The sequence below is a fragment of the Methanoculleus sp. SDB genome (assembly GCA_001412355.1).
Classification (GTDB): domain Archaea; phylum Halobacteriota; class Methanomicrobia; order Methanomicrobiales; family Methanomicrobiaceae; genus LKUD01.
In genome coordinates this window covers 1-57671 of record LKUD01000004.1, presented here as the reverse complement: position 1 = coordinate 57671, position 57671 = coordinate 1, and the positions used below count along the sequence as shown (strand labels likewise).

The 57671-nt window shown below is 55.6% G+C and carries 60 protein-coding genes and 1 pseudogene (1 of these 61 running past the window's edge); 21 read left to right on the top strand and 40 right to left on the bottom strand.

The window, feature by feature from the left end:
* Positions 1-302 carry the 5' end (the start) of a flap structure-specific endonuclease gene (locus APR53_06580; GenBank protein KQC05780.1) on the bottom strand. 700 nt of this gene lie to the left of the window's left edge, so the window shows 302 of its 1002 coding nt (coding positions 1-302); it begins with the start codon at positions 300-302; its stop codon lies off the left edge, out of view.
* A gap of 51 nt (positions 303-353) precedes the next feature.
* Positions 354-668: a hypothetical protein gene (locus tag APR53_06575; GenBank protein KQC05779.1), complete on the bottom strand. Its 315-nt coding sequence runs from the start codon at positions 666-668 to the stop codon at positions 354-356.
* Positions 669-881: 213 nt separating this feature from the next.
* Here APR53_06575 and APR53_06570 point away from each other — a divergent pair, with 213 nt between their 5' ends.
* A complete protein-coding gene (locus APR53_06570) occupies positions 882-1787 on the top strand; it encodes a hypothetical protein (protein ID KQC05813.1) in 906 nt (301 codons plus the stop codon).
* Here the strand turns inward: APR53_06570 and APR53_06565 are convergent.
* Positions 1738-2694: a GTP-binding protein gene (locus APR53_06565; GenBank protein ID KQC05778.1), complete on the bottom strand. Its 957-nt coding sequence runs from the start codon at positions 2692-2694 to the stop codon at positions 1738-1740. The genes APR53_06570 and APR53_06565 overlap by 50 nt on opposite strands.
* Positions 2695-2741: 47 nt before the next feature.
* Here APR53_06565 and APR53_06560 point away from each other — a divergent pair, with 47 nt between their 5' ends.
* Together APR53_06560 and APR53_06555 are read left to right on the top strand one after the other, a co-directional pair.
* Positions 2742-3620, top strand: coding sequence for a hypothetical protein (locus APR53_06560; protein ID KQC05777.1), 879 nt, complete (start codon positions 2742-2744; stop codon positions 3618-3620).
* A 92-nt stretch (positions 3621-3712) separates the two neighbouring features.
* On the top strand, positions 3713-3964 hold the full coding sequence (locus APR53_06555; GenBank protein KQC05776.1) for a photosystem reaction center subunit H: 252 nt from the start codon (positions 3713-3715) through the stop codon (positions 3962-3964).
* Here APR53_06555 and APR53_06550 read toward each other — a convergent pair.
* The 5 genes from APR53_06550 to APR53_06530 all read right to left on the bottom strand — a co-directional run bounded on the left by APR53_06550 (position 3946) and on the right by APR53_06530 (position 9500).
* Positions 3946-4698 carry a phosphoglycolate phosphatase gene (locus APR53_06550; protein ID KQC05775.1) on the bottom strand — a complete coding sequence of 251 codons (753 nt, stop codon included), beginning with the start codon at positions 4696-4698 and terminating at the stop codon, positions 3946-3948. The two genes, APR53_06555 and APR53_06550, sit on opposite strands and share 19 nt — an antisense overlap.
* Positions 4695-5669 (bottom strand): DNA repair and recombination protein RadA, encoded by a 975-nt coding sequence (gene radA, locus APR53_06545; GenBank protein KQC05774.1) that lies wholly within the window; start codon positions 5667-5669, stop codon positions 4695-4697. The genes APR53_06550 and radA overlap by 4 nt, the downstream gene beginning before the upstream one ends.
* Before the next feature lie 82 nt (positions 5670-5751).
* Positions 5752-7044: a hypothetical protein gene (locus APR53_06540; protein ID KQC05773.1), complete on the bottom strand. Its 1293-nt coding sequence runs from the start codon at positions 7042-7044 to the stop codon at positions 5752-5754.
* A gap of 18 nt (positions 7045-7062) precedes the next feature.
* Positions 7063-8355 carry a diaminopimelate decarboxylase gene (locus APR53_06535; protein KQC05772.1) on the bottom strand — a complete coding sequence of 431 codons (1293 nt, stop codon included), beginning with the start codon at positions 8353-8355 and terminating at the stop codon, positions 7063-7065.
* Entirely contained in the window at positions 8352-9500 is a 1149-nt protein-coding gene (locus tag APR53_06530; protein KQC05771.1) for an LL-diaminopimelate aminotransferase, read from the bottom strand. Before APR53_06530 ends, APR53_06535 begins: the two co-directional genes overlap by 4 nt.
* Before the next feature lie 128 nt (positions 9501-9628).
* Here APR53_06530 and APR53_06525 point away from each other — a divergent pair, with 128 nt between their 5' ends.
* From APR53_06525 to APR53_06515, 3 genes are read left to right on the top strand one after another with little or no spacing between them, the layout of a single operon-like run.
* Complete coding sequence (locus tag APR53_06525) at positions 9629-10387, top strand: formate dehydrogenase family accessory protein FdhD (GenBank protein KQC05770.1); 759 nt, start codon at positions 9629-9631, stop codon at positions 10385-10387.
* Positions 10384-10866 carry a hypothetical protein gene (locus APR53_06520; protein KQC05769.1) on the top strand — a complete coding sequence of 161 codons (483 nt, stop codon included), beginning with the start codon at positions 10384-10386 and terminating at the stop codon, positions 10864-10866. Before APR53_06525 ends, APR53_06520 begins: the two co-directional genes overlap by 4 nt.
* The gene (locus tag APR53_06515) at positions 10845-11126 is read left to right on the top strand and encodes a hypothetical protein (protein ID KQC05768.1); all 282 of its coding nucleotides are present in this window, start codon (positions 10845-10847) and stop codon (positions 11124-11126) included. Before APR53_06520 ends, APR53_06515 begins: the two co-directional genes overlap by 22 nt.
* Before the next feature lie 19 nt (positions 11127-11145).
* On the opposite strand, the gene APR53_06510 is transcribed toward APR53_06515, so the two are convergent.
* Complete coding sequence (locus tag APR53_06510; protein KQC05767.1) at positions 11146-13725, bottom strand: hypothetical protein; 2580 nt, start codon at positions 13723-13725, stop codon at positions 11146-11148.
* Between the two features lie 104 nt (positions 13726-13829).
* Between APR53_06510 and APR53_06505 the strand changes: the two genes are divergently transcribed.
* The 8 genes and pseudogenes from APR53_06505 to APR53_06470 all read left to right on the top strand — a co-directional run bounded on the left by APR53_06505 (position 13830) and on the right by APR53_06470 (position 22729).
* Complete coding sequence (locus APR53_06505) at positions 13830-15116, top strand: glutamate dehydrogenase (protein ID KQC05766.1); 1287 nt, start codon at positions 13830-13832, stop codon at positions 15114-15116.
* A gap of 434 nt (positions 15117-15550) precedes the next feature.
* The gene (locus APR53_06500; GenBank protein KQC05765.1) at positions 15551-16735 is read left to right on the top strand and encodes an MBL fold metallo-hydrolase; all 1185 of its coding nucleotides are present in this window, start codon (positions 15551-15553) and stop codon (positions 16733-16735) included.
* A gap of 17 nt (positions 16736-16752) precedes the next feature.
* Positions 16753-17133, top strand: coding sequence for a desulfoferrodoxin (locus APR53_06495; protein KQC05764.1), 381 nt, complete (start codon positions 16753-16755; stop codon positions 17131-17133).
* Positions 17134-17208: 75 nt separating this feature from the next.
* A pseudogene (locus APR53_06490) lies at positions 17209-18162 on the top strand.
* Between the two features lie 92 nt (positions 18163-18254).
* Positions 18255-19715: a cation transporter gene (locus APR53_06485; protein KQC05763.1), complete on the top strand. Its 1461-nt coding sequence runs from the start codon at positions 18255-18257 to the stop codon at positions 19713-19715.
* A gap of 75 nt (positions 19716-19790) precedes the next feature.
* Positions 19791-20603, top strand: a complete 813-nt coding sequence (locus APR53_06480; GenBank protein KQC05762.1) for a nitrogenase iron protein — start codon at positions 19791-19793, stop codon at positions 20601-20603.
* A complete protein-coding gene (locus tag APR53_06475) occupies positions 20569-21612 on the top strand; it encodes a hypothetical protein (protein KQC05761.1) in 1044 nt (347 codons plus the stop codon). The genes APR53_06480 and APR53_06475 overlap by 35 nt, the downstream gene beginning before the upstream one ends.
* A complete protein-coding gene (locus APR53_06470) occupies positions 21596-22729 on the top strand; it encodes a hypothetical protein (GenBank protein ID KQC05760.1) in 1134 nt (377 codons plus the stop codon). The genes APR53_06475 and APR53_06470 overlap by 17 nt, the downstream gene beginning before the upstream one ends.
* 44 nt (positions 22730-22773) lie before the next feature.
* On the opposite strand, the gene APR53_06465 is transcribed toward APR53_06470, so the two are convergent.
* The 4 genes from APR53_06465 to APR53_06450 form a co-directional block, all read right to left on the bottom strand.
* Positions 22774-24501, bottom strand: coding sequence for a hypothetical protein (locus APR53_06465; protein KQC05759.1), 1728 nt, complete (start codon positions 24499-24501; stop codon positions 22774-22776).
* Between the two features lie 124 nt (positions 24502-24625).
* On the bottom strand, positions 24626-25747 hold the full coding sequence (locus APR53_06460) for a 3-isopropylmalate dehydrogenase (protein ID KQC05758.1): 1122 nt from the start codon (positions 25745-25747) through the stop codon (positions 24626-24628).
* A complete protein-coding gene (locus APR53_06455) occupies positions 25726-26223 on the bottom strand; it encodes a 3-isopropylmalate dehydratase (GenBank protein ID KQC05757.1) in 498 nt (165 codons plus the stop codon). The genes APR53_06460 and APR53_06455 overlap by 22 nt, the downstream gene beginning before the upstream one ends.
* A complete protein-coding gene (locus APR53_06450) occupies positions 26223-27476 on the bottom strand; it encodes a 3-isopropylmalate dehydratase large subunit (protein ID KQC05756.1) in 1254 nt (417 codons plus the stop codon). The genes APR53_06455 and APR53_06450 overlap by 1 nt, the downstream gene beginning before the upstream one ends.
* Before the next feature lie 188 nt (positions 27477-27664).
* Here APR53_06450 and APR53_06445 point away from each other — a divergent pair, with 188 nt between their 5' ends.
* On the top strand, positions 27665-30292 hold the full coding sequence (locus tag APR53_06445; GenBank protein KQC05755.1) for a DNA mismatch repair protein MutS: 2628 nt from the start codon (positions 27665-27667) through the stop codon (positions 30290-30292).
* Between the two features lie 9 nt (positions 30293-30301).
* Positions 30302-32128: a DNA mismatch repair protein MutL gene (locus APR53_06440; GenBank protein KQC05754.1), complete on the top strand. Its 1827-nt coding sequence runs from the start codon at positions 30302-30304 to the stop codon at positions 32126-32128.
* A 104-nt stretch (positions 32129-32232) separates the two neighbouring features.
* On the opposite strand, the gene APR53_06435 is transcribed toward APR53_06440, so the two are convergent.
* The 4 genes from APR53_06435 to APR53_06420 are packed head-to-tail and all read right to left on the bottom strand — an operon-like array spanning position 32233 to position 35931.
* The gene (locus APR53_06435) at positions 32233-33630 is read right to left on the bottom strand and encodes a hypothetical protein (protein ID KQC05753.1); all 1398 of its coding nucleotides are present in this window, start codon (positions 33628-33630) and stop codon (positions 32233-32235) included.
* On the bottom strand, positions 33627-34436 hold the full coding sequence (locus APR53_06430) for a hypothetical protein (protein ID KQC05752.1): 810 nt from the start codon (positions 34434-34436) through the stop codon (positions 33627-33629). Before APR53_06430 ends, APR53_06435 begins: the two co-directional genes overlap by 4 nt.
* Positions 34433-35308 carry a hypothetical protein gene (locus tag APR53_06425; protein KQC05751.1) on the bottom strand — a complete coding sequence of 292 codons (876 nt, stop codon included), beginning with the start codon at positions 35306-35308 and terminating at the stop codon, positions 34433-34435. The genes APR53_06430 and APR53_06425 overlap by 4 nt, the downstream gene beginning before the upstream one ends.
* Positions 35308-35931: a methylase gene (locus APR53_06420; protein ID KQC05750.1), complete on the bottom strand. Its 624-nt coding sequence runs from the start codon at positions 35929-35931 to the stop codon at positions 35308-35310. Before APR53_06420 ends, APR53_06425 begins: the two co-directional genes overlap by 1 nt.
* A gap of 134 nt (positions 35932-36065) precedes the next feature.
* On the opposite strand from APR53_06420, the gene APR53_06415 reads away from it, so the two are divergent.
* Entirely contained in the window at positions 36066-37754 is a 1689-nt protein-coding gene (locus APR53_06415) for a hypothetical protein (protein ID KQC05749.1), read from the top strand.
* 8 nt (positions 37755-37762) lie between these two features.
* Here APR53_06415 and APR53_06410 read toward each other — a convergent pair whose 3' ends face one another.
* The 19 genes from APR53_06410 to APR53_06320 all read right to left on the bottom strand — a co-directional run bounded on the left by APR53_06410 (position 37763) and on the right by APR53_06320 (position 51538).
* A complete protein-coding gene (locus tag APR53_06410) occupies positions 37763-38545 on the bottom strand; it encodes a hypothetical protein (protein KQC05748.1) in 783 nt (260 codons plus the stop codon).
* A gap of 73 nt (positions 38546-38618) precedes the next feature.
* Complete coding sequence (locus APR53_06405) at positions 38619-39401, bottom strand: 16S rRNA methyltransferase (protein ID KQC05747.1); 783 nt, start codon at positions 39399-39401, stop codon at positions 38619-38621.
* Positions 39398-39958, bottom strand: coding sequence for a DNA-binding protein (locus tag APR53_06400; GenBank protein ID KQC05746.1), 561 nt, complete (start codon positions 39956-39958; stop codon positions 39398-39400). The genes APR53_06405 and APR53_06400 overlap by 4 nt, the downstream gene beginning before the upstream one ends.
* Before the next feature lie 15 nt (positions 39959-39973).
* Positions 39974-40324: a DNA-directed RNA polymerase subunit F gene (locus APR53_06395; GenBank protein KQC05745.1), complete on the bottom strand. Its 351-nt coding sequence runs from the start codon at positions 40322-40324 to the stop codon at positions 39974-39976.
* Between the two features lie 328 nt (positions 40325-40652).
* The gene (locus tag APR53_06390; GenBank protein KQC05744.1) at positions 40653-41903 is read right to left on the bottom strand and encodes a pseudouridylate synthase; all 1251 of its coding nucleotides are present in this window, start codon (positions 41901-41903) and stop codon (positions 40653-40655) included.
* Positions 41894-42472: a tRNA (pseudouridine-N1)-methyltransferase gene (locus APR53_06385; GenBank protein KQC05743.1), complete on the bottom strand. Its 579-nt coding sequence runs from the start codon at positions 42470-42472 to the stop codon at positions 41894-41896. Before APR53_06385 ends, APR53_06390 begins: the two co-directional genes overlap by 10 nt.
* Positions 42473-42476: 4 nt before the next feature.
* On the bottom strand, positions 42477-43796 hold the full coding sequence (locus APR53_06380; GenBank protein KQC05742.1) for a signal recognition particle: 1320 nt from the start codon (positions 43794-43796) through the stop codon (positions 42477-42479).
* Positions 43796-44827 (bottom strand): signal recognition particle-docking protein FtsY, encoded by a 1032-nt coding sequence (locus tag APR53_06375; protein ID KQC05741.1) that lies wholly within the window; start codon positions 44825-44827, stop codon positions 43796-43798. The genes APR53_06380 and APR53_06375 overlap by 1 nt, the downstream gene beginning before the upstream one ends.
* 18 nt (positions 44828-44845) lie before the next feature.
* Positions 44846-45280: a prefoldin subunit alpha gene (locus APR53_06370; protein KQC05740.1), complete on the bottom strand. Its 435-nt coding sequence runs from the start codon at positions 45278-45280 to the stop codon at positions 44846-44848.
* Positions 45270-45461, bottom strand: a complete 192-nt coding sequence (locus APR53_06365; protein ID KQC05812.1) for a ribosomal LX protein — start codon at positions 45459-45461, stop codon at positions 45270-45272. The genes APR53_06370 and APR53_06365 overlap by 11 nt, the downstream gene beginning before the upstream one ends.
* A gap of 5 nt (positions 45462-45466) precedes the next feature.
* On the bottom strand, positions 45467-46129 hold the full coding sequence (locus APR53_06360) for a translation initiation factor 6 (GenBank protein ID KQC05739.1): 663 nt from the start codon (positions 46127-46129) through the stop codon (positions 45467-45469).
* Position 46130: 1 nt separating this feature from the next.
* The gene (locus APR53_06355; GenBank protein ID KQC05738.1) at positions 46131-46394 is read right to left on the bottom strand and encodes a 50S ribosomal protein L31; all 264 of its coding nucleotides are present in this window, start codon (positions 46392-46394) and stop codon (positions 46131-46133) included.
* Positions 46395-46542: 148 nt separating this feature from the next.
* Entirely contained in the window at positions 46543-47157 is a 615-nt protein-coding gene (locus APR53_06350) for an arginosuccinate synthase (GenBank protein KQC05737.1), read from the bottom strand.
* On the bottom strand, positions 47157-47495 hold the full coding sequence (locus tag APR53_06345; protein KQC05811.1) for a hypothetical protein: 339 nt from the start codon (positions 47493-47495) through the stop codon (positions 47157-47159). Before APR53_06345 ends, APR53_06350 begins: the two co-directional genes overlap by 1 nt.
* Positions 47496-47504: 9 nt before the next feature.
* Positions 47505-47954: a 30S ribosomal protein S19 gene (locus APR53_06340; protein KQC05736.1), complete on the bottom strand. Its 450-nt coding sequence runs from the start codon at positions 47952-47954 to the stop codon at positions 47505-47507.
* 317 nt (positions 47955-48271) lie between these two features.
* The gene (locus APR53_06335; protein ID KQC05735.1) at positions 48272-48589 is read right to left on the bottom strand and encodes a ribonuclease P; all 318 of its coding nucleotides are present in this window, start codon (positions 48587-48589) and stop codon (positions 48272-48274) included.
* 73 nt (positions 48590-48662) lie between these two features.
* Positions 48663-49271: a phosphoribosylglycinamide formyltransferase gene (locus APR53_06330; protein ID KQC05734.1), complete on the bottom strand. Its 609-nt coding sequence runs from the start codon at positions 49269-49271 to the stop codon at positions 48663-48665.
* 30 nt (positions 49272-49301) lie between these two features.
* Positions 49302-50570 carry a hypothetical protein gene (locus APR53_06325; GenBank protein KQC05733.1) on the bottom strand — a complete coding sequence of 423 codons (1269 nt, stop codon included), beginning with the start codon at positions 50568-50570 and terminating at the stop codon, positions 49302-49304.
* Positions 50571-50716: 146 nt separating this feature from the next.
* Positions 50717-51538, bottom strand: a complete 822-nt coding sequence (locus tag APR53_06320) for a xylose isomerase (GenBank protein ID KQC05732.1) — start codon at positions 51536-51538, stop codon at positions 50717-50719.
* A gap of 122 nt (positions 51539-51660) precedes the next feature.
* Here APR53_06320 and APR53_06315 point away from each other — a divergent pair, with 122 nt between their 5' ends.
* Positions 51661-52905, top strand: coding sequence for an exodeoxyribonuclease VII large subunit (locus APR53_06315; protein KQC05731.1), 1245 nt, complete (start codon positions 51661-51663; stop codon positions 52903-52905).
* A complete protein-coding gene (locus APR53_06310; GenBank protein KQC05730.1) occupies positions 52889-53071 on the top strand; it encodes an exonuclease VII small subunit in 183 nt (60 codons plus the stop codon). The genes APR53_06315 and APR53_06310 overlap by 17 nt, the downstream gene beginning before the upstream one ends.
* Here APR53_06310 and APR53_06305 read toward each other — a convergent pair.
* A complete protein-coding gene (locus APR53_06305) occupies positions 53049-53531 on the bottom strand; it encodes a hypothetical protein (protein KQC05729.1) in 483 nt (160 codons plus the stop codon). The two genes, APR53_06310 and APR53_06305, sit on opposite strands and share 23 nt — an antisense overlap.
* A gap of 49 nt (positions 53532-53580) precedes the next feature.
* Here APR53_06305 and APR53_06300 point away from each other — a divergent pair, with 49 nt between their 5' ends.
* Positions 53581-54156 (top strand): hypothetical protein, encoded by a 576-nt coding sequence (locus tag APR53_06300; protein KQC05728.1) that lies wholly within the window; start codon positions 53581-53583, stop codon positions 54154-54156.
* A gap of 4 nt (positions 54157-54160) precedes the next feature.
* Here the strand turns inward: APR53_06300 and APR53_06295 are convergent, their stop codons facing one another.
* The 3 genes from APR53_06295 to APR53_06285 form a co-directional block, all read right to left on the bottom strand.
* Positions 54161-54424 carry a glutaredoxin gene (locus tag APR53_06295; GenBank protein ID KQC05727.1) on the bottom strand — a complete coding sequence of 88 codons (264 nt, stop codon included), beginning with the start codon at positions 54422-54424 and terminating at the stop codon, positions 54161-54163.
* Positions 54425-54474: 50 nt separating this feature from the next.
* Entirely contained in the window at positions 54475-55167 is a 693-nt protein-coding gene (locus tag APR53_06290; GenBank protein KQC05726.1) for a hypothetical protein, read from the bottom strand.
* A gap of 1428 nt (positions 55168-56595) precedes the next feature.
* Complete coding sequence (locus tag APR53_06285) at positions 56596-56832, bottom strand: hypothetical protein (protein ID KQC05725.1); 237 nt, start codon at positions 56830-56832, stop codon at positions 56596-56598.
* 144 nt (positions 56833-56976) lie between these two features.
* Here APR53_06285 and APR53_06280 point away from each other — a divergent pair.
* Positions 56977-57671 (top strand): hypothetical protein (locus APR53_06280; GenBank protein KQC05724.1); only part of this gene is annotated, 695 nt, incomplete at its 3' end.

Here is a 57671-nt window from a genome sequence, read left to right as displayed (position 1 = left end):
GCCCGACGCAGTTCCCGTCTTTCCCGGACCGTTTCGGCTTTGAATTCCGGGGGTGCTCCGTCAAAGATAAAAACAGGACGAATTCCCTTTTCAAGGAAATGAATGGTGCGGAAAAAGATGCCTGACAGGTGGGAGGTCACCCTTCCTTCACGATCCATGAGGGGTGTTCCGTCAGGCTGCCTGATAATGCTGAGAAACTGGTACAGTGCATTATGCGCATCGATAGCGGCTATGCCGCCCAGCGAATTCCACTCGACAGGTGTCTTGTGATCCGCCAGCAGATCCCGGATTGCAACTCCCATGCTATCAGATTCGCGAAAATTAATTGGTTTCTTCCGGGGGCATGCGCCGAATCAGCGGTACATCCGCCGGGAGAGGTCGTTCACGATCCCTTCCATGTGGGAAACGGTATTTTCGTACTTCTGACTCATTCCGCTCGAGAGTTCCTCGAGGTTCACCCGCATCGTACGTTCCCGAGAAATGACGCTTTCATCGAGATGACGGATTTTCATAGCAAGGGAGAGAAAGAGGCCGCCAAAGGACAGCATCATCAGTACCGTCGAGATTGCGATGATGAGATCCTGCCACAGGCGCATAACAAGAACAAGCGTCGAGACAACGAGCACTATGGTCAGAACGATATCAATCAGGTATTCCCGAATATCCATGCTTTTAGATGATGACAAACCATTAATTAATCTAACTATATAGTGTGTAGACGGCGAATTGGTTCAATCCACTCCGGACAGTGCCGGCATCACCATAAGAGAAGGTTCCCGAAGAAGGCGAATGTCCGCATGAAGGCGGATACGGATATGCGGCGAGACGTCCTTCATCCCGCATTCTCCCCTCATCTGAGCAAAAACAGACGGAGCAACACAATGGATTTACGAAACAGTGCACCTTTCATCGGGATGCCGCTTCTGCTGATCGCAGTTCAGGCAGGCGCCCTCCTTCTCACTCCGCAGATGCAGAGTGCAGGTATCGCGGCATTCGAAGACCCCGCATCATTCGGAAACACGCTCATTTTTATCGGAATTCTTCTCGGGTTCACACTGATACTGCTCCTGCTGATCCGCTGGGGGGGCAAACGGCTCATCGCCGCGATCATTGCCGCATCGATATTCTTTACCTTCATTTACATCTTCACGGCACTCACGGTGTTCGTGTTCGGCGGTGCGCTGATCGGTACGGTCGCTACGTTTCTTCTTGCCGCATGCGCAACTGCGGTGCTGTACCGCTATCCGGAATGGTACGTTATTGATACGCTCGGCGTACTTATCGCTGCGGGAGTAGCCTCGATATTCGGCATTTCTCTGGAAATCGCTCCGGTGCTCATTCTGCTCGTCCTGCTGGCGGTTTATGACGCCATCTCGGTGTACAAGACACGCCATATGATCGCACTCGCAGAGAACATCGTGGAAATGAAGGCACCGATTCTTGTCGTCATTCCGAAAAGCAGGAATTATTCCTATATCAAGGAAGGGCTTTCACTCGATAAAAGCGAACGGGGGGCATTCATAATGGGGATGGGCGACCTGATCATGCCGTCCATCCTTGTCGTATCAGTGCACGCTTTTCTCGATGCGCCACTCGTCTTCGGGCTCCTGTCTCTTCCAACCGTCGGCACGATTCTGGGATCCCTTGCCGGCCTTGCGGTGCTCCTGTATTATGTCAACCGCGGCAACCCGCAGGCAGGTCTTCCCACCCTGAATGGCGGCGCCATCGCGGGCTTTCTTATTGCGTGTCTTCTGACGGGGAGCTGGGGCTGGATTCCCGGTATCTGAGCAGTAAATCCAGCACATCCGTAATCCCCTCACCCGTTACCGTCGACATGGAGGGGTACCCCTCACCCGGAAAAATATCCGCCTTGTTTACAACGGCCTCCACAGGGACATCCGACGCACCGCGAATCTCGTCGAGGAGATGAATCTGGTCGGCAAGAGGGTATCCGCACGCCTCGCTTGCATCGATAATGAAGAGAATGACATCCGCCACGTGTGTCACCGCACTCATCGCCTGCTGTTCTATCGCGTTGCGTTCTACGGCAGGCCGATCCAGTATACCGGGAGTGTCTACGAACTGAATACGCTCCCGCCCGATTGTGCGATGCCCGACTATTACCTGTTTGGTGGTGAATGCATACCCTGCGATCTCCGGTTCTGCCGAGGAGACGAGCCGTATAAATGAGGATTTTCCTACATTCGGGAATCCGGCGATGACCACGGTAAAAGTATCCTGCACCTCGGGAAGCTTTCTCAGGCTGTTTCGTACATCATTGAGAAAATGAAGATCGGTGTCGACCTGATGTACGATAGAGGAGATCCGGGCGACTGCCCGCCTCCGGAGAACCGCCGTGTCATCCGCATGCCGCATCTCCCGGGCATAGGATCCACCAATCGTCCGGGCCTGCGATGCCGCCCATGCCACCGCCCCAAGGGACTGCTTGATACGGTCGATGCCAAAGAGTATATTGACCGTCTCCCGGTAAAAAGGGGAAAGGGCATCAAAAGATGGAAATTTTCGTACCGTATCGTCAAGTTTATCGAAGACCGCACTGGAGATGCTCCTGACAAACTCTTCGTTGCCCCGATCCTTATTGAGCTTCTCCTTGCGTTTCACTGCCGCCCGGCGAAATGCCCTGTCGAGCACTTCTTCCGCCGTGGGCACCGTAGGGATTTTTTCGAATTCCACGTCCGCACAACCGCATCTATTTATGTAAATCCGGATGATTAATCATTATGGATCTCTCGCTCATCCAGAAGGATATCCTCATTACGCTCATTTCTCTCTATCATAAGCAGTCGCATGCTATAAAAGGGGAGGAGATCGCGGAGGTGTTGCGGCGAAATCCGGGTACTGTGCGCAACCAGATGCAGGCTCTCAAGGCACTCAGTCTTGTGGACGGTGTACCTGGTCCCAAAGGCGGTTACACACCCACGGAACAGGCATATCGTGAACTCAACCTGACATCGTACGAACAGGAATCCGATGTGCCGATTGCAAAGGACGGGAAACTGGTCCGTGGCGTGAATGTTTCAGAAATAGACTTTACTACGATTTGCCACCCGGATGTCTGCCATGCCGTCGTCAAGCTGATTGGAAGCGTCAAACTCTTCAACATCGGCGATATGATCTCGATAGGCCCGACACCCGTGAACAAACTCCTCGTCAGCGGGGAGATCTACGGAAAAGACGAAGTACAGCAGGCGCTTCTTATCACCATTTCCGAGATGATCTCGCTCCCGAAAAAGCACATCAAATCATACATGAGCTCGCCCCTCTATACGCTCCCTGGCGATGCACGTCTGCGCGAGGCGGTCCATCTCTTTACTCTCCGCCATATCCACGGTGCGCCCGTTCTCAGGGGGGACCATCTGGTGGGCATCGTAACACTCAGCGATATTGCGCGGGGCATTGACGGCGGAAAAACACTCGATGCACCGGTTTCTGAGGTGATGACCACCGATGTGGAAACCGCCCCCGCAAACATGAAACTCTTCGAAGTGATCGGACGCTTTAAAGAGCGGGAAATAGGGCGTCTCATCATCGTCGAAGGTTCCAGACCGGTTGGCATACTCACGCAGTCTGATATTATCCGCGTCTTCCCGCTTCTCTGACAGAGCGTGATCAAAAGACGCAAATTCGCCCGCCTTTTGTACAAAACTCGATATTAGAACAATTTAAATAATAGTACATACTCCTTTTTTTTATGAAAAATACTTACTCCCGCAGCCTTTCAAAGAAAAAAGTCATGAGTACCGATGGCATGCTGATCGGAATGATAAAAAATATTCTTGTCGATCTCGATACCGGCCTTGTCGTCGACCTTGTCGTGAAACCGGATCCCACCTTTGACACGGGCGGGTACACGATGGATGGCGATCGGATGTTCATACCGTTTGAGGCTGTCAAAGACATCAAGGACTATATCGTTGTCGACCGCTACCTTTCCAAAAAATAATGTGAAAAGCAGGCCCGCACAAATTCAACAAATCCATCCCCGTACATCTTTTTTGTCACATAATCAGCGGCATCCTTCGTGACCTGCTGCCCGTTTGCCACCGCCCCGCCGATACCGGCGGACCGCACCAGTTCGGCATCGTTTTCGGAATCCCCGATTGCAATAAAATCAGCAGGAGTTAAGCCCATATCGGCAGCAAGCCGGATAAATGCCGATCCTTTGTGTACTCCGGGAGTCTGGAGATGAATGGCAAATCCGGTGTCAAGTACGCGAACATGATGATCCCGAAGCACAGTCCGAACCTCATCGACATCGACGGTTCTCGCAAACGCTACGTCAGCTACCCGGTAATCCGGACTGTACAGTTCAAGTTGGACTCCCTTTTCACCAAAATACGCTTCAAGCACGTGAAACGCCGCCCAGCACAGCGCCTGATCTCCGCAAACACGCGGCTTTCCCTGGAATGTGACACGAAAAACACCGCCGTTCTCGGCGATAATCGTCCCGTCAGTCCCAATCATTTTGCAGAGAATATCAAGGGAGCAGATCGTATTGCCGCTTGCGAGGACGACGGGGACGCCGTTATCGACGAGGGTACGGATTACATGAATGGCATCGGTATTAATCCGGCGTCGGGCGTCGGTAATCGTGCCGTCAATGTCGCATATCAATGCTCGGGGGGACGGGCGGGGCGCTTCCGCCGGACCGCCTTCGGGGTGCTGGTGGCAGGTCATACGGGTTTGAGCCCTGCCTCTTCCACAATAAACGCCGCTTCCCCCTCGGGGAGGCTCGGGCTGTCCACAAGTTTCGCAACTCTTTTTCCGCCCTTGCTCTTCCGCAGGTACACCCGGAACTTGGAGGCATGCCCGACGATATTACCTCCGACCGGCTTTGTCGGGTCCCCGAAGAAGACGGCGGGGTTCGACTGCACCTGGTTCGTGACGAGTGCGACGGCATTGTGCTCTTCTGCAATCTTTGCGATGTCGTACATATGCTTGTTAAGCTTCTGCTGGCGAACCGAGAGCGTTCCCCGCCCCGAGTACTCCGCCCGGAAGTGTGCGGTCAGCGAATCGACGATGAACAGGCGCACCGGCCGATCCGTGTCACGAAGCCCGGCCGCCAGTTCACGGGCACTGTCAAGAAGCAGCATCTGATGATCAGATGTGTATCCCTTTGCTACATGGATATGTTCGAGGAACTCCTCGACGGGAGGAATGTCCCAGTCAATCTCGAGGCCCGCGACCATCTGCGCGATACGTTCCGGACGGAAGGTGTTTTCGGTATCGATATACACGCATGAGGCGGAAAGGCCGCCAAAATCCTCGGGCAGCTGCGCGTTCACCGCCATCTGGTGGGCGATCTGGCTCTTCCCCGAACCGAACTCCCCGTAAAATTCGGAGATCGACTTGGTCTCAAGCCCACCACCGAGCAAGTCGTCAAGCTCGGGTACAAGCGTCGAAAGTTTCCTCACCTCCTTCCGCTCCTCGAGTACCACTTTTCCCGTCTTGAAGCCGCCGATATCGGCCATCTTCCGGGCTTCCCGGATCATCTTCTTTGCGGTTGCTTCGCCGATTTCAGCCGCTTCGGCAAGATCGGAATACGACGCCGTCGCAATGCCCTCGATGGTCGCATACCCCGCCTCGCGCAGTTTGTCGGCGGTTGTCGGCCCGACACCAGGCAGGTCTTCGAGATCAATTTCTCCCATGGTCGTTGTACCTCTCGTAATTCAATTACATATCACTTTCCAAAACGGCATATTACAGTGGCGGCGCGGGGGGTGAAAGTGTTCACATCGGAGCCTTTCCGAGAATCCGGGCGATCCGCTCCTTCAGGAGAGCCGGATCAATCACGGCTCGGGTGCACGTACCGACAGTTATGCGGTTCTGTGAGCGGCGGCCGGTTACATGCACGTCGGCTCCCGGCGCCAGCGGCGTGTCCAGAAGGAAGGCGGTCTCCCCGTCATCGATACAGAGCCCAAGGGCAGTGTCGATGACAGTACCCGTAAACGTCACCGGCTCGTCGTCCGTCATGACTACCCGGATGGCGCTTCCCCACCCTATATGCAGTTCGCATTCGCCTGATTTCGCCTGCTTCACGGGTGCATTGAAAATCTCCACGGTGTCACCGGGCGCAAACGAAAGCAGGGCGTGCTCCCCCCAGAGGACCACCGGCACGACGGTCCCGCCCGAACCAATAGCGATATTCCGGACACGGGAACGTGTCCCCTTCCGCGTCTCGAACTCCCGCTGCTGACGGACCGCGACCACCTCCCCTGCACTGCATACGGGCTTTCCCTCCGCGATCATGCCCGGCGGTGTAAACGGCACCGTGATCTGCAGGTCGGCGGCCTGAACACCAGCCTGTTCCCCGAGGCTGTACTCCCTCGCGCCTGTGCGGGGATTCGGGACAGCACCTTCGATGCGCACCGTGTGCCCGGATGCATGAGACAGGTGCTCGAAAAGCGGGGGATGCCAGCAGACAAGGCGTGCAGTCCCGTCCGCATCCCCGACAATGACGTCGATCCGTTCCCCGGTGGTGCCGTCCCGCCGGGTGTATGTCTGCACCTCACCCGCAAAGAGGACGCGGACGTCAAGGGTCACCCGATCGGCATGCGTCACCTCCCCTGACCCCGCATCCTCCCGCGTCGCAATGTCGCACGCGGCCTTCTGGAGATCAACGACCTGGACCTCGGCGGGAGAACGGAGCCTTCCTGCGATCTCAAGCACATCCCCGGGAGCGATTTCGGCCACGGCACCCGCCCGCTCATCCCAGAGAAGAAGGGTGATCTCGCCCGTTTCGTCGCCGACCCGCACACGGGCGACACACCCCTGAGTACCGTCCGGCCGGTCAAATATCCGCGGTTCGGAAACGGCAAGCACTTTGCCGAAAAAACAGGCGAGGCTTGCATCGGATGCCAGCTTCGCGATCAGGCGGTGTTCGCGGCCTGCTGCTCTGACGACGAGCATCGCCGCAGTCTGCTCGTCAAGCAATCCTCCCGATGCCTCGATCGTCTCCCCGATGAGCCGCTCATACTCCTCAAAGGAGTAGAGATCATCAACGAGCGCGTAATGCAGGCGCACCCGGCCATCCTCCAGGTTTTAGTCCTGCCATGGCGGCGTACGCATCGTGCCGGTGAGATCCGCGACGGTCTCCCCGCGGCGCATCAGTGCGGCCCGTCTGCCATTCACCAGTACCTCAGGGCACCGGGGCCTGCTATTGTACTGCGACGACATGGAGAACCCGTATGCTCCGGCATCGAGGACTGCGATCAGGTCTCCCGCCGTTACGGCGGGCAGCCGGCGATCCGAAGCAAGGATATCTCCCGTTTCGCAGATCGGTCCCGTGACGGTATACTCGGCGGCGGGAGGGGCGTCCGCACGGTTGGCAACCACAACCTCATGCCATGCATCATAGAGCACCGGACGGGCAAGCAGGTTGAATCCGGCGTCAACGTTCACAAACGTCTTATGCGACTGCTTGACGGAATTGACTCCGGTAAGGAGGACGGTGGAATCTCCGACAAGATACCGCCCGGGCTCGACCCAGAGTTCGGGGGTGATCCCGCACCGGTTAATCGCCTCAAGGAACACCGGCATCACGGCGTCTGCATATTCCTCGGGTGTGGGAGCAACATCGCTCGAACGGTGGTACGGGATCCCGAGCCCGCCCCCGATATCGAGAAAAGCCAGTTTTATACCGAGATCCGTGACATCCCGCGCAACTTCCGCCATCACGCCGGCGGCCCGGGCAAACGGCAGGACATCGAGGATCTGGGATCCGATATGGCAGTGCATCCCGGCCGGGCGGACATGCTCGCAGGCAAGGGCCTCCCGGTACGCGTCGAGGATCCGATCCGCGGGAATCCCGAACTTACTCGTCCGGAGCCCCGTCGCGATCTTCGGGTGGGTGGGCACTTCAAGGGCCGGATTGACACGGAATGCAATCTCGACCGTTTTTCCGGCAGCCGCGGCAGCCGCATCGAGCTGGTGAAGCTCGTCGATCGAATCGATCGACACGCGAATCCCTTTCGCGGCGGCAAGCGCGAGATCGGCAGGGCTCTTTGAGCTGCCGTTGAAGAGCAGCAGGCGGGGATCCATCCCCGCCGCAAGTGCGAGATCAAGTTCCCCAGCAGAGAACACATCGGCGCCGGCCCCCTGTCGGGCGAGCGACCGGAGAATGGCGAGGTTGCCGTTCGCCTTAGCCGCATACAGAACCTGCACGGCAGGGTAATGGCGTTTCAGGGCCGATGCAAAGCGGGTGAAATTCCCGATGATCCGCATCTCGTCCGTGACGTACAGGGGAGTGCCGTATTCTTCTGCAAGGCTGACACAGTCATGCCCTCCGATATGCAGGTGCCCGTTTTCGATGGTGAGGTGGGACGGGAGGTTCAGAATGCAAGCCCCCTCATGCGCTCGAGCGCCTCTTTTATCCGCTCCACCGATCGGGTGATGGCAAACCGGACGTATCCTTCCCCGTGGGTCCCGAACCCGACGCCGGGAGTGACGACAATGCCGGCTTCGTTCAGCATCCGTGCCGCGAACGCCATGCTGTCCGCAACAGGCATCCAGACATAGAAGGTCGCCTTCGGCATCGGAACATCGAACCCAAGTTCCCGCAGCCCCCCGACAAGCAGGTCACGCCGCTCCTGATAGACCCGGCAGGCATCGGCGACACACTGCTGCGGACCGGTGAGTGCCGTGATCGCCGCCCTCTGGATGGCATCGAACGCTCCCGAATCGACATTCGTCTTGACACGCCCGAGCCCCGCAATGATATCCGCATTGCCTGCCGCCATCCCGATTCGCCATCCCGTCATGTTGTAGGTCTTTGAGAGAGAGTGCATTTCAATGCCCACCTCTGCCGCACCGTCAACCTCGAGAAATGAAAGCGGCCTGAACCCGTCGAAGGCGATCTCCGAGTATGCATTGTCATGAACGACGACAATATCGTGTTCCCGGGCGAAATCCACCACCTCGGCAAAGAAAGCCCGGGATGCAACGGCGGCGGTCGGATTGTTCGGGTACCCGAGAAACATCAGTTTTGCCTTCTGCAGCACATCGGAAGGGATGTCATCAAGCACCGGCAGAAACGCATGCTCCGCTGTGAGGGGCAGTTCGTGCATAGTTCCCTCGGCAAAGAGCGTCGATGTCCGGTAAACCGGGTACCCCGGATCGGTGGCAAGCACATAATCGCCGGGGTTGACGAACGCCTCGGGGATGTGCGCGATGCCCTCCTTGGATCCGATCAGGGAAAGAACCGCGGTGGCGGGATCGAGGTCGACCGAAAACCGTCCGGAGTACCATTTCGCAACTGCCTCGCGGAACGCATACATCCCCGTGTAACTCGGGTAATGATGGGTGGCGGGATCGCGGGCGGCAGTACAGAGTGCCTCGACGATATGGGGGGGTGTCGGGAGATCGGGATCGCCGACACCGAAGTCGATAACATCCACACCCTGACGCTGTTTTTCTGCTTTCATCTCATCAATTCGTGCAAAAAGATACGGAGGGAGATGATCCAGGCGTTTGGAGTACATCACAAATATTCGTTGAACGCCACGGCACATTAACATTCACACAGACGCAGGAAAAACCCCGGAATCGTCCGTATCTATTTTTGGGAGAACGCCCAAACCTCACGGGAGGGAGGGCGAGAGGAAACGTGATGGACGAACATCCGGCACTACGCATCGAAGGGGAGATGGTAACAAGGTTCATGGATCACGTCATCCGGGAGGACCGATTCCGGATTCATCTCAACGGAGAACTGTTCATCGAACAGATAGCCAGCCGCGGCCACCTTGCCGAGCTCGGCGCAGGACTGGTTATATCGGAAGGGCTTGCCGATTCGGTGGAACGGGTGGATGTGCGGGGGGACGATATTTACGTAGAGGCGGATGTGCGCAGGGATCGGGAGCTTGAATACCGGACCTGCGGAGGATTCGGCCTGAAATCGCCTCCGAAACACGTGTATTCTTCCCTGACCGCCACACCCGCGGAAATCATTAGGGTTACGCGTGCTATTGAATCGGATACATGGCGAAAGACCGGCGGGGTGCACTGCTCGGTGCTGTATTCACAGGGTGAAATCCTCGCTCGGATCTCCGATATCGGTCGGCACAATACGGTGGATAAGGTGATCGGGCATGCCGAGCTCAACGGCATCGACCGCTCGCTCTGCTGTATCGGCTGCACGGGAAGGCAACCGGCAGGCATGGTAGCAAAGGATGCAAACGCCGGCATTCCGATCGTAATTTCCCGCGCCGCATCCACCAATCTCGGTATCCTCACCGCCGAGGAAACCGGGATTACCCTGATCTGTTTTTCCCGAAACGGCAGGTTTACCATCTATAGCAACCCTCAAAGGATTCTGGGAATAATGAAGGAGGATACGGGCATAACCGGAGGGGGAGAACAAATATGACTGATAAGCAGATACCGGCGGGTACAGGCCTTGTCATGCTCGGGTGTCCACAGATCCCAATCCAGACAAGTGCGGCGCTCTACCTTGTGCACAGGCTCAGAAAAGCCGGAATCGCCACAACCGTCGCGGGTACGAAAGCCGCCCGCTCCCTCCTTGAAGTTGCCGACCCGGAGCGGGCGTATCTCGACGAAGTGATTGATCTTGATGCGTGCATCGGAATGGTGGCGGAGCATGAGCGTGATTTTGACCTCTGCTTCGTTTTCGTCCATAACGATGCGGGAATTGCCTACAGCGCAAGCATGGCGGCAATGTCGGGGGGAGGGGTCTATGCCGTGATATTCGGAGGGTCTGCCGAGGAGATACTCGCACAGATGGATGAGATCCCCTGTGAAAAGATCATCGCGAAAGGGAGCCACAACCCGCTGCCGATGAAGAGAAAACTTGACGAGGTGCTGCAATGGGTTGTATCGAATCGCTGAAATACGAGATTCTCGAGCGGCAGGTCTCGTTTCGGGAGGCCGCAGAATACATACGGAAACACATGCCCGAGAGATACGTGGTGCCTCCGGGATACCGCATGTTTGACATTCACATTATCGGAGTCCCTCCCATTCTCATCGGTGTGGAGGGCGCGACGCTCGTATTTCCCTATACAAAACCCTGCCACGGTACGTTTCTCCTGAAGCTGGAAAGCACTGAAGAAGCGGATCGCCTCAGAAAAGCGGGCAAAAGGGTATAGTACTTTCGGGAGCCCCCCGTTATCCGGGTCCGCGATGGAAGTGTCCGGCGGTGATACCGCCAATCGCACACGCCATCACCTTTTTTTTGAGTGCAGCGAGGAGATCGGTGAGATCAGCGGATGCATCGACCGTATGCCCGATTGCCTCACGGTACGCAGCCGAAACCGTCCGCGCATACACCCCGGTCCGGTGCCGTACATCTACGGTGAACGTATCGCACGCAGTTGAGAGCAGCTCCGGCATCACATCGATCAGGCATGTTTCCCGTGCATTGAGAATGTGTGTGCGGCATTCGCCATCGATATAAACCGGAAAGAGATGATCCCGGCTGTCCCTGATACCGAACCAGTCGGCACCGCCATCTGCCCACGAATCACCCATATGGGTCCTCATCAGGCAGTCCTCAGCGACCATCACCTCCACGGCACCGTGGACGATGAGCTCGAAGGCAGGATAGGGGCTGGCGGTGCGGGCGCGCAGAACGAGGGCCCCAACCCCGCGTCCTGACAGCTCCTGAGAGAGGGTGAGTGACCTGAACCGGCGGGCAAGACAACCGGCGGCACGATGGTTGAAGACGTTCAGTCCGGCGCCGCCAAAGAGAGTGATATCAGGCGCATGCCGGAGAATCGTCTCCCCGTCCCCCTGCCCTTCGGCCATCACGCCGACAACCGCCTCGGGGAGACTTCGGTCCAGAACGCGGGTTGCAAGCGAGCGGAACCCCGGGCCGGTGATACGGGGCCATTTCCATATACATTCCGCACCCGCATCATGGCAGTGGACAGCCATATCATCCAGTATGCCGACCAGCGCTTCTTCAGAACCGGCTGTCCCGCACGGTCCCACGAGGGGTTCGAAATATATCCGGCGGCACCCGCCCGCAACCGCCCCACGAACAGTCTCCGGCGTATCGGCGTACGCGGCAAGCACGGGGGCGGATGGCCGCGGTTCAGCCCGGAGCTTCTCCCGGAGAGTTTCAAGAACGGCGCTGCTCCCCGATCGCGCCGCAACTTTCGCCGGAGACGAAGGAAGGAACGATGCAATAAGCGCTTCTTCCGCATGTTGCAGGAACCTGCGCCTGAGGCTGTTGATCTCCCCGACAGGCGCGAACAATCCTCCCGGATAGTCGATCTTCAGCCGGCGGACCCGAAACTGAGTACCTCCGGTGCGTTTCAGGAGACTCCGAATCTGTACTTCTTCGAGAGGGCTGCTCCGTGCCGGTTCCCAGGTCCTGTCCCCGTATACCGTCACACCGGTTTGCCTCCCGGTCATACCGACCACCCCTTCCAGCACGGGAAGGCCCTCATCGAACCAGAGATGCATATCAACCGGAAGGAAACGGCTGCTCCCCTGAACAAGAATTCGCTGAGCGCGCTGCGAGAGTGATGCGCTACTGGTCAGCGACACCGGACTCCCCGGCTCCACCTCCTGCGGCACTCTGAGACCGAGTGTCCCGTCTCGCGCAAAAAAAGGTGGCTTGATCACGAACCCCGTATCCTCGCGCCTCTTTCCCCACGCATGCACGACAATCCCGTCACCCGGCTCAGGCACGATGCCTCCAAGAGTGATAACCGCCTCACCGCGCCGCCGGTCATACTCCCTGATACGGCCGATTGCCACTCCGCGATTGTCCGGCCTTTCGGGGCCGATAACGGAAAGGCCGCGCTCTCCCATCAGGTACCCGCCCGTAAACGAGCGGTTAAATGCAAGGGCCAGATTCCGCATATCGTCTTCCGATGGGGTCCAGGTTCCATCGGCGATCCCGTCAAGGGCCCGCCGGTATACATCGACGACAACGGCAACGTATTCGGGAGACTTCATCCTCCCTTCGATCTTGAGCGAGGCCACCGGTGCGCGGACGATGCGGGCGAGGTACGGGTAGAGGGCGAGATCACGGGTGGAGAGCAGGTACGGATCTGAAAGCCGGATGTTTTGCACGTTTTCCGGCCTTCCGGCAGCGTCCGTTAACCCTGCAACAAGCGAATACGGCTTTCTGCAGGGCTGGGCACAGGTGCCCCGGTTTCCGCTTCTTCCGCCGACGAGGGAGGAGAAGAGACACTGGCCCGAATAACAGTAGCAAAGAGCGCCATGAACAAATATCTCAATTCCTATGGCATTTTCGCGACACAGGGTTCCAATACGCTCGATTTCCTCAATCGGGCATTCACGGGCGAGTACGACACGCGACATCCCCATCTCCGATGCCCGAAGCACCCCTGCAGCGGAATACACCGTCATCTGGGTGGAGGCGTGAAGAGGCAGATCGGGAACTACGTCCCGGGCAATCGATACGACGCCCGTGTCCTGCACGAGCACCGCGTCAACACCCAGCTCATACAGCCGGAGCAGGTACTCAACAACATCGGGCAGTTCGTCATCACGCACAAGAGTGTTCGCCGTTACATATACCCTGACATCCCGCCCGTGGCAGAATCTCACTGCCCGGGCCAGTGCTTCGTCATCGAAATTCACGGCATAACGGCGTGCCCCGAACATCCTTCCCCCGAGATAGACGGCATCGGCACCGGCGGAGACCGCGGCATGGAGTGCTTCCGGAGATCCTGCCGGAGCGAGAAGTTCGGGAAGAGCGGGTCGGTTCACACGCACCTATGGGACGGCGGGACCGATTAAGGATACGATGGATGGAGCGGGCCACATGTATAAGAGTGAAGATACTCCATTTCCCTGTAAGGTGGAATTGCAGTATGGAAGAGATGAACCTCCTCGAAACGGTCCGAAAACAGATCTGCACCTGCTCGGTCGACCTTCGGCTCACCCCGAATGTCGAAGCGCTGCTGAAAAAACCCATGCACGAACTGCATGTATCGCTCCCGGTCAGGATGGACGATGGTACGATCCAGACATTTCAGGGATTCCGTGTTCAGTACAACAATGCACGGGGACCGGCAAAAGGGGGAATCCGATTTCATCCGGATGAGACGATCAACACCATCCGCGGTCTTGCAGCAATTATGACATGGAAATGCGCACTCCATGACCTTCCGCTTGGCGGCGCGAAAGGGGGAGTTATCTGTAATCCCAAGACGATGTCCCGGGGGGAGCTCGAACGCCTGAGCAGAGCGTACATGCGGGCGATCTGCCGCTTCATCGGGCCAGGTCGTGATATACCGGCGCCCGACGTCTATACGAACCCCCAGGTAATGGCGTGGATGATGGATGAGTACGCTTCGATAACCGGATATACCGAATTCGGTGTCATTACCGGAAAACCTGTCACTCTCGGTGGATCAGAGGGGCGCGACGACGCCACGGCCCGGGGAGGCTGGATCGCAATCCGCGAAGCAGGAAAACACCTCGGCATTGATTTTGCCATCAGGGAAACCGCAGCAGCGATGGAGATGCCTGTTACGGATACAACCGTTGCGGTACAGGGATTCGGAAATGTCGGTTACCATGCCGCCCGGCTTGCCGGTGAGATGGCAGGATGCCGGGTGGTGGCCGTATCGGACAGCCGGGGCGCCATTTATAATCAGGAGGGACTCGATCCGGACAGCGTCATGGAATATGAGAAAAAAACCGGTTCGGTGACAGGATACCCCGGTGCGTCTGCGATGACCAACGAAGAACTGCTCGAACTCGATGTTGATATCCTGATTCCCGCAGCACTTGAAAACGTCATCACCGCGAAAAACGCCAGCAATATCAAAGCGAAGATACTCGCTGAATTCGCAAACGGCCCGACTACGCGGGAAGCGGAAGACATTCTCTCCCAAAACGGCATCCATATCATTCCGGACTTCCTCTGCAACGGCGGCGGTGTGATCGTATCATACTACGAGATGGTGCAGAATTATAATATGGACCACTGGCCGGCTGCGGAGGTTCGCCGCCGTCTCGACGACAAGATGACGGCTGCGTATACTGCGGTATACACCATGGCGCGGACCCACAGCGTCCCGATGCGGCAGGCAGCGTATACAATCGCACTCCAGCGCGTCATCCGGGCGATGGAGGACAGGGGATGGGTGTGAGAGGAAAAAACCGCAATCGACCAGAACATAATATTTATGTATGAGGATACTGTGATGTATCGAATGGAACCGACCATTCCAGGATGTGATGACAATGGCTGTCTGGAAATGTAAAAAATGCGGATACCTCTATGACGAGAGTATTGGTGATGCAAAAACGGGTGTTCCGGCAGGGACGAAGTTCGAGGATCTCCCCGCCGACTGGGTATGTCCGCGCTGCGGTGCCGAGAAAAACCAGTTCATGAAGAAAGGGAATGCCTGAAAAGGAGACGGTCGTGTGAAGAGGATGAAGTGCAGTGTCTGCGGACACGTATATGACCCTATGAAAGGAGATGAAGGAGTACCGGCCGGTACCGACTTTCTCGATGTTCCGGCCGACTGGACCTGCCCGGTATGTGGTGCAGCAAAGCATAAATTTCAGGAACTGACGTAACATGCCGGCACGTGAAATAGCATCGGGCATCTTTGCCGTCGGAGTGATTGACTGGGACCGGACACTGTTTGATGAACTGATCCCCCTCCCTGACGGCACAACCTATAATGCCTACCTTGTAAAGGGCAGCGAAAAAATCGCACTCATCGATACTGTCGATCCGACAAAGGAGGAGGAATTTGTCCTCAATCTTGTCCGTTTGGGTATCGGCGCCATCGATTACATCATCATAAACCACGCCGAACAGGACCATTCCGGATCACTTCCGATGATCCTCGAGCTCTTTCCGATGGCGACCATCGTATCAACCGCGAAATGCAGGGAGCTGCTCGTGAGCCTGCTCGGTATTCCCGATATCCGCTTTAAAACCGTCGAAGACGGCGATACGATTGATCTGGGCGGGAAAACGCTGGAGTTTCTCCATACGCCATGGGTACACTGGCCGGAGACGATGCTTACGTATGAACGGGAAAGCAAAATACTGTTTTCCTGCGACCTCTTCGGATCCCATTATGCAACGAGCGACCTTTTCCATAGCGACGAAAGTGCCTGTTATGAACCGGCAAAACGGTATTATGCCGAGATCATGATGCCATTCCGGGGAAGTATCAGGGGGTATCTCGATCGGCTCGCGACGTACGAGATCGCCGCCATCGCCCCGAGCCACGGTCCGGCATACGGGCGGCCTGCGTTTATCCTCGACGCATATCGCGACTGGACCTCGGACGAGGTGAAAAACGAGGTCGTCATACTGTATGTCTCTATGCACGGATCCACCCGGAAGATGGTTGAGTATCTGACCACTGCACTGATAAAGCGGGACATCACCGTCAGACTCTTCAATGTCACGGTTGCCGATATCGGCAAGGTTGCGATGTCCCTTGTTGATGCGGCAACCATCGTGGTCGCTGCACCGACTGTCCTTTTCGGCCCCCACCCCCGGATGGTTGCCGTCGCATACATCGCGGGGGTGCTCAGGCCGGGAGTGCGCAATGCCGCCATCATCGGTTCCTACGGGTGGGGAGGAAAGACTGTCAAGGTGCTGGGTGACTTGCTTCAGGGTATCAAGGCGAATATGCTCGAGCCTGTCTATACACAGGGCCTTGCAAAGGAAGACACGCTCAAAAAGCTCGACCAGCTTGCGGACGAAATCCTTAAAAAGCATAAGGACGACAGAATCGTGTAATCCTACGGGAGGATATCATGACAAAAATCCTTGAATTCTATATGTGCGGCACGTGCGGAAATGTCGTAATGATCACTCATACCGGTGAAGGAACGCTCACCTGCTGCGATCAGCCGATGAAACTGCTTGAGGAGAAGACCGCGGATGCAGGGAAGGAGAAGCATGTCCCGGTGGTCGAAAAGACTGCGTCTGGCATCAGGGTAAAGGTCGGAGAAGTACCTCACCCCATGATGAAGGAGCATTATATCCAGTGGATATCTGTTAAAAAAGACCGTAATTTTTATATCCATGCCCTCCGCCCCGGAGAGGCACCGGAAGCCGAATTCCCCGTTCAGGATACTGATGTGAAATCGCTTATCTATTGCAACGTCCACGGCCTCTGGACAAATAAAAAATAATACCTCCTTTTACTGCAACGAATACCCCCGATTCTCCCCTTCCCGGAATTCAGAAATGATTGTTTTGCCGATACCATGCACACAGAAACACCGCCTTCCGCACATTTCGAAGATGTCATCGCCCGTTCTGATGTAATTTTCACAATCGGCGTTGCGGGTGACAGTGGATCCGGAAAATCCACGTTTTCAGGAGCAATCCGCGAAATGTTTGCACCCAATCTGGTCAGCACTATAACGCTCGACGATTATCATCGTCTTGACAGGAGCGCACGAAGAGCCGCCGGAATCACTCCCCTTGCGCCTGAGGCGAATAACATTCCCCTTCTTGAAGATCATCTCGGCTGCATCAAACGCGGAGAGACGTTTATTAAACCGGTCTATGACCATACATCGGGGACTTTCGGACGTCCGGTGCCGTTTCCACCGACAAAAATCGTTATCCTCGAAGGGCTTCACACCCTGTTCACACCGGCGCTCCGCGGGAATCTTGATTTTACCCTGTTTGTGGATCCGGAAGAAACGGTGAAACGCGAATGGAAGATACGGCGTGATGTTGAGGGCAGGGGATACAGCCGAATGAACGTTCTCCGGGAGATCGAGGAGCGAAAACAGGATTATGACCGTTACATCGCACCGCAAAGGGCTTTTGCAGATTCCGTGGTCAGGATTTCACCATCCAAATACAATGAAGGCAATCCCGCGGGGCCGTTGTATCGGGTTACCCTGCTTCAGAAGCGTCCCGAACGCACCATTCACAACGTCACCCTCTCCATCGACCTGCTCGACATCCTTTCACTGTCCGAGCGGTCCTTTTACCTCGAATTCAGCCCACGGGGGCTCGATGGAATGAAGGGAGGCGTGTTAACTGTTGACGGAGAACTTCACGCCGATGTCATACGGCAGCTTGAACGGCATGTTGAGCGTGAAACGGGTATCAGAGCCATACCCTCCATTTCCGGAAAGGACTATATCACCGCCGTCGATATGGTTCGCCTGATCCTTGCCTGGCGGATCATCAATACGCGTATTTTTTATGGGGACGGGGATGGCAGGCGGACGAATGCTTCCGATTCCCGGAAAACAGGCAAAGAGATAATAGATTAAAGCGCATTTTCTTAGCAATGGACAGGATCGAGCAGTTCTCGATCATCGCAGATGACGTCGGCAACATTCTCCGGTTTATCAGCATCGGCACCTGCCTCCCCCTTGTCATCGCCATTCTGTATGCAGAGTGGGACATGGTTCTCCCGATGGCAACGGTTCCCCTATCCCTTTTCCTGCTGGGGACGCTGCTCGTGCAGATGCCGTCAACCTCCCGTGATGCCAGACTGAGCCAGGCGCTCTTCGCGGTGGCACTCATCTGGCTGATCTGCTCAATTATCGGTGCGTTGCCCTTTACGCTGGGTACGGGGATGCCATACCTTGATGCGGTCTTTGAGGCGATGTCAGGATGGACGGACACAGGACTGACGCTTATCCCTTCCGTTGATGACACCCCCCATACCCTGCTCTTCTGGCGCTCCCTCATGCAGTGGCTCGGCGGGCTCGGTATCGTCGCGTTCACCATCTCGATGGCAACACGATCCGGGATTACACCGTCACGACTCTATCGATCGGAAGGACGAACAGAGGCTTTTATGCCGAGTGTTGTCGCGACGGGATTACAGATGTGGAAGATCTACATCATTCTCACGGTGATCTCCGTCGGGCTCATCAAACTCTCCGGAATACCTCTTTGGGACGCTGTAAACATCGCCATGGTCGCTATCGCGACGGGAGGATTCTCGGTCCATTCTGCAGGGATCCCGTACTACGACAACGCATTTCTGGAACTGCTGATCATTCCGGTTATGATTGCCGGAGCACTCCCCTTCAAGCTCTATTATCTTGCATACAGGAAAGAACGGAGACTGCTTTTTTCCGACGAGCAGGCGAAACTTCTTCTGTTCCTCATCGCGGCAGGCCTTGTCGTCGTTACCTTCGATCTTGTGAACCTGACCGGCCTCGATACGGGCACGGCCCTCAGGCAGGGGCTCTTCATGACCGTGGCGGCGGTGACAAGCACGGGATTCCAGATTACTTCACCGCATATCTGGGCGAACGTGACGGTTTTATTCCTTATATTCCTCATGCTCGTGGGCGGATCATCAGGGAGCACTGCCGGAGGCATCAAGCTCAGCCGTATTGCACTTGGGTACAGGGGACTCATATGGTGGTTTAAACGGACTTTTGTGAGCGGTAAGGTGCTTGTTCCATTTAAATACGAGGGGAAGGTCATTCCAAAGAATGTTGCGGAACTGGAAGTCTCAAAGAATATGCTCATCATCATCCTCTACATTCTCGTCATCTTCATCGTCTCCATCATCGTGATGCACATGGATCCGAGCCACTTCGATACGAGTAATATCATATTCGAGATTGTTTCGGCAATCTGCAACAACGGAATATCAAGCGGTTTTGTCACACCCGCCATGTCGCCGATCTCGAAGATCTGCTTCATTCTTACGATGTGGATCGGAAGGCTTGAGATCATGCCCGTGATCGTATTTTTCATGGGGCTGATCAGGGGGTTTAACCGGTGAAAGGCGGTGGCCGGAATTAAAGCAACAAAAGTTGCATCAATGAAATAATATTGGTGCAACGCATACTATACTCAGATGAAACAGATCGCCCTCTATGGGAAGGGAGGGATCGGGAAGTCCACAACGTCGGCAAACCTGTCGGCCGCACTCTCCGACAGGGGCCTCGACATCATGCAGATCGGCTGCGATCCGAAACACGACAGCACCCGGATGCTGATGCACGGGACGTGGATACCAACAGTCCTTGATCTTGTCAGGGCGCGCGGCGATACAGCGATTTCCGTTGAAGAGGTCGTTTTCAGAGGGTATAACGGCATCAGGTGCGTCGAGGCGGGAGGCCCCGAACCCGGTGTGGGGTGTGCCGGACGGGGGATTATCGCAACATTCCAGCTGTTGGAACGACTCGATGCCCTTTACGGCGATGTAGTACTCTATGACGTGCTCGGCGATGTTGTCTGCGGCGGGTTTGCCATGCCGATGCGTGAAAGTTATGCGCGGGAAGTCTACCTTGTGACCTCGGGGGAACTGATGTCCCTGTATGCGGCCAATAATATCTGCAAGGCAATCCAGCGGCTTTCCCGACGCAGCCGGTGCACCTGTGCACTCGGGGGAGTCATCTGTAATTCGGCGAATATCACGGGAGAAAAGGAACTCGTGGGCGCGTTTGCACGGCGGATCGGATCGCGACTCATCTCCTATATACCACGCGACAACATCGTCCGTGTCGCCGAAGTCAACAAGCAGACTGTCATCGAGTATGCGCCTGATTCACCGCAGGCCGACATTTACCGGCATCTTGCAGAAGATGTCTTCGAGAACGACTCGATGACGATTCCCATCCCGATGGAGACCGATGACCTCGAAAACCTCGCTCTCGAATACGTATAGATACGGGGGATGCACTCTCACCGGCGCCCTTGCCGTCACGGCATTTGTACCGGATGGCATCAGCATCATCCACGGACCGTCCGGATGCGCCCACCATCACGTTTCGCTGCTGCACTCAACGCTGATGCAGTACGACATCCTCCCAATGCCCAGAATTATGAGCACCGGCCTCGGAGAGCGGGAAGTCATCTTCGGGGGCGAGGAGAGTCTGGAGGAGACCATTGCCGCGGCTATCGAACGGTCCCCGCATGCCGTGTTCGTGATCAGCACCTGTGTAGCCGGAACGATCGGTGACGACACGGAAGGCATATGCAGACGTGAATGGGAGATTCCGGTAATTCCCATCGATTGCGCGGGATTTTTAGGAGGCTCATTCTCCGATGGCTTCTCCCGTGCCCTGACCGGCCTCTCCTCGCTCATCGGTACAGGCGATGCCTGCGGCGAGGGCGTTAATATCGTCGGGGAACGCAACCTCGAGGTGGAAGTGGAAGAAAATTTTCGGGAAGTTGAGAGGATTCTCGAAAGACTCGACATCCCGGTAAACGTCAGGTTCGTGAGAAACACTCCTGCTTCCGGTTTCGGCCGCTTTGCGGGAGGGAACGTAAATCTCTTCAGAGAGGATCCGGTGGGAGCGCTTTCCCGTTTTTTCGCCGATAAATACAGGATTCCGGGTATTGCCGGATTTCCGACAGGCCCTGCCGGATCCTGCAGACTGATCCGCCGTCTCAGTGGGATCTTCGGATGCGACGCTACCGATGCAATCCGTGAAGAGGAGGCGCGGTGGCAGGACCTTGCATCGGATTTCAGCGACCTGAGGGGAGAACGCATCGCATTGCAGCCCCCTGCCACCGCCGGCGAATGGGCGGACGCCCTGAGCCTCGTATCCTGTATCGGCTGCACTGTTACCGACACGGGAATCCCCGTCCCGTGGAACGGACCAGTCGGGATTGGAGGAGCGCGGCAGATGCTGAGGATCTGGAGGAGGTGCCTGCATGCCCGGCATGTGTGAAAATCCCGTCTGGCCCTGCGCAATGGCAGGCGCGGCTGCGTGCCTCTCCGGATTTCACGACCTCGGCGTCATCCTGCACGGATCGAGCGGATGTTATTATTACACACAGTCTCTCGTTTCAGCGCCGCTCCACTGCACCTCCCTTGACTGCAGGGATGTCATCTTCGGGGCGGAGGATCGCCTGAGGGCACTCGTTGCGGAGCTCGCCGGGTCCTATTCCCGGATTGCCGTAATCCCGATGTGCGTCCCGTCGATTGTCGGGGAGGATCTTGGCCTGCTGCTGGAGGATGAGGATGTGCTCATCGTGGATACCCCCGGATTCTCGGGACGGATGGAGGATGGATATCGGAGGGCGATGGACGTGCTTGCGCCGTCTGTCGGAGAAGGCATACCAGGAGTGAACATTGACGGGGTTTCGCTGACCGACCGTTTTGCCCGGGGAAACCGGCGCGAGGGAGAACGCCTCCTCCGGATGGCCGGCATACCGGTAGCCACGTGCTTCTGCAGTGCCCGGCTTCGGGATGCATATCGGGCGGCGCCGGTCACGGTTGAGACGAATCCGGATCTCAGGAGCGGTGTGGGAACGGCGGCAGGGTCGCTTCTCGGACTGGAAAGTCTTCGCTCTACGTTTCACAACCTTCAGTCACATGGCTCCGGATGGGACACTGACCCCGTATTCCGGGAAATCGATGAAACGGAAGAAAGCATCGTCAGATCCTGTGACAGGTTCCTCCGGCGCTGTGACCCTCCTCGTGTTGCCATCTTCGCGACTGCCGCCTACGCGGAGATGATTGCCGGGCTTCTCACCACCTATCTCGATGCCGAGATCGCGGTAGTCGGAACGAGGAACCCTCCCTCGCTGTGCACCATTCCTGCACGGGAGGCGTATGATCTCGGTACGATCGGAGACCTGATCCGGGAGAGTGACCCCGATCTTCTGATTGGATCCAGCTATGAGCATGTGACCGCACCGAAGATTCGGTTTGTGGGCCTCACGTACCCTCTCCGGGGACAGTACATGCTGCAGAACCGCGCCGTGGCAGGTACCGAGGGCGTCCTTGGCGTCATCGAAGCGGTGCTCAACGCCTGTACTCCAGGAAACGCTCAACGGATATAACCCGGCCGGATCGCGGGGCAGGATGCCGATCACGAACGGCGCCGTCAGTCAAATTTGTAATATCGCCGCAGCCAGCTGCGTATCTTTTCTGACTCAATCCATCCCGTGTCGAGATCATCCACAATCCGATTGATAATGGCAGCCTGCGCAATGATCTCCTCGGCCAGTTTTTCATGCTCGGCATGAAGGAGTGCAAGACCGACAATCGCCTGGAGAGGATTCCTGATGTGATCGTTGAGAATCGCAAACTGCTCCATATTCTTTTCAATCTGCTTGAAAGCCTCCATTTTCAGCCTTTCAATCTCGCGCCGCTCCGATATGTCCCGGGCAACCGAGAGAACGGCGGTTTTGCCCATATAATCGATGAACTTCGCGTTGACTTCCATCGGAATGTATTCCCCCGAGCTTGTGATGAAATCTATCTCGAAGAGTGTCTGACCGATGTCGTTGTGAAGGACAGCTTTTCTCGATTCGGAGAATTTTTTGGTATCTTCCGGCTTTACAATATCAGCGATGGATTTCTGGAGGATTGCTTTCCGGTCGTACCCGAGGCGTTCGCAGCCGGCATCATTGACATCAATGAATCTGCCCGGTGTATCGTCCTGCTTCACCTCATGCACGAGAAGGATATCATTCCAGCTGTGGAAGAAGCGCCGGTACCGCTCCTCGGATTCGATCAGCTGATCCTCAAGATGCAGCTGCGAATACTCAAGTTCTGTGAGCATGCCGTTGATGGCTGTTGCGAGCGCGGCCACTTCATCGTCGCCGTGTACGTCAACCCGGGCGGCGAAGTCTTTCTCGGAGCCGATGCCCTGGACGCGGGTGCTGAGAAACGAGAGGCGTGACAGCACGCTCTTCCGGAGCAGGACAACCATCAGGAACCCGAAGACGCACCCGCCCCCGAGAAGAAAGAGGATGAAGGAAAAGAGGCTTGCTTCACCCTGCGCGAAAATGACCCGGGGCATCTTCGCCTGCAGGATTACTGCGGGGTTTCCCGAAACGTCACGAACCAGAGCGTATCCGCCGATCGTGTCCGCCGTCAGGGGGCGGGTCACGACAGGGGCATGTACTGAAATTTCCATGGATTCGGAACGCACAAGGAACGGCTCTCCTGCTGAATTTAATTCGGGAAATATCGAAGAGAGGAGCGGTTGTGTGCGGGCTGATGAATACGGGATTATTTCCACCGGAAGACTTGTAATGAAGGAGAGGCGTTCGATTTCCGTTTTATCAAGATGGCGGGCAACAACAATCGCGCCGAGTGTCCCGCCCTCATTGGACACGGGACGGGCGACGACCATCAGCGGTCCTTCGGGAAGCATGATGAGGCCCATCATATCTGCGGTGACACTCCCCGGTGCCCGGGAAAGCCCGTTCAGCAGGCTTTCCGGGACCTCTGCCGGACTGCGGTTCCGGAAATCGACCCCCTGTGCCGCACGGAGTGTACCGTTGTAAGAATATATCAGGAAATAATTGATGCCAAGGCGTTGATAAATCGTCATGTCGAGATCGGAGATCGTGTCATCAGTGCTCTCCCCCGAGAGAAACGCATGAAGATCTTCCCGCGAAGCCAGCTCAAATGCCAGATCGTCAAGTGTCATGATGTCATCGGCGAGCGCATTTGCCATCCGCCCGGCATTTGCCTGTGCCTGCCCCCCTTCGACCTGAGCAAATCCTCCGAGAAGAATGGACACCGATGCGCCGTACAGCATGACAATCAGGCCGAGGAAGGTAATGGCGATAATAATGCTCGTTTTTTGATATATTTTCACGCTGACACCCGTTCCTGCGAACCGCTATCGATGTAAAATGCACGGTGAAGCTGTGCAACCAGTACGTTGCACTGTAGTGAAAGGGTTACCATGGAAAAGAAAATATACATTGTGGAATGGAATTTTACACCCCGCCGCCCAGAATGAAACGGCTGATTGCCTCTCCTACGCCGGCGGTTGTCTCATCTCCCCCCATATCACGGGTAGTGATGCCATCCCTGATGCTTTTCTCGATTCCCGCCAGCACCGAGGCGGCAGCTGCATGCTCCCCGAGGTGATCGAGCAGCATCGACCCCGCCCATATCGTGGCAACGGGATTCGCGACACCGAGACCCTTGTATTTCGGAGCCGATCCGTGAATCGGTTCGAACATAGATGTGCCGGTCGGATTGATGTTCCCGCCGGGTGCAAGGCCGAGCCCGCCCTGTATCATGGCCCCGAGATCGGTTATGATGTCACCGAACATATTGGGGGTCACGACGACGTCGAACCATTCCGGATTCTTGACAAACCACATCGTGATCGCATCGACGTAGGAAAATTCCGTCGATACGGTCGGATAACCGGCTGCAACTTCATGTACGACATCGCGCCAGAGCCCGTACACGTCGGAGAGAACATTCGCCTTGTCAACCGATGTAAGACGCCTCTTCCGTACCGCTGCGCAGTCAAACGCGTACCGGATCACACGCCGTGATCCCTCCCGTGACAGGACACCAATCTGATATGCGATCTCCTCGCTGTCGCTTTCGACATCAAGTCCGAACTTCACCGAATACAGATCGCGTGAGAGGGTAAACTCCCGCCGCTCCCGTCCCGAGAAGCGCGATCCGAGACCGACATAGAAATCCTCGGTATTCTCCCTCACAATCGTGAAGTCGATATCGGCCGGCGTTTTTCCGGCGAGTGGTGTCCATACGCCTTCGAGCAACCGCACCGGACGCAGGTTGATATACTGGTCAAAATAGAAACGGAGTGCGAGAAGGATTCCCTTTTCCAGAATCCCCGGCGCTATCCGGTCATCCCCGATCGCACCGAAATAAATTGCCCGGAACCGGGAGAGATCTTTCAGGTCGTCTTCGGTGAGGAGCTCACCCGTCTCGAGATAACGGTCGGCACCGATTGGAAAATCCTCCCAGGCAATCTCAAACCCGAATTTTTCCGATGCAGCGTCAAGGACCTTTTTCCCGGCCGCGATGATCTCCGGGCCGATGCCGTCCCCAGCTATTGCCGCGACCCGGTACATGTCTCCACCTCCTCAATCTCCCGTGCATACGGAACCAGCCCGCCGGCTGCGACAATCTGCCGGAGAAACCCGGGAACCGGTTCGATCGGATATCGCACCCCGTCGGCATCAACGTATCCGGCCTCGGAATGTACGGCAATCCTGCTTGTTTCCCCTATAGCCCCGATATCCGGGCATACAACCGGCATAATTCCGGTATTTATTGAATTGCGGTAGAAGATCCGGGCAAATGACCGGGCGACAATCAGGCGAACCCCCGCTCCCCGGAGTGCGAGGGGGGCGTGTTCGCGCGATGACCCGCACCCGAAATTCCTGCCGGCGACGATGATATCGCCCTCCCGGGCATCCGTCCGGAAATCGTCCCGCGTTCCCTCGAAGGCATGCGTGGCGAGCTCTTTCGGATCATAGATGGTGAGGTACCTGCCCGGGATGATCGCATCCGTGTCGATATCGTCACCAAACACCCAGACCCGCATCATGCCACCTCTCTCGGATCGGCAATCTCCCCCGTAATCGCGGTTGCAGCGGCGGTTGCTGCGGAAGCAAGGTAGACCTTCGCATCCGTACTGCCCTGCCGCCCGCGGAAGTTGCGGTTCGATGTGGAGAGCGAGACCTCACCCGGTGCCAGCAGGCCAAACGCCCCTCCCATACAGGGGCCGCAGCATGGCGCCTCGACGAGAGCGCCCGCCCCCACGAAGCGCTCGATGTAGCCTGCGCGGAGCGTTTTCAGGTACTCCTCGCGCGACGCGGGGATGATGATGACCCGCACGTCATCCGAAAAGCGCCGATCTCCGAGAATTCTGGCCGCATCACGAAAATCTTCGAAGCGTCCGTTTGTGCAGGAGCCGATGAATACCTGATCAACGGGTGTGCCCGCCACCTCGCCCACAGCGACCACATGATCGACATTGTGCGGAACCGCCACCTGCGGTTCGAGATCGCTGACGTCATACGATTTCCATGCCGCGTACGAGGCACCGTCATCGCTGGCAAGATCAAACGGTACAATATCCCGCCTTTCACCGACATATGCCCATGTCGTTGTGTCGGGAGGGACAATCCCTGCCTTTCCGCCCATCTCAATCGCCATATTGCAGCAGGTCATCCGTCCCGCCATATCCATCCGGCCGATCGCCTCGCCGGTAAATTCAAGTGCCTGGTACGTCGCGCCGTCTGCACCGATATCGCTGGCAAGAGAGAGGATGAAATCTTTTGCCCCGACCCATTCGGGAAAAGTGCCGCTGATATCGATCCTGATACTTTCGGGCACCCGGAAGTAAAGCGCTCCGTACCGGAGGACAAAGCCCATGTCGGTCGATCCAATCCCGGTGGCAAATGCCCCCGCCGCACCATACATGCAGGTATGGGAATCGGACCCGACAATAATCTCACCGGGTGCAGCCCGGCCTTTTTCCATAACGACCTGGTGGCAGACGCCCTCGCGAAGATCGTAATTGTATATTCCCTGCCCGGATGCAAAAGAACGCATGAACTGCTGAAGTTCTGCGGCTGAGATGGAATCGGCCGGAACCTGATGGTCGAAGAGCATGATCACCTTCGAGGGATCGAAAACCCTTTCGCCGCCCATTTCATGGAATTTATGGATGGCAAGAGGGCCGGTGATGTCATGAATCATGGCCCCGTCCACCGGCGCCATCACCACTTCACCTGCCGACACACCCCGTGCGCATGTACGGGAAAAGATCTTTTCCACGATCGTTTTTGCCATATCCTATCGTTAAATGATGCGCTTTACACGGGTATTGTTCTTTGGGTGGTGCAGCGGCCGCCCTGCAGGCGAGCGGCAGGGAAAGGGAACCGGCTGCCGTATGATCCGCGGAGAACCGGTCACCTGTTCCGCGGTTATCAGAACCACGGCACTTATATTCCCTCCTGCCAGACAGTGTAAGGAGACGCATGAAGGACGGGCCCACGCCGGCGATGCGGCAGTTCTACACCATGAAGGAACGGCACCCGGACGCTATCATTTTTTTCCAGATGGGGGACTTTTTCGAGACATTCGGTGAAGATGCCGAGGTTGTTGCGCGGGAACTCGACATCACGCTTACGTCACGGGGACGGACGCGGAACGGGGAGAGGATGCCGCTTGCAGGTGTCCCTGTTCATGCGGGAGAATCCTACATCGCGCGCCTCGTGGCAAAGGGGTACCGGGTTGCGGTCTGCGAGCAGGTTGAAGACCCGAAGAAGGCGAAGGGCGTTGTACAGCGCGATGTTGTGCGTATTGTCACACCGGGAACCGTCATTGATTCCGGGATGCTTCCTGCGAGCGGCCCCTCGTATCTTATGGGCATAGCGCCTGATGCCAAACGCCACGTATACGGGCTTGCGTTCCTCGATATATCCACCGGAGAATTTTTCGTCGCGCGCTCAGGAGCGGATGATGCGGGACAGGATCTTCTTTCATGGGTCGCGCGATATCGCCCCACGGAGTGCATCGTACCACCCGATCTCTCCGAGCACGTAAAAAAATGCCTCAGGCACCGCGGCGTAGTCGTGACGACCGGAGGATATGAGGCGTTTGACACCGGGAGGACACTGCCACTCCTCTGCGAGCAATTTGGCGTTGCCTCACTCGAGGGATTCGGGTGCGCAGAGATGCCGGAGAGCATTGCCGCCGCGGGGGCGTGCCTCTGGTATGCAAAGGATACGCAGAAAGCCGGTCTTGCCCACATCAACGGAATGTCCGTCCGGCATGAAGATACGAGCATGGTGCTCGACTCAATTACGCTCAGAAACCTTGAAATCATAGAGAGCATCAGAAAAGGCGATACCTCGTCAACGCTCATCGAACTGCTCGACGATGCCAGGACCCCGATGGGGAGCCGGACGCTCAGATCATGGGTGACCGCACCCCTTGTCACGAAAACTGCAATAGAAGAACGGCTTGATGCGGTTGAATTTTTTATCCGCAACCCCGTTGACCGTGCCGATCTCCGCGCTCTCCTTCACCGGTTCGCTGATATCGAACGGATCGCCGGGCGCATCTCGTACGGCAATGCGGGGCCGCGGGATCTCGTGACCCTTCGCGCATCACTTGAGCGGATTCCTCCGGTTCGGGAACTGTTGGAACGGCACGGGGACGCGCTTCCAGTCCGGATTGCCGCGGCTGCGGGCGGAATCATGCCCATGACGGAAACGGCGGACCTTATCAGGCGGGCGGTGGTGGATGAACCCCCGCTGCTTGCACGCTCGGGCGGCGTCATCCGCGAGGGGTACGACGAACAATTCGATGAACTGCACCGCACGGCAACAACGGGTATAACCTGGATTGCCGAATTCCAGCAGCAGGAACGTGACCGGACCGGGATCAAGTCGCTCAAGGTCGGATACAACAGGATATTCGGGTACTATATCGAGGTTACCCGCCCGAATGTCAGGCTGGTCCCCCCCGAGTACCAGCGAAAACAGACAACGGCAAACGGGGAACGGTATACTCTCCCCGCTCTGCAGGAGAAGGAAGCGGTGATCGCGCATGCCGAAGAGAGACGGAGTGCGGTTGAAGCGGATCTCTATACGGCTTTGATCGCGCTTCTCAGGGAGCATGTCCCGGACATGCAGGCGACGGCGCGCTCTCTCGGGCTGCTGGATGCATACGCCGCACTTGCGGAGGTTGCCGCCTCCGGCGCGTATACCCGGCCGGTCATCGCCGATACCGAAGAGCTGACCATCCGCGAGGGCAGGCACCCGGTTGTCGAGTGCGGACTCGAGAGGGGATTCGTTCCCAACGATACGGATCTGGATTCGGGTGCGGATCAGATCCTCATCATCACGGGGGCAAACATGGCGGGTAAATCCACGTATATGCGTGCCGTCGCGCTGATCTGCATCATGGCTCAGATGGGCGGTTACGTGCCCGCCGCCCATGCAACGATCGGAATCGTCGACCGCATTTTCACCCGGGTCGGAGCATTTGACGATCTGGCGAGCGGCCAGAGTACATTCATGGTGGAAATGCTCGAACTGGCTAACATTCTCAACAATGTAAGCAGGAAAAGCCTGGTTATTCTTGATGAGATCGGCCGCGGGACAAGCACGCTCGACGGTTTCTCCATCGCCAGATCGGTTCTCGAATTTCTGCATGGAAAGAGTTCCGCCGGACCGCGTACCCTGTTCGCAACGCATTTCCATGAACTGGTCGACGTGGAGGCGGACTTGAAGCGGGTGAGGAACTACCACTTTGCGGTAAAGGACACGGGCACTGAGGTGGCATTCCTGAGGAAACTCATTCCGGGCGCAACCAACCGGAGTTACGGTATTCATGTCGCACGCCTTGCCGGCATTCCCAACAGGGTGACGGATCGCGCAGACGAGATACTCAGAGATATGCTGCGCCGCACCCCTGCACCGGAAGGGAAACGGGCGCCACGATATACCCAGATGCTGCTCGTCAGCACGCCGGAAATCGCGACAACGGACCATCGGGTCATCGCTGACCTGCAGGGGGCCGATCTCGATGCACTGACACCAAAAGACGCGTTGCTGCTCCTGTACGACCTCCAGAAGAAAGCACGCGGCGAGAGGTGAGCTGATCTGATGCAGGTTTCCGGCGGCAGTACGGGCATTCGGGTGCTCGATGAGGAGACAATCAATAAAATAGCCGCGGGCGAGGTCGTTGAACGCCCCGCTTCGGTTGTCAAGGAACTTGTCGAGAACGCAATCGATGCGGGAGCCTCAGCCGTCCGGGTCGATATCCGAACCGATGCGACGGGCGTCTCCCGCATCCTTGTCATGGATGACGGGAACGGCATGGAACCGGACGATGCGCGGCTCGCATTTCTCAGGCATGCCACCAGCAAGATCACGTCGGGTGACGACCTGCAGTCGATTCACACGATGGGATTCCGCGGCGAGGCGCTTGCAAGCATTGCTGCCGTGTCCCGTGTAACGCTTGTGACAAAACCCAATAAATCCGGTTCACTCGCAGGTATCGAGATCGTTGTCGACGGAGGAGAGATCATTTCCGAGCGGGAAACGGGAGCACCCGGCGGCACAAGCATCATGGTGGAGGACCTCTTCGCCACTACGCCTGCACGAAAAAAATTCCTGAAGAGGAAACCCACCGAACTCGCACATATCTATGCCGTCATGGAGCAGTGCGCACTCGCCCACCCGGATGTCGCTTTCCGCCTTGTACAGGACGGTGCGGAAAAGATCCGGACACCGGGCGAGGGCGGGCTGCATAATGCGGTCATTGCACTCTACGGGAGCGAAATTTCACGGGCACTGGTTCCGGTCAAGGGAAAAACCCCATATATGCGAATTGACGGATTCGTAGCCACGCCGTCCGTGAACCGCCCGCATGCGCACCAGATTGCGATCAGTGTCAACGAACGCCAGATCTCCTCGCCGCCGCTTGCACGGGCGGTCAGGGCAGGGTATGGCACACTGCTTCCGAAGAACAGGTATCCGGTTGTTTTTCTTGCAATCACCATCGACACCGCCCTCGTCGACGTAAACGTTCATCCCGCGAAGAAGGAGATCCGGCTGAGCCGTGAGGATGATGTTGTCCGAGAGCTGGCTGCTGCCGTCAGAACGGCGCTTGCGCGCGAAGAGCTGATCCCCGAAGGCCACGGACCAGAGCAGACATCCCGCCCGGAATCGTCCGTTTTTGGGGGAGAGACTGCATATGCAGGAGTCGCTTCGCCCGGCGGCGCATATGAGACGGTGCATACGAAGCCGGATGCCGCCGTGCTGCCGCACCGGGCAATTACCACCACGGACATACAGCTCCGGCTGACGGAGGGGCGGGGCGGGCATCAGGAAAGGTCGAAATTACTGCCCGGGATGGAGATAATCGGGCAGGTCGACGACACATACATTCTCGCCGCCCGGAAGAGCGGCGACCATGAAGACCTTGTTCTCATCGACCAGCATGCCGCCCACGAGCGTGTACTCTATGAGCAGGTGCTTGCGAAACGCGGGCGCGATCTGACCGCACAGGAGCTTCTCGTGCCCGTTGTGCTTTCTCTCCGCCCGAAAGAAGCGGCTGCGGTCAGGGGAGCGCGGCATATGCTTATGACCGAAGGATTTCTCATCGATGATTTCGGCGGCGATACCTTTGCCGTCCGCACGGTTCCCGTGGTGCTGGGAACACAGATGCCGGACGGACTGATCGAGGACCTGATCGCCGATCTGGTCGCCGAACACATGAAATCCGCGGAAGGCCGGAAGGAGCGGATTACAACCGTTATAGCATGCAGGGGGGCGATCAAGGCGGGCACGGCACTCTCTCCCGACCAGATGCGGCGCCTTCTCGACCAGCTTGCGCGTACGGAGAATCCCTGGACCTGTCCGCACGGCCGCCCCACAATGGTCGTCTTTTCCCGCAGTGTACTCGACGGCATGTTTCACCGTACCTGAAACCATGCGTCCGGAGCACCGTTCGACGCCGGGTAGTTCCCGGCAGCCATCCGCCCACATCCCGAAATAAGGGACTGCACTGGCTCCTCCGGAAGATTCCGGCATCAGTCCCGTACACGAACAATCAACCATGCGGACTCACCACCCCTTGGAAACCGCACCAGTGCATAACGGCCCTGCAGCTTTTCGCCTGCAAGCACTACCTCGATCTTTTCATCCTCCCAGACGAGCGGTTCGTAGATGCCCCGGTCCCAGATGGCAACGGTTCCCGCCCCGTACTCCCCGTCGGGAATTGTACCTTCAAAGCCGGCATACTCGATCGGGTGATCCTCCGTGGCAACCGCGAGACGCCTCTCGCCCGGCTGATCCGGCATGCCCTTCGGTACCGCCCAGCTTTTCAGCACACCATGGCGGGCGAGCCGGAGATCAAAATGGTGGTGCCTGCTCGTGTGCTCCTGCACGACAAATATCAGTGGCCGCGACTCCTCCAAAGCCCCTCCCGCAGGTTCCGGAGTGTTCGAAAAATCGCGTTTTTCCCGGTATGCCTTCCTCTCCGGCAGAATCTGATCTATCTTGCACGCCTCAGGCGGAATATCATACCGTATTCCGGCAAAACGCGGCATCCGGAGACGCCCGTTCCGGGTCACCGCCTTATACCGCACAGCGACAACCACACCGGGATGCAGCCATGTCACGCCCGCCTGACGATCCACTCCCTCAAGTGTCACGCTTTCGGCATGCAGGGGCTCGAACATGTGCATGAGGGCGGCACGGGCTGCTGTTGAAAAGCCTGTACCGACTCTCCCGGCAAATACCGGCCGGGTTTTGTCATAGACGGCGAGCAGAAGTGATCCGAACGTTGCTTCACGCTCCCCCTTTCCCTGCGTGTAGCCAAGCACGGCACAGTCGCATGATGGTGTGCGGGTAAATTTCAGCCAGTGTTCACTGCGGCGCCCCGGCAGGTACAGGCTCTGCAGATCCTTTGCCATCACTCCCTCGAGCCCTCTCTGCACAATCGTATCAAAATAGCGTTCGCCCTCCTCCGCAACAGGATGCGAACGGACGACATACCTGCCTTCAGCGACAGCCCCTTCAAGGATTGCGAGCCGTTCCTGTAGCGGACGGTTGATCACCGGGTTCCCCCCGTACTCAAGAATATCAAAGACCACGTATGTGGCAGGAAGCGCCCGTGCGTGTGCAAGAGCATCCTCCGGTGCACTATCCTGCATCCGTGACGACAAAGCGGAAAAATCCGGAATCCCGTCACGCATGACAACAATCTCCCCGTCAACCACCGTGCCGGGGGCTGCCGCCCGGAGTTCGGCAAGCTCGGGAAAACGGGAGAGAAGATCTTTCCCGGTCCTGCTTTCAACCCGGATCTCGGAATCCACAGATGCTATGGCCCGGATGCCGTCCCATTTGATCTCAAAAATCCAGCCCGGCCGGGAAAATGGTGCGGCTGCCGTTTCCGCGAGCATGGGCTCGTATCGCATCCGTGTCATCGCGCCTTCATCTGTTCCAGCGTATCGCGCAGCGCATCCATCAGCGCCCGGACCTCCTCACCCTTCGGTTGTTCGAAGGTGATGGTCTTACCAGCCATTTTACGTGTGATGAGGTCCTCAATCCGCTCCCGGTATCTGTCATGGTAGTCATGGATATCGAAATCCCCCGAAAGTTCGCCGACAATTTTTTTTGCCAGATCGAGTTGCTCCCGCTCGGGCACAGGAAGGCGGGAGAGTTCGTCATAGGCACCCGGCACGGTAACCTCCTCCGCATACCTGAGGGTCGTCATCACAAGCGCGCCCCGGTAGGAGTGGATTATTACCGGGTATTCCCGTGTCCGCATCGTTACCCGTCCGACGCCGGCCCGGTCCAGAGTATCGAACGTCGTGAGCAGGAGGGCATACGCTTCTTCACTCCGGTCCGGCAGGAGAATATAGGGCGTGTCGAAGTAGACCGGATCAATGGCGTGGTAATAAACGAACTTATCGAGGCGGATGAACCGGTCTGATTCCGGCTTCGCCGCCTCGAGTTCCTCTTTTGAAAATACGACGTATTCGTCACGCCTGACTTCGTATCCCTTCTCGATATCGCTCCACGGTACTACCGCACCGTCTTTTGCACACACGCGCTCATAGCGAACAGGCTGGCCGTCCGCGCGGTGAAGCAGGCGGAAGGGGATCGTGCCCTTCCGGACCATGGGATGGACACGGACAGGAATATGGATCAATCCGATCGTAATGCTGCCGGTCCATAGTGCACGCCGTGCCGGAGCGCCGCCGCTGTCGCTTTGTCCCCGTGCCTTCATGCAAACTCCAGTTTATGCAGGCTTTTAAAAAGGTTTTTCCACGGGTGCGTGTGGCGGTGCGGGACTGTTTCAAGGGTGAACATGCCCGGATCGATCCCCTTTTCCAGTTCGTTCCAGCCAACCGGTGTCGATACGGTGGCGGAAGGCCGGGCCCGCAGGCTGTAGGGAGCGACCATCGTACGTCCCGGTGCATTCTGGGCGTAATCGATGACCACGTTTCCTGCCTGCAGTGCCGGGGCCCGTTCCAGCGAGATAGAGGATATTTCCCCGGCAAGATGCTCGCCGACGAGCCGGACGAACGATCGCGTCTGGGCAAAGGAATAGACCGGCATCACCGGCACGACCACGTGCAGACCACTCTGCCCTGTCGTTTTGACGTAGCATGCAAGACCGAGATCGGACAGGAGAGTCCTGAGGGCGAGGGCGACGGTAGTGGCTTCGGCGAATCCTGCAGGGGGATGAGGATCAAGATCAAAGAGAGCACAGTCGGGTGTTTCGAAAGATATACGCCGTGAGAGAGGAATATGCAGTTCGAGTGCGGCAAGGTTTGCGAGCCACAGAAGGGTGTCAAGAGTGCTGCAGACGACGTACCTTACATCACGTCCCGCCGACCGGGAATGCCGGGTATAGGTTTCAACCCATGGCGGAATTCCCTCGGGGGCGTCCTTTTCATAAAAGCCGGGACTTCCGGTTCCCTCCGGGAAGCGGTGAAGTGCCAGCGGGCGTTCCGCAAGAAACGGCAGTATATGCGAAGCGATCCTGATGTAGTACTCGATCACCCCCGCCTTTGTGATACCTGTTTCCGGATAGAGAACCTTGTCGAGCCGTGAAAATGCAACCCGTGTCAACGGGATTCGATTCGGATCGCTCATCAGATGTCGCCCCGCAGTGTATCGTTTCCGATACGGCAGAGATCCTTCGTCAGACGGAGCACGTAAAGTTTTTCGTCATCCAGTGCCCGTTCCGCCACCACAAAGGTGATGAATCCGGCTTCGGTGCACGCAGCCTGCACCTCATGAATACCGGTGAGGGACGAGACGAGCAGAAGTACCCGGCCGTACGGGGAGAGCACACGGCCGACATCGCTGAGAAAACGTGCAATCACCTCCCTCCCTGTCATGCCACCGTCAAGGGCACATTCCATCCAGTCATCCATCCGCTCAGCGGGCGCGGTCGGAAGATAGGGAGGGTTGAAGACGACCAGATCACAGGGTCCTGCAATACCGGAGAGGAGATCCGTCCGTACGACATCCACGCCGAGACCGCGGGCGGTAGCAAGTGCGTGCGGGTTGATCTCCGTCGCAACTATGCGTGCCCTTCGTGAAAGTTCGGCGGCGATCACGCCGCTGCCGGTCCCCACCTCGCAGACACGATCCTCCGGATGCACATCGCGGAGAGCAGCCCCAAGGAGCAGCCATGTATCCTCATCCGGCGGGTACACCTGATTGTGGAGCGGATGCGGGTTCAGTGAACCGTGCTGCGGATCACCCTGCATGCTACATCATCATGCGCCATACTGTATCAACATATCTCCCCCGTGAGGAACCCTTTTCGGTAAAATGACCCTGTCTGGCTAAGGGCACAGGAGAATGGGTTAAAATACCCGGGGCTGCATACATTTCCCTATCCATGGACCTTTTTATCGGAAAGGCAGGCGACCGTGACTTTTTCATCGATGCACAGGAGCTGGTGACCGGGCGGACCTGCATTATTGCACAATCGGGAGCCGGCAAGAGCTGGAGCATCGCCGTGATCTGCGAACAGCTTTGCGATGCATATATCGGATTCTGTCTCATCGACACCGAAGGTGAATACTTTTCCCTCAAAGATAAATTCCAGGCGATATGGGTCGGAAACGATGAAAAATGCGACGAGGATATTGAAAAGGTAAACTTAAAGGAACTGGTGATGAAGTCGGTTACCTGCGACATTCCCCTCATTTACGATGTATCCGAGACAAACATGCAGGAAAAAGTGATAAAACTGGCGACGATTCTCTATGATGTCGCTACCGAGCAGCGAAAGCCGTACCTCCTGATCGTTGAGGAAGCCGACAAATTTATCCCGCAGTCGAAAGATTCCATAAAAAAAATCGAGGAGATATCCCGAAGAGGACGAAAACGCGGACTCGGCCTTCTCGTCGCGACACAACGACCCGCTATCGTCACCAAAAACGTGCTCTCCCAATGCAATAACCAGATTATCGGCAAACTCTCAATCGAAAATGATCTCAAGGCGGTGGACCTCTTTTTCGGATCGCGCAGGGAGGTTGAGGAGCTTGCCACCCTGAATCCGGGAGAATTCTTTGTCATGGGCGGACTTTCCCGCGAGAAGATGAAAATACGGTTTAAAAACAGGGTGACAAAACACCGGGGCCTGACACCGCGCCTGCACCCGAGAGCGCGCCGCGTGGATGATACTCATGAGACTGTACCGGAGGTACCTGACACCCGGGACATCGCCGAACCACCCGCTTCTGCCGCAGCAGAACGTGATTGGACGCAGTATATACCACCGCCCGTAACTGATGAATCCGCATGGCCGGATGACGAAGTCCCCGGTGCGATATGTACTCTTCCGGGGGATGCCGTGGCGCCGCTTCTCGAACGCGAGGACGCACTGGATATTGCGCTTGGTAAACGGAAGCGGAAAATACTTGTATTCGGATGCGAGGAAAGAATTGCCGGCGCCGAGCTCGTATACTGGCCTTTAATCCGTTGTGAGGTCAGGTATATCAGCGGTATACTGAAAAAGACCACAAAAACCGCCATATGGTGCATTGACGGGCAATGCGGACATTGTGCTGACATCAGGGCGGGTCTGAGATTCCGACCGTGCTTTGCGGAACTCCTCGGACTGGAGGAGGATGCGGTCAGGATAATCGGGATAATACCCGTTACCGGCGCAACCGATGGAGATCTGGAGGCAATCTCAAAGATCCCGGCGGCAGGTGTGAAAAAACTTCTTCGAAACCTTGAGAAACGGAAACTTGTGACCCGGTCGGGAAAAGCGGGCACTGCAAACGTGTATGTCCCGCTGCTCGCCCATCCGGTCCCAAAACCGGGGGCGGGAAATCCGCCTGATGACGTATTGCTCTGCGTCCGCGGTGAAGCACGAACCAGAGATCGCCTCATCGATGAGGAAGATCTCCGCCGGGTGTTCAAGGGAATCGAGCCGACTGCGGAGATCACGGGATTTTCAACATTTTATTATCCGATCTATGAAATTTCCCTTGCATCGGAACGAGGCAACCGCTCCCTTTTCATTGACGCGGTAACGGGCCGGGACATCTCTCCCTTTCCGAAAAAGAAGGAATGACTCAAAAATTACTCGATGGGGACGGGAAACAGCGAGAGAGCATACATCGCGCAAGTCTGTTCCGGGCCGGTGCCTTCCTGTGCGATCTCCCGGAGGAGCGGATATGACTGCCCGCCCATCGATACCAGTACGTCCGCGGCACACTTCCGGACGAGCGGATCCCCCTCGATCATCGCTGCAATAAGGGGACGTACCGCATCCTGCCCGATCTCCACGAAAACATCCTGAATCGGCAATTTCAGCCCCTCGCATGCGCTCCGATAAGTATCAATAAGCGCCGTCGCAGCAGGCCCGCCTATCTCCATAAGCACAGCCCGGGCAAGGGATCGGACGTCCTCATCCTCGTGTATAAGACACCCGGTAAGTGAAGGGACAGCCGGAACGCCCATGACAATAAGAGTCGCACCAGCCGACAGCTGGAGGGAGGGTATGCCCGAAGAAAGCGCGTGCACAAGGACATCAACCGCTTCATCGCCGATTTCTGCCAGCACACCACCGACAAGACCCACAAACTCCTCGTCGTCCTCCTGCAGCGAGCGCACAAGAAGGGGAACCGCAGGAGTACCGATGTGAACGAGAGCCGTGCATGCGAATTCCTGAACGTCGATATCAGGATCCTTCAGCGCATGGATCAGGCCGGGGACGGCCTGTTCTCCGATACCGGCGAGAACATCCGCCGCATACTCCTTTACTGCCCGATCGCCATCCCGGAGCTGTGTCAGTACACCGCGCACATCGGGCACCTGGCGTTTATCGTCCTGCATCGTATTGCCTCCGACGAGTGTGTACACGTCGATGTCACACTATAAAAGGGCTCATTTTGTGGCAGAAATCACGGCTCGGCCAAATCAGGAGAACTCAGTTTCACGATTGCTGCGCTTCGCTTCCGCAGTTTGCAATCAGGGCAAATGCCGCGAGATCCAGTTCTTCGGGACGCGACCCGAGGATGCTGCCGGGAAGACCGGCAAGCATATGCCGTACACGAACCGGGCCGAGCGGCGCTGTCGAGATTTTAAGGGCTTTCCTGATGGTTTTCCGGCGGTGCGAAAAAAGCTCCCGCACAATATCGGCATACAGCACACGGTCCCGAATCGGGTGCGGAGGAGGCCGGGGAATAAGCCTGACAACCCATGACCGGACCTGCGGTCTGGGGCGAAAGGCATTCGGGGAGAGATCCAGAAGGGGCTTCGCATCCGCATACGTCTGCACCATGACCGAGAGGCGGCCACTGCGGGGTGTCCCCGGTGCCGCGATCATCCGTTGTGCGAATTCTTTCTGGAACATCAGCACAGCAGCCTCGAATCCGATATCAAGCAGGCGGAACATGATCTTTGATGATGCGGAATACGGCAGGTTTGCAACGACAATGTCAAACGGAGGGATATCGCACCGGACGGCATCCCCGCAAACCAAGATCAGGCGCCCGTCATCGATCTCATCGGCAAAAAGAAGTTCAAGATCTGCGCACAGGGCGGGATCAAGCTCAATGGCAATAACAATCGCACCGCGGTCGAGAAGCGCCCTCGTCAGTGGCCCCTCGCCCGGCCCGATCTCAAGCACACGCCGCCCCTCCACATCGAGGAAGCCTGCGATTTTCTGTATTGCATTTTCATCGACAAGAAAGTGCTGATCGTGTGGCGCGCTCATTTTGACGTGAAAAGATGGTATTTGACCTCGGGATCTTCGATTTCTTCAAGAATGCGTTTGATGATCATCTGTTCCGGATGGGGGATCGCCTTGATGCGTTCGCTGATATCCCGGAATGATTCGAAAGGCTTTTTCTGCCGTTCATCCAGTATCTCCCACATCAGCTTCTTCCCGATACCGGGAAGCAAATGGAGCATATGGAGCTTTGGTGTCACAGATATGGCTTTGTTGAAGAAATCAACGAACCTGCTCTCGTTTTCCCGGACGATGCTCTCTATTGCAAACGGCAGTTCGAGGCGTGCGGTTGAGGACAGTTCCTCGTATCCGATACGGCGTTTGACACGCTCAATCTTTTCCCGTTCGCGATCTCCGATATAGACGGTTTCATGAATCCCGATATCCTGCGATTTCGGTATAAGCTCGAGAAGTTTGAATTGATCGACGCCCACGGCCTGTACCAGGGGTTCTTTGCGGAACTGAGGACGACGGGGATCGGCATGACCTATAGGCAGTATGTCAAGCACTACGCCGTGAAGCTCTTTTTTATCAGTTCTCATTCGAAAACCCTCCCGTCAGAAATGAGCCATCACGAGATCAAGGATGTCGTCGAGCTCCTCAGCAGTAAGGGTGAACCGTTCTTTAGCGTAGATTGCCCTGAGTTCATCCCGTGTCCGCGGCATGATACTTGCAATACGCGATGCGATCTCTGGTTTCATCTTTTCGAGCTTCACGAGCTCATTCACGAGTGCAACGGCGTTTTCAGCAGTGCTTTTCGTGAGGAGATTGGCATGCTCGATGCTTTTACGAAGTTCATAGGACATCTCATCACCCACATCCCTCCGCTCCGCTTCAACTGCCAGTAGTGCGGCTCTCAGTTCGGGGAGGGTAATCCTCTCTTCGCTCACTATTGCTTTGATTTTCATGCCAATTACCAAGGGGAAAATTATACGTTTTGGGGTTTTAGATGTTGCGATCGGGCAATTACCGTCTTTGTAGCATTTCCATCCCGGATCTCCAGCATCCAGGCGCGGCCACGCTGTCCGACGACTGTCCCTGTCTTTCCGTGGAACCGGCGATGCGGCATGCCGCCATGAACGCTCGAATCGATGACAATATGAACGTGATCACCGACTTCGTACTTGCGGATAACGCTTGTAACCGGGGCGAGACCCCGACGTCTGAGATCTTTCTTAAATTTATATCGCGTTTTTTTCCGTGGACCGTTATGATGTGCCATGCTTAATCCCTCCTTTATTGTACGTCGCCGCCCGCCTTTTCGGGCACAACGCCTTCGACCATAACAACATCCAGGGTGACAACACGTGCACGCGCGCCGAGAATCTCCCCAAGGCTTGGCGTGGTCCTGCCGTTGTCACCGGATATGAGTTCTTTGATGTAGAGTCCGGCTTCACCGACGACGTCAATGACATATCTGCCGTCCTCAACACCAGTGCACTCAATCGTGATGACCCTGCGCTTCCTGACCTTATCCGCCCTCCTGTGGGAAACCCGTTCGGGGGTGCGCTGATGGATTGTCGTACCGGAAATACTCTTCAGAGAATTTCGGATATCGTCAATGGAGAAAGCACCGTCTACTTCGACGAGAATGCTGTACTCTTTATGCGCTTTTTCCGACTTAATGGTTTCCACCTCATGACGATCACTCCAGTGATCCAGCACGACGGCAACCTTCCCTTCGGCACTCCGGTTGATTGCCGTTTCAAGATTGGCAAGGTCGATACTCCTCCTACGGGGAGATACCACTTCGAGAACAAACGGCCGTCCCGTTCCAAGCATCAGCGCATCGATATCTTCCCGTCCTGCACCGTGAAGGACGGCATCCTCCGCCTGCATGTCTGCTATGACCGATTCGCCTATCAGCTCTTCGACCGATTCGGCGTACATCTTACCGGTGAAGTTGCACCGTTCGCATCCTTTCCCGCGGCAGACCCTGCAGTGCCACCGGGTCTGGGGGATCCCCCGTACGAGTTTTTTGTACCTGCCATACACAAACAGGGGGTTTATCTGCACCTCCAGGGTTTCATCCGGGATATTACAGATGACGACGATGTCGGGACGGACAAAATCGACGGATTTGCCGGTTATGCCCGAAACCGCCTTCCCCACTTCGCGGTTGAACTCCGCCTTTATTGGCTCGGGAGACTGGAGAGAAAGATCGGTCCACACAAGTTCCTCACTTTCGGCGATGAGCGGAGGCACCCGGCATCCGACGAGGAAGGTGGCGTACTCGATCCCGGCAAGCGCCTCCGCAATCCGCCCGGCCCAGAGGCCGGTTTCTTCGAAGAGATTCCCGCAAATCCAGCAGGGGTTGCGCTCCTCCGCAAAGGGGATGTTCCGATCAAGTGCATGTGCGACACGGAGTGCATGTCCCCGTTCATCGTTGGCAAGACCGTGGGAGCGTTTCCCGAACATGCGGCCCAGGCAATGGTCGCAGATGGGGCCGTATTCAAGGAGTGATTCTGTACAGTTTATCAGTTCCATCCGTTTTCCCTCCGGTCGATTTCGTTCTGGACGACGGTAATCGTATGGTCCGCGTGAAGGGAGAGCGGGCCGACCGATATGCGTGGAATATCACAGGTCATTTCATCCTCGTCTGGGGTAAAATTCATATGGTCACTTAAGAGGAATCCTTCCGGAATGCTGTCTGCGGACCTGATGTCCCCGCCATCCTCGTGCAGGAGTGCACAGGGCACCTCGCCGAGCAGGCATGCGAGGCCGCTTTGCCGGACATACACGCCCGGGGACGATTCCCTGAATTCATCTCCGCACGGCAGCGAAAGCGCTTTTTTCAGGAGTGCCGCAGCACTGCGCTCGTCGGGATTCAGGGAGCGCAGTTCGGAACCGCGAAAAAGCACGGTCTTGGGAGGCGTGGGATCTCCAAGCAGTACCAGGTAGCATTCGACGTCGCGGCGCAGGTCATGTGACAAAAAGAACGCCGCATTAACACACCGGCAAAGCACATCGATGCGTCCCGCCCCCCCGGGAAGATCGTTGAGGGAAAAATCGCCGGATGTCCGGGCACGGTGCCCGACAATCGCAAACCGCCGCATGGAGTTACATCCCGCCGAATTTTTTCATCATCCGTTGCATATTGAATTTGCCGCCGCCCCCGCGCATCCCCTTCAGCGCACGCTGCATCGTTTTATAGTATTTCAGAAGTTCCCGCACTTCTTCCGGGGTCGATCCGGCACCGAGTGCTATCCGATGGATCCGCGATCCGCTGATAACGGAAGGATTGTCAAGCTCTGCAGGCGTCATCGAGTCCATGACGATGCGGTACCGCTCCATCTTCTGGCCCGTGACGTCAAATGCATCCTGCGGAATATCCATTCCGCCGAGGGGAAGCATGCCGAGCACCTGTTTCAACGGCCCCATCTTCTTTACCGCTTCCATCTGTTTATACATGTCGCGAAGGGTGAATTTGCCGCGGAGCATGGCGTTGACATCCACATCCTCGTCGGTAATGACTTCTCCCGCACGTTCGACAAGCGCTTTCAGGTCGCCCATGCCAAGCAGGCGCGAGATGAATCCGTTGGGATCAAAGCGCTCGAGATCTTCGATGGTTTCGCCGCTTCCGATAAAAACGATGCCGCTCTGTGTCTCAGATACGGCGGAGAGAGACCCGCCACCTTTTGCAGTGCCATCCATCTTTGTGATGATGACACCGTCGATGCTGATCGCCTGGTGGAATCGCCGTGCCTGATCGCGGGCCTGCTGACCCAGAGCCGCGTCGATCACGAGCCACCGGTGTGTCGCCTTCGAGATCACATTTAATCGCACAATCTCGTCGATCAGATCATCCTCAAGTGCATGCCGGCCCTGGGTATCGATGATGATGACTTCTTTCCCGGCAAGCTCCGCAAGGCCGCTTTTCACGATCTGATCGGCATCGGTAACCCCGGGTTCGCCGTAGCACGGGATATTTATCTGGCGGCAGAGATGGAGAAGCTGATCGTATGCACCCGGACGGAAGATGTCTGCACAGATCACACCCGTACGAAGCCCTTTCCGCTGAAAGTATCGTGCCAGTTTCGCGGTTGTGGTTGTTTTGCCGCTCCCCTGCAGCCCCGCCATCAGAATGGTCTGTGGGCCGAGGTGTACCTCGGCGGCCTGCCCCATCAGGCTGACAAGCTCCTCATACACGATCCTGAGCACATGCTCCCGTACCCCCATTCCTTTTGGAGGTTCCTCCTCAAGCGCCCGTTTCTTAATGGACTGGGAAAGCGCCATCACGAGCTTGACGTTGACATCTGCCTGAAGCAGGGCACGCTGGAGATCACGGACGAGTTCATCGACCGCTCCCTTGTCTATGACGGTTTTTCCTGCAAGTTTTTTGAGAGCGTCCTTCAGGCCGCCCCCCAGTCTGTCAAGCATCAGCCACTCTCCCCGAGAAGGTCGTCAACAATCCGATCGGGCGAGAACGGGATGATGTCACCGTATCCCTGCCCGACACCGAGAAACATAATGGGTTTGCCAATGGTATGCGCAATGGAGATCGCGGCGCCCCCCTTCGTATCCATATCGGCTTTTGTCAGGACAACTGCGTCAGTCCCCACTGCCGCGTTGAACTCGCCGGCGCGGAGGACCGCATCGTTGCCGGCGACCGCCTCATCGACATATACGATAAGATCAGGTTTCATGACCCTCTGGATTTTTTCAAGCTGGTTCATGAGATTCGCCCGGTTGTGGAACCGTCCTGCCGTATCGGCGAGCACGACGTCAATCTTGTGGGCGCGGGCATACTCCACCGCGTCGAAGAGTACGGCGGAAGGATCAGCACCCTGCTGATGCCGGATTAGCTTGACGCCGACACGGTCGGCATGGGTCGTCATCTGTTCATTCGCCCCGGCACGGAATGTGTCGCCCGATCCGATAACAACCGAATACCCGTGCTCCTTTAAGTATGCGGCGACTTTCGCAACGGTCGTTGTCTTACCGGTCCCGTTGACGCCGGTAAAAAGAACCCTGACGGGTCGATCGTGTGTGTCGATGTACCCGGTCAGGTCAAATCCTCCTCCCAGTACGTCACGAAGGGCATGTTTCAGCGTGTTTACGACAACCGCATCAACCGATGATCCGATCTTTCGGTGCGTTCCGGTCAGGTCGGTGCGGATGGTTTCAACGATGGCATCCACGGCAGACAGCGCCACGTCATTTTCCAGAAGAATCAGCTCAAGTTCTTCCAGAGGATCGGCGATGTCTTTTTCCGTCAGCACCAGTTCGCGATCGCGAACGAATACCTTCACTTTATCAACGAGGTTTCCCCCGCTCTTCTTCGGGGTCTTCCCGGGAGCAGGTGTTGTGGCCGGAGCTGGCGACTCGAAAGCCTCCTCCTCCGCTTTTTTAATACTCAGGCCCAGTTTCTGCTGGACTCCCTGAAGTCTGTCCCTGAGCGAATCAAACATGGATTACGTACCTGTCTGTCAGCGCTGTGACTGTTGGTAGGCCGAATCGATGCGGCGGGCAACCTCGCCAGCCTGCTTCTGCACGTGCTCAACGGAAGCCGATAGTTTCTTCTCGATAGCTTCCATTTCCGTGATGCGATCCTGCAGATAGGTAATGACGTCATTGTTTTCGCGTTCAACAACGACATCGGCCCCTATATTTAAAAGAACCTTCTTCTGGTCGAGAATCCTGACACGAAGGCTGGCGCCTCCGCCCAGCGGGAGAAGAACCGTGTCATTCCCGGTCTCATCCAGTGCCTTCAGCGTGTCGATAGCGGCGAGCGATTCGAACCGCCGCTGTTCGATGATCTCGAACTGCCGCGAATAGTACTCGATCTGCTGACTGTAATCATTGAGGTACTGCTGCAGCATCTGGACTTCGCGGGGGTCAACCTGCTCCACGTTATTCACCATCAACCAATAAAACGGCGTTGATTTTAATATAATTTCTCTTAAGCCGGTGTTTACTGCCGATGATCGTATAGATGCGCTCTTTAGCAAGCATTTCGTTCGGGACGGTGACGACCTTTGAGTATGGTTTCCACTCGTCACCCACTTTGAACTCACCCTTTACCTCATAGTTCTGCTCTGCCATCATTATCACTCCAGAAATCTGAATACTTCCTCAATCCGCCCTAATTCATAGCCAGTCGTTTCATGTCCGGCAAGGTACCCGCGATTGTTCGCAATAAGCCCGGTACCCACGAGGCCGCTGCCCATATTCACCGAGCCTGTTCCGACAGGGAGATCGGTGATCGACTCAAGAACGGCAATCTCCTGCGGTGTCGACCTCGGGTGGATCAACACGCCGCGGTTTGTCGCCACAGCAGCCATCCCGACAGTCGGCAAACCGCCAAAGGTCGACTTCACAACAGGGACATCGAGAAATGAACCGATCTTTTCCGCTGTTTTTTCCCCGGTATCGGGGTGTATCACTGCAAACTCGTCGTTGCACAGAATGACATTCCCGGCCGCATTCATAGACCGTTCAAGTCGCATGACATCCCGATGCTCCTCCAGAAGCGCAAGCTCTTCGGGAGAGACAAGTCCGCTGACAATCATCCCTGTACTGTTACCGACCAGCAGGGAACCGATAATGGAGCTCCCCTGTATAGTGGTCAGCAGGATCTCGACGCCAAGTGCCTCACGGACCGCTTCCCGGTATGCCGCGGGTGCGGATGGCGGAATGACCGCGATGTCCTCAAAAACACGGGTAAAAACCCCGATGTGAGGATCGGCGTCAAAATCGATCGTTTCTTTCATTTCACTCCTCAGCAAGTTCGGCCTGGACCTGTCCGTCTTCGAACTTCATGGCACGGATGCGTATGCTCCGCGGAGGTTTCTCGCTGCCTCGTTCCCATACACGCTCGTTGATAGAACTGTCCAGTTTAACATCTTTACTTTTCATATGTTTTTCGAGAAACGCCCTGACATCCTTGATTGCCCGGTTGCTCCGCTTCCAACGGGGGGCTTTCTTGACATCCCTGAGCGGGATGATATAAATCTGCTCCTTGAGTTTTTCAACCATTGTCTACACCTTCAGGCTGTTCCGTCTCCAGCTGCGCCGCCGGGGGTGGCTGGTTACCTTCCGTTTCGTCCGGATCATGACCCAGGCAGGAACCCGGCGGTTCTGCTCACATGCCTTTGCAAACCGAATCTTGCGACTCATCGTTACTTTACTCATTGTTATCACCGTTTTGTCGTATGTTTACGCGCCCGATCACGAGCGACTGCTGGTGCCCCGGAGGGAAATATGACGCAGGATCGAGTCCGCGCCCGGCAAGTGCCTGGCGGATCTCGGATTCGTAATCCCCGTTGTCAATTTCCCCCGTCTCACCATATCTGACGTCCAGGTACCGGCCCGCAAGACGCTGTATTTCGGGTTTCCCGAAACCGAGCAGGGGCCTGACATAGGAGCATCCGCAGGTTGACTCAAGGTGCTGGACTTCACCGCGACTGAGCATCGGCACGCGATCATTGAACCGTATGCCGTCACCCACAACCCCGTACTCACCCGCGAGAATGGTAATCGCCTCGCGGTGGACATGGTTGATCGCATCATTGGGAAAACCCTGCTTCTCAATCATTCCCGTTACCTCTGCAAGGAGATCAGGACGGAAAGTTCTCACCTGAAGCGGAAGACAGAGTGCTTCTGCCGCCCGGATCACTGCGGCGCGATCACGTCCGGGATCAAACACAAACGTGTTCAGTTCCACATCGTAATCGCGCGAGAGCAGGAGAGCTGCAAGCGCGCTGTCTTTTCCGCCGCTGAAGAGAACCGCTGCCTTCATTATTTTCGCGTGATATTGAAATCCTTCTTTCCCGGTATGATCTGCTTGAGAAGCGCCTTGAGCTGCTCGTCGTTGATACGCTGTCGTACCCTGCCGCTTTGGGCCAGCATTACCAGCTGCTGTTCAACAGCTTTGGCAAATTCCGGGCGTGTTAGTTTAATGGTGTTCAGGCGTTCCCGTGCTTCGGGTTCGAGGATTTTCAGGAGCGCGAGGTGGATCTGTGAATCGATCTCCTTCTGGCGCTCCAGATCTTCCTGCATCGCCTGCTGATCCATCTGCTGACGCTGGAGCTGCTCCATTCGCCTGCGGCGGATTCTGGATAGCTCATCGTCACCCATCATAACACCTCAGTATTTGGCGATTCCCGGCACGGACTCGGCCACTTCCGCTTTCAGACCATTCGCGACGCCGTCCATAAAGGAGCGCCCGGCTGCTGAAACTTTCCGGCCTTCCCTGCCGTTCTCGACGTAGCCTGCGGCTTCGAGCTGCTGAAGGATTTTTCTCAGGATTGAACCGCTTCCCCGACGGAACTGATAGGGATTTGAGCCCCGATCACGTTTTCCGCCGTAGAAAGATCGCATCCGCTGTACACCTACGGGACCGTCCACATACACCCGGCGCAGTATCGATGCCGCCCGCGTGTACCACCAGTCTTCTGCCTCGGGTGGTGCCTGTTTATGAACCCCCGTCTTCGAAAACATTGCCCAGTCCGGTGGTGTCACGGAATCGAGCTTTTTTAACTCCTCTGCCACCTTCTTGATGAACACATCAGAGGGGATATCATATACGGTTGTCATTGTTAGCCTCTCAATTAATATGCCTAATAGCAGTCTTTACTTATTTGTATGAAAGGCTTTTATATATTTCGAGGCGGCCGGGTCAACGACCCGGTGTACCGTAACTTTCGAGGATCATCGTTCTTCCCCTGACAAAAATGAGACGGGCATTGCATCGTGCGGCGATTTCGTCGGGATTGGCGGCGGTGTTCCGGAGCCATCGTATTTTTACCACGTGGCGTCTGGCGAGCTGTGCTGATATTTCCCTGATGGTCTGCTCGGTACAGCCGTTTTTTCCAATCCAGATGGTCGCCCGGAGACGGTTCAGTGATCCCTTGTCAGCGATGAGGCCTCACCACCCTGTATCGCCGGTGGTACCCGCATCGGAGGCAGGTCGTGATGACGTTGCCGTTGTGGACCCGTACGCGCAGATTTACCCCGGGCACGAGATACCCGTAGCACCGCCGGCAGTATAACCGCCGCAGAGTACGGGGTACAGGTACGCGCTGGCGCATCGAGATGCGGCGCGCAAGCGCGACGTATCGATCGCTTAATGCAGGATTCTCATGGAAAACCGCTCCGGCGTTATGAAACAGCGCCTCGATGCGTTCCCGGGCGATCCGCCTTATCTGGGTGTTTTTTCCTTTTTGTGCCATTGCGTCCCTGCGTCTCCACTCGCAGATGTGAGACCAGATTTGGTGCGAGATGGTAAAAAAGGTCGTGTCAGCATCATGGCGGAAGAATACGCGCCTTTCTGCCTTCGATCGTAAGTCTATCCTCGCAGAACAGCTTAACCGCCTCAGGAAGTGCGGCATGCTCTTCCTGCAGAATCCGGATCGACAGACGTTCTTCGTCATCATCCGCGCAAACGGATACGCACCGCTGAATGATGATCGGTCCTGTGTCCATTCCCTCATCCACGAAATGCACCGTGCAGCCTGCAACCTTCACACCATAATCCAGTGCCTGCCGCTGGGCGTGCAGTCCCGAAAAACTGGGAAGAAGTGCCGGGTGGATGTTCATCATACACCCTGAATATCGGCGGACGATTTCCTGCCCGAGGATACGCATATATCCGGCAAGGATGAAGAGATCCGCTTCGCACTCTTCCATCGCGGCTAAAAGAGCGGCCTCATATTCCTTTTTATCCGGAAATGATGTGAAATCAACAATAGAAACAGGAATTCCGGCATTGCGGGCCCGTTCGATTGCAAAGGCATGCGGATTGTCGGTGATGAGGCGTACACATGTCCCGGGAATATACCCGTCGGATACCCGGTCGATGACCGCCTGAAAATTGGACCCGCGCCCGGATGCGATGACCGCAATGCGTTTCATATATCTCATGTATTTGCGGCCTTGGCGTTCTTAATCGTTATCCACCGCGGATTGATCCGGAAGGATCAGTTTGACTTCCACAATCCGGCGGCCCCGCATCTTCATCACGACCAGCCGTATCCCGCTTTCCGGCAGTTCGACAACCTCCCCCCGCCGGGGAATGTGTCCGAGCTTGTCGGTCAGAAGGCCTCCGACAGTCTCGTACGACTCTTCGATGGGCAGATCAATGCCGATCTCCTCGTTGATCCGGTCCACCCAGCTCCGGGCATCGACAATATACACACCCGTGTCAATCGCCTGAACCTGCGGTAATTCCTCATCAAACTCGTCGAGAATCTCTCCTACAAGCTCTTCAAGCATATCTTCGACCGTGACGATACCGGCAAACGAGCCGTACTCGTCCACGACGATGGCGAGATGCACTTTCCGGAACTGCAGCTCTTTGAGAAGCTCCCCAATCTTCTTGCTCTCCGGAACGAAGTGAGCCTCATACATCAGATCCCGAACCGTAACGCCCTTCTTTTTTTCATATACTGCGGAGAAAACGTCTTTTACGTTAAGGATACCGATCGTGTTGTCGATGTGATCATGGTATACAGGGATACGGGAAAAACCGGTCTCGTTAAAGACATTGATAGACGATTCAAGCGAACTTGTATCTGCAATCATGACCACATCGGCACGCGGAGTCATGATCTCGCGGGTGATGGTATCACCGAACCGGAAGACGCGATAGAGCATTTCATGCTCCTCTTCCTGAATGGTACCTACCTCTTCCCCCACATCGATCCACTGCTTTATCTCGTCCTCCGTGACAATCGGGTGGCCGACACCCCCCTGAATGGAGAATATCTTTTTCATACCGTCGTATATATACAGAAACGGGGAGAAAACGATACTGAGGACCAGAACCGGACGCGAAACGGCAAGAGCGAATTTTTCGGCCATGCGGGCGGCGTAGGTCTTCGGCCCGATCTCTCCGAACACCAGCATGATAAATGTGACAATTCCCGTCGCGATTCCGACTCCTGCATCCCCGTACCGTTCAATCGCAATCGACGTCGCGAGTGCTGCGGCGGCGACGTTCACGACGTTGTTTCCTATCAGGATGGTAATGAGGATGTGATCGGTATTCTTCTTCAGGGTTGCGAGTGCACGTGATCCGGCAAGCCTGCGATCAATCAGTGTCCGCACTTTTGCCTGGTTAACGGAGAGTAATGCAACTTCGGATCCGGAAAAAAATGCAGATAAGAAAATGCACACAATAAAGAGCGCAATTTTAACGCTTTCGTCAATCATTGCGTCCACGCCGTGCAACGGCTCTAAACTCAGATTTATTCATATGCGGTGAAACAACATGATATTGTATTGATATTTAATAAAACCAGCGTTTTTCCGGGTAGGTAATTGTACCCGGAGCGAATGGCGGCGATCTGCCGGGAGTGTCAGAAATTGTGCCGGAGGTATCTGACGTCACGGGCCAGTAGTGCGATTTTTTCCTCGCTTGAAAGATCGTGATCAAAGTTCCGGTCCTCGATCTCCAGCGTGAGGTTGCCTGCATACCCGGTCCCTGACAGCATTGCAAGAACTCTCCCGACAGTATCATTCTCCGCCACCGGCAGGTGCATCTTTCCGGACGCGGTTGCGGAGATGTGGACGTTTGCAAGCCGCTCTGTCCCGCAACGGGACAGATATTCTCCGACCTCCGCAAGCGAGACCGAGAGGGCATGGGCGACATCAAGGGTGTATGACAGCCAGGGTTCACGGTCAAGCAATTCTTCCATGTCCGCTGGTGTGCAGAGGAGGGAGTTCACTTTCGGCTCCATGTTCTCGATGGCAATCCTCACACTCGTTTCCCGTGAAGACTCACGCAGCCTGTCGATAAAATAATCGAAACGCTCGTAATCCGCTGCACTCGGTGTTCGCTTAGCTGTCCTCCTGCCCGGGTGCAGGGTTATAATCCGTGCATCGAGGATACCTGCAATCGACACGGATCTGAGTGCGTACTCGACGGAGATTGCTGCGATGTCCGGGTTGATGGAGCAGGGATTAAGGTCGAGCACCGGCGCATGTACGGTTACCGGTGCAAGCCCCGGATGCTCTGCAATGGACCGCTGCACCTCACCCACGGGAAGCCCGCGGATCCAGAAGTGAGGTGTTTCTATCCAGAATTCTATGCCGGTGCACCCTGCCTCATCCACGAAGTCGAAGATATCATCAATCGGGTACTCGTGAAAAAACATGCTTGATGTAGCGAACTGAACCATTATTCTCACGAACCTGACACAGGGTGGTGAGGGAGACTATTTAACCCCGAGGTATCTCCCCATACCTCTCTTCCGCCTGTTAAAAGGAGATTTGATAAGTGCACCCGCCAACATCATCTCGAATGGACTGGTTCACAGCCGGCGCATCGCCGGCACCGGCGGGGGGGATTCAGCGTGTCTCGGAGATTTCCGGGCTTATCGAGAGGTTGCTGGATGATTCCCGTCTCCAGGAGATTTGGATAGAGGGGGAGGTGCGTGATCTCCGGTTTACACCCCGCGGCCATCTCTATTTTTCCCTTTCCGAGCAGAAAAACGGCACGACATATACCATCAACTGCGTGATGTGGCAGAGTTCGGCACGGGAACTCCCGTTTACACCCGAAAACGGAATGCATTCCCTGGCATGGGGTTCGATCCAGGTCTACAAGCCGCATGGAAGATACCAGTTTATCGTACGCGACCTGCGGGCCGCCGGCACGGGGGAAAAACACCTGCTCGTGGAACAGTGGAGAACAATGCTCACCCGGGAAGGAGTCTTTGACCCTGCGCTGAAAAAGACCCTTCCGCGATTCCCGAAAACAATCGGCGTTGTCATGTCCGCTTCAGGCGCAGCACGGCATGATATCGAGCAGGTCATCGGCCGTCGGTTTCCGGTCGAAATTATTCTCTCCCCGGCATCGGTTCAGGGTGACACGGCACCGCAGGAGATTGTCGCGGCGTTGTCCCGGATCGACGGCACGGTGGATGTGATTATCGTTGGCAGGGGAGGGGGCAGCTTCGAAGATCTCTTCGCCTTCAATCATCCCGACGTGGTCCGGGCTATCGCGGCCTGCAGAACGCCGGTCGTGAGTGCGGTCGGCCATGAGACCGATGTCACGCTCTGTGATTTTGCTGCGGATGTGCGCGCTCCGACCCCGTCCGCCGCGGCTGAACTTGTTGTTCCGGACCGGCGGGAAATCCATGCGGAGATCGTACGGATGCGACAGAGGATGCAGGCGGGGCTGGGAGTGAAGACGGAACGCGAGCGCCAGATTCTTGAGGAGGCACGTCTACGGCTTACACCACGCCGGTTCAGGAGACGGCTCGATACCGGGATGCAGTCTCTCGCGGAGACGGCCGAACGCCTGCACCGGGGCATCTGCCGATCCATCGAGCGGGAGCGGCTGAGACTCGGTCATGCACGCGCACGGATGGAGGCGGGCAATCCGTACCGCCCGCTCGAACGCGGGTACGCGCTGGTGACGAAAGACGGCCTTCCCGTCACCCGTTCAGGGCACCTGCATGCGGGCGACTGCGTCGATATCAGGATGGCGGACGGGAGCAGCAGGGCACGGATTCTCGAGGTGAACCATGACAGAGAAGTATGAAACGCTGATGGAAGAGCTTAAGGAGATCATAAGAAAAATCGAGGACGGTTCGGTCGGGCTTGACGAGAGTATCGCACTGTATGAAAGGGGATCTCTTCTGATCCGACAGTGCGAACGTCTGCTTGAGGAGGCGGAACTCAGAATCACACGTCTGGATCAGGGATAGTGACGATCATCTCCACGTCCATCCGGGCGCCCTCCTGCAGGCTGCGGATCATGCTTTTCGGAAAGGACCGGGCCGTCTGATCCGCGTGAATTGCGACTGTGCGCCCGCATACATACCCGCTTCGCCGCCAGACCATGTCAGTCGGGTGATCCAGCGTCATGGTGCTGCTCCCCTTCGCATTCACCGTGAATGACTCTCCACCTACCGCAAACACGGTGAAGATTTCAGCCCTGTCATTCGCCAGTGCCTTTCGGAAACGCTCTCCAAGTCCTGCCGCCCCCCTGTCCGCACCAATCCCGAGAATGCAGGTTCCGGCGGGGGTGAGGTGGGTCTCCGATGTCACCTCAAGCGTCGTCCTGTGCGTACCGGTCACGTACCGGTGTCCGAAACAGAAGAATCGTTCGCGTAGTTCCATCCCCATAGAAATGAGGGGTGCCCGCCGATGAAGGTTGCGAAGCATCAGCACCGGAGAGTACTATATCTTTGACGGGAAGTCTAATAGTACAGACATGATGATGCAGCATACCTGTCCCGCCTGTGGCGAAGAGACGGAGCATGAAATCGTAAAGGAGGGGCACGAACTCCTCGTTCGCTGCACCGTGTGCGGAGGTGTTCACCGGGTTCCCCGCCCGAAAGAACCCCGGATTATTGCGGTCAGGACCGTGGTGAGCCATGAAAAGGAATCGCGTGTCTGCAGCATCGAACTTCTGGATGACGAGATGTGTTCCGTCGGGGACTTGCTTGTGGCCGAATGCGATGATGATGTCATGGGCGTCGAGGTAACGTCTATCGAACGGGCAGGCGCGAGGGTATCGAAAGCTCGTGCGGCAGAAATCCAGACTGTCTGGTCACGTCTTGTGGAGCAGGTCATTGTCAAGGCATCTGTTCATGACGGCCGGACAACCCTGCCGCTGTACATCCCCGTCGCCGGCGAAGAGGACTTCATCGTCGGCTCGGTCTACCTGGCAGGCCGGATACGGTTCCGGATCACCCGCATTAAACTGCGTGACGGAGCCCTGATGAAAAAAGAAGGCTGGAAAGCGTATGCCAGAAAAATAAAACGGATCTACGGGATCCGTATCTGACATTTCACGCCATTGCATCCCGTATCGCCTGTTCAAGCTCCTCCGGGTGGACGACACGCTCGAAACGCCTCACTTCGGTGTCGCCTTCAAAAATAATAATCGTCGGTGTGACGTGCAATCCGTACCGGGCGATATATTCCTGATTTTTCAGGGCATCAATCTCTTCAATTTCGATGCCGAGCGCCTTGCTGACCTCCCTGTTGATGGGGGCCTGTTCTTCGCATCCCATGCATCCTTCCTGGTTAAAGCAGAGGACCCTCACGACCATAGGTGAATGAGGGGGGGGAAGGCATATATACCCTCCCGTATTGTCCGGTATTACCCGGCCATTTCGCTCAGAATTATATCCGCGTAGGCATATCCGTATCTGATATCGATACTGTCGGCCTGCTTATCAACCACTTTGGTGAGGCGGAACGGAACTTCCGGGGTTGTATTGTCGACGGCAATGATGGGAGCCGTCGAAAAACCGAGCGGCACCCAGTCACCCAGATTAGTGGTACTGAAATTTCCGCCGAAGTTTTCGAACTCCTCTACGGAGAGTGTCCAGACCGGAGATTCCGGATACTCAAAGGACACACGTTTCCGCTCATTCTGGCGCATGCCCTCGCATGCATCGCTTATTGTTTCCAGCTCAAACGAAAGGAGCGCATATTTCCCGATCGGATAATACCGTGTACCGTCGGAGACATACGCATCCACCGAAACTATATCCTCCGTCACGTTTCCGCCGACGTTCAGACTGATCGGCTGTGTCACGAGTACCCCCTCCCCGGTTTCGAGGGCGTTCTTCATCACCTGCTGGTTCGAGGTGAGGACGGCGAGCCCGCTCTCGTCCCGGAGCGTGAAGTCGAGGGCGACCGCATTCCCGGGTTGTGCAGTTTTAAAGGCAGAAAAAAAACCCATATTCAGTGTGAATCCGGCAACACAAATCACCAGAATGAAGAGTGCACCTATCTTCATGTAATTCGGCGAGGAATCGGGCTTCTTGCTATTCCGCTGCGCTTTCATTGTATAGTATTCATTCCCCCATGCAGATAAATCAGTATTATGGGGCAGTACCCGGGAGGAGCGGGCAAGCTTCCACCACAACAATGAAAGGCCGGTGCATATGCCGGAATCACCCGAATTCATTCTCTTGCCCACACCGCGTCCCTCCAACGCAACAGAACCCAGCACAGGGTTCTGTTGCGTTGAAGGGACTTGAGGTGATTTTGAAATGACTGTTGCATCGCGGGACTTCAAACAACTTTTGTGGAGTAATGAAGATGATAGAATCTTGTTCTTTATTAGATTAAGGGCAATTATCCAAGTTTTCTTTTTAGGCTTAGTGATGTGTGGTGTTGCAGACAAGAGATTTTTTTTATTTCTTATCCCGTTTTGTGCAATTTCTTTTTATTATGATACCCATCCACTCTAACCAACAGTATTACAAACAATTACATTTTAATTTAGATTGATGTTGTATTTCCTCATTTTAATAATATCATCGGGTATTATTTTCTTTGTTCATTCTAATATTGATATTACTATAAATATGATGAATTATTTTTTTATAACTCTATTATACTATGCTGCAATTTTGTATATTGCTGTTGGCATTGCATATGCGTTTTTTATATCCTCTTATTTTTTGTATCAACAAATATCTTTTGTTGGAAACTACAATAAATTTAATAAAAACGATTCTAAAGCGCGTCGCAGATATTTTTGGTCAATATTCCGATCTAATATAATCCTAACAATCCCTGTATTTATTTCCATTTATGTTTATTTACAACCAAAAAGTTTTGAAGCCATATATTCGTTCTTTATGACGAATTTGATTGTTTGTGTAGCATTTTTTTCTTCTTTAAGATTTTCAGCAAATCCAACCATGCCTATATTTAACTTATTTAGAAAACAAAAACAAATTTTATTATCACACAGACAGAAAAAATCTATTCAAAGGTATAAAGAAAATATAATATCCTTTTATTTTTCTATAACAGAGGTTGCAATATTCTTGTTAATTATGCAAGGTTTACTATATATTATGGCAATCCTAAATGGAGAAATGTCTATACCAAATATTACCTTATCAAATATTCCAATTGATAAGTTATTACAATTAATTTTTGCTTATATTCTTGCATTGTTTGTCTCTACTATTAGTATAGAATCTATTTTAGAAAGATGGGAACCAATAAATCTCACTTAATCTAAATTTCTTACTTTATTATGTGATTTTCTCTCTGTTTGTTTTAACTGGATTTTATTCTCCAATATATTCGGTTTCCTTCGGATTTTCGTGAAATGTGCCTTCTTCGGTTAAGACTACTAAGATACTTTTTCGCGGTTTCCCAAGAAATGTCCAATTTGTCTGCAACCTGTGACGTGGTTAGCGGGCGGCGGGCTGTTCGTAACAGACTGAGAATCGCGCGTTCATAAACGTTGAAATCAGCCTTCGACATCTTCAACCACAACCATTTCTAACGGGATTTTTCTGTTTGGCCGTTCATCAGATGCAGCAATCCGTATTGTTAGATCCACCTTATCACCACGTTTCAGGTCGTAGAAAGATGCAATTTCACGGGGAATGCGAATCATCATCTGCCGGCCGTCATAGCTCAATCGCACTGTTTTTTGGATTACGTCCGAATCAATAAATTCCAATTGATCTGTTCCCTCATCCATGCGTACGCACCAGTATCATATTTTTAAGTGTATTATGTACGATATTGTATTTATAGGTTATCATTCGTACGATCCATAGAAAGTTTTATTATGTTGTAATTCCTATAGTAATTCGTACGATTAATACTCTACAAGGTGATAGTGATGTATTCTAATCCGCGTGAAGTCAGGGCGATGAAGATTGTTACGGAGTCGGAAAACATCAAGCAAATTAAATCAAACGTCTGGTACGTCCGTTCGCAATCGAATGACGGATATTATACCGTGTCCCGAAGACTGGCAGAAAAATTCGGAGCTGCAAACCGGCACATCTGGAAATGCGACTGTCCCGATCACGTCTACCGTCACCAGATCTGCAAGCATATCTATGCTGTTCAATTTGCCCTGAAACTGAAGAAGAATATTGCCTGTGAGTCTGTCTCATATCCACAGCAGCCGGTCTTCCATGAAAGCATCCATGAAGGAGAATTATTCTGCTCGCAATGTGGCAGTCTGCAAATCGTCCGGCGCGGTCAGCGCAAAACGAAATTCGGAATTACTCAACGATATGGGTGTAAAGATTGTAATTTCAGGTTCACGCAGGACCAGGGTTTCAAGCACATGAAACACGATCCGAAGATCATTACCCTCGCCCTGGATCTCTACTTCAAGGGTGTGAGTCTCCGCAAGATCGCCGACCACCTCAAACAGTTCCATGAGATTGAGGTCGCGCAGACCACGCCGATGCGCTGGATCAAGAAGTATCTGAAACTGCTTGCACACTACGTTGAGAAGAACAAAGTTAATACCGGGAAAATTTGGCATTCCGATGAAATGACCGTGTTCATCAAGAAAGAGGG

Bases quoted from the DNA above. Each gene is read 5' to 3' on its own strand.
- APR53_06575 (KQC05779.1), bottom strand. From the start codon at position 668: ATGGATATTCGGGAATACCTGATTGATATCGTTCTGACCATAGTGCTC.
- APR53_06570 (KQC05813.1), top strand. From the start codon at position 882: ATGGATTTACGAAACAGTGCACCTTTCATCGGGATGCCGCTTCTGCTG.
- APR53_06560 (KQC05777.1), top strand. From the start codon at position 2,742: ATGGATCTCTCGCTCATCCAGAAGGATATCCTCATTACGCTCATTTCT.
- APR53_06555 (KQC05776.1), top strand. From the start codon at position 3,713: ATGAAAAATACTTACTCCCGCAGCCTTTCAAAGAAAAAAGTCATGAGT.
- APR53_06550 (KQC05775.1), bottom strand. From the start codon at position 4,698: ATGACCTGCCACCAGCACCCCGAAGGCGGTCCGGCGGAAGCGCCCCGC.
- radA (KQC05774.1), bottom strand. From the start codon at position 5,669: ATGGGAGAAATTGATCTCGAAGACCTGCCTGGTGTCGGGCCGACAACC.
- APR53_06530 (KQC05771.1), bottom strand. From the start codon at position 9,500: ATGTACTCCAAACGCCTGGATCATCTCCCTCCGTATCTTTTTGCACGA.
- APR53_06525 (KQC05770.1), top strand. From the start codon at position 9,629: ATGGACGAACATCCGGCACTACGCATCGAAGGGGAGATGGTAACAAGG.
- APR53_06520 (KQC05769.1), top strand. From the start codon at position 10,384: ATGACTGATAAGCAGATACCGGCGGGTACAGGCCTTGTCATGCTCGGG.
- APR53_06515 (KQC05768.1), top strand. From the start codon at position 10,845: ATGGGTTGTATCGAATCGCTGAAATACGAGATTCTCGAGCGGCAGGTC.
- APR53_06505 (KQC05766.1), top strand. From the start codon at position 13,830: ATGGAAGAGATGAACCTCCTCGAAACGGTCCGAAAACAGATCTGCACC.
- APR53_06500 (KQC05765.1), top strand. From the start codon at position 15,551: ATGCCGGCACGTGAAATAGCATCGGGCATCTTTGCCGTCGGAGTGATT.
- APR53_06495 (KQC05764.1), top strand. From the start codon at position 16,753: ATGACAAAAATCCTTGAATTCTATATGTGCGGCACGTGCGGAAATGTC.
- APR53_06485 (KQC05763.1), top strand. From the start codon at position 18,255: ATGGACAGGATCGAGCAGTTCTCGATCATCGCAGATGACGTCGGCAAC.
- APR53_06480 (KQC05762.1), top strand. From the start codon at position 19,791: ATGAAACAGATCGCCCTCTATGGGAAGGGAGGGATCGGGAAGTCCACA.
- APR53_06475 (KQC05761.1), top strand. From the start codon at position 20,569: ATGACCTCGAAAACCTCGCTCTCGAATACGTATAGATACGGGGGATGC.
- APR53_06470 (KQC05760.1), top strand. From the start codon at position 21,596: ATGCCCGGCATGTGTGAAAATCCCGTCTGGCCCTGCGCAATGGCAGGC.
- APR53_06460 (KQC05758.1), bottom strand. From the start codon at position 25,747: ATGTACCGGGTCGCGGCAATAGCTGGGGACGGCATCGGCCCGGAGATC.
- APR53_06455 (KQC05757.1), bottom strand. From the start codon at position 26,223: ATGCGGGTCTGGGTGTTTGGTGACGATATCGACACGGATGCGATCATC.
- APR53_06450 (KQC05756.1), bottom strand. From the start codon at position 27,476: ATGGCAAAAACGATCGTGGAAAAGATCTTTTCCCGTACATGCGCACGG.
- APR53_06445 (KQC05755.1), top strand. From the start codon at position 27,665: ATGAAGGACGGGCCCACGCCGGCGATGCGGCAGTTCTACACCATGAAG.
- APR53_06440 (KQC05754.1), top strand. From the start codon at position 30,302: ATGCAGGTTTCCGGCGGCAGTACGGGCATTCGGGTGCTCGATGAGGAG.
- APR53_06435 (KQC05753.1), bottom strand. From the start codon at position 33,630: ATGACACGGATGCGATACGAGCCCATGCTCGCGGAAACGGCAGCCGCA.
- APR53_06430 (KQC05752.1), bottom strand. From the start codon at position 34,436: ATGAAGGCACGGGGACAAAGCGACAGCGGCGGCGCTCCGGCACGGCGT.
- APR53_06425 (KQC05751.1), bottom strand. From the start codon at position 35,308: ATGAGCGATCCGAATCGAATCCCGTTGACACGGGTTGCATTTTCACGG.
- APR53_06420 (KQC05750.1), bottom strand. From the start codon at position 35,931: ATGCAGGGTGATCCGCAGCACGGTTCACTGAACCCGCATCCGCTCCAC.
- APR53_06415 (KQC05749.1), top strand. From the start codon at position 36,066: ATGGACCTTTTTATCGGAAAGGCAGGCGACCGTGACTTTTTCATCGAT.
- APR53_06405 (KQC05747.1), bottom strand. From the start codon at position 39,401: ATGAGCGCGCCACACGATCAGCACTTTCTTGTCGATGAAAATGCAATA.
- APR53_06400 (KQC05746.1), bottom strand. From the start codon at position 39,958: ATGAGAACTGATAAAAAAGAGCTTCACGGCGTAGTGCTTGACATACTG.
- APR53_06395 (KQC05745.1), bottom strand. From the start codon at position 40,324: ATGAAAATCAAAGCAATAGTGAGCGAAGAGAGGATTACCCTCCCCGAA.
- APR53_06390 (KQC05744.1), bottom strand. From the start codon at position 41,903: ATGGAACTGATAAACTGTACAGAATCACTCCTTGAATACGGCCCCATC.
- APR53_06385 (KQC05743.1), bottom strand. From the start codon at position 42,472: ATGCGGCGGTTTGCGATTGTCGGGCACCGTGCCCGGACATCCGGCGAT.
- APR53_06380 (KQC05742.1), bottom strand. From the start codon at position 43,796: ATGCTTGACAGACTGGGGGGCGGCCTGAAGGACGCTCTCAAAAAACTT.
- APR53_06375 (KQC05741.1), bottom strand. From the start codon at position 44,827: ATGTTTGATTCGCTCAGGGACAGACTTCAGGGAGTCCAGCAGAAACTG.
- APR53_06370 (KQC05740.1), bottom strand. From the start codon at position 45,280: ATGGTGAATAACGTGGAGCAGGTTGACCCCCGCGAAGTCCAGATGCTG.
- APR53_06365 (KQC05812.1), bottom strand. From the start codon at position 45,461: ATGGCAGAGCAGAACTATGAGGTAAAGGGTGAGTTCAAAGTGGGTGAC.
- APR53_06360 (KQC05739.1), bottom strand. From the start codon at position 46,129: ATGAAAGAAACGATCGATTTTGACGCCGATCCTCACATCGGGGTTTTT.
- APR53_06355 (KQC05738.1), bottom strand. From the start codon at position 46,394: ATGGTTGAAAAACTCAAGGAGCAGATTTATATCATCCCGCTCAGGGAT.
- APR53_06350 (KQC05737.1), bottom strand. From the start codon at position 47,157: ATGAAGGCAGCGGTTCTCTTCAGCGGCGGAAAAGACAGCGCGCTTGCA.
- APR53_06345 (KQC05811.1), bottom strand. From the start codon at position 47,495: ATGGGTGACGATGAGCTATCCAGAATCCGCCGCAGGCGAATGGAGCAG.
- APR53_06340 (KQC05736.1), bottom strand. From the start codon at position 47,954: ATGACAACCGTATATGATATCCCCTCTGATGTGTTCATCAAGAAGGTG.
- APR53_06335 (KQC05735.1), bottom strand. From the start codon at position 48,589: ATGGCACAAAAAGGAAAAAACACCCAGATAAGGCGGATCGCCCGGGAA.
- APR53_06330 (KQC05734.1), bottom strand. From the start codon at position 49,271: ATGAAACGCATTGCGGTCATCGCATCCGGGCGCGGGTCCAATTTTCAG.
- APR53_06325 (KQC05733.1), bottom strand. From the start codon at position 50,570: ATGATTGACGAAAGCGTTAAAATTGCGCTCTTTATTGTGTGCATTTTC.
- APR53_06320 (KQC05732.1), bottom strand. From the start codon at position 51,538: ATGGTTCAGTTCGCTACATCAAGCATGTTTTTTCACGAGTACCCGATT.
- APR53_06315 (KQC05731.1), top strand. From the start codon at position 51,661: ATGGACTGGTTCACAGCCGGCGCATCGCCGGCACCGGCGGGGGGGATT.
- APR53_06310 (KQC05730.1), top strand. From the start codon at position 52,889: ATGACAGAGAAGTATGAAACGCTGATGGAAGAGCTTAAGGAGATCATA.
- APR53_06305 (KQC05729.1), bottom strand. From the start codon at position 53,531: ATGCTTCGCAACCTTCATCGGCGGGCACCCCTCATTTCTATGGGGATG.
- APR53_06300 (KQC05728.1), top strand. From the start codon at position 53,581: ATGATGATGCAGCATACCTGTCCCGCCTGTGGCGAAGAGACGGAGCAT.
- APR53_06295 (KQC05727.1), bottom strand. From the start codon at position 54,424: ATGGTCGTGAGGGTCCTCTGCTTTAACCAGGAAGGATGCATGGGATGC.
- APR53_06290 (KQC05726.1), bottom strand. From the start codon at position 55,167: ATGAAAGCGCAGCGGAATAGCAAGAAGCCCGATTCCTCGCCGAATTAC.
- APR53_06285 (KQC05725.1), bottom strand. From the start codon at position 56,832: ATGGATGAGGGAACAGATCAATTGGAATTTATTGATTCGGACGTAATC.